The organism is Mordavella massiliensis (assembly GCF_016901695.1).
In the GTDB taxonomy this organism is placed as follows: Bacteria; Bacillota; Clostridia; order Lachnospirales; family Lachnospiraceae; genus Claveliimonas; species Claveliimonas massiliensis_A.
In genome coordinates this window covers 1-55776 of record NZ_JACJKS010000007.1, presented here as the reverse complement: position 1 = coordinate 55776, position 55776 = coordinate 1, and the positions used below count along the sequence as shown (strand labels likewise).

Sequence of the window (55776 nt, the reverse complement as noted above, 5' to 3'; positions counted from 1 at the left end):
TTACACAGCGAAGCCGGGCGTTGTGATCGGTAAGGGCGGTTCCGAGATCGAGAAGGTTAAAGGCGAGCTTGCGAAATACACAGACAAGAAGCTTGTCGTTGACATCAAGGAAGTAAAGAAACCGGACAGAGACGCGCAGCTCGTGGCTGAGAACATCGCGCAGCAGCTGGAGAACCGTATCTCCTTCAGACGCGCTATGAAGTCCTGCATGTCCAGGACAATGAAGGCCGGCGCACTCGGCGTGAAGACATCCGTATCCGGACGTCTCGGCGGCGCAGATATTGCCCGTACAGAGTTCTACAGCGAGGGAACCATTCCTCTTCAGACACTGAGAGCAGACATTGACTACGGATTCGCCGAGGCGGACACAACCTACGGTAAGGTAGGCGTAAAGGTTTGGGTCTACAATGGCGAGGTTCTTCCGGAAAAGGCAGCAAAGGAAGGGAGCGATAAATAATGTTAATGCCAAAAAGAGTAAAACGTCGTAAACAGTTCCGTGGCTCCATGAAAGGAAAAGCGCTTCGTGGAAACACGCTTTCATATGGTGAATATGGTATCGTTGCAACAGAGCCCTGCTGGATCAGATCAAACCAGATCGAGGCTGCCCGTATCGCCATGACACGTTACATCAAGCGTGGCGGTAAAGTATGGATCAAGATATTCCCAGACAAACCAGTAACTACGAAACCAGCTGAAACACGTATGGGTTCCGGTAAGGGTACCCTGGAGTACTGGGTAGCAGTTGTGAAACCGGGACGCGTTATGTTCGAGATCGCAGGCGTTCCTGAGGAAGTGGCAAGAGAGGCTCTTCGTCTGGCAACTCACAAGTTACCTTGTAAATGTAAAGTCGTTTCTCGCGCAGACTTAGAAGGCGGTGATAACAGTGAAAATTAATGCATTTGTAGAAGATTTAAGGACAAAATCAGCTGCAGAGCTGAACGAAGAATTAGTAGCTGCTAAAAAGGAACTCTTCAACTTACGGTTCCAGAACGCAACAAACCAGCTTGAGAACACAAGCCGGATCAAGGAAGTAAGAAAGAACATTGCAAGAATTCAGACTGTGATCACAGAGAAGAGCAATGCCTAGCTTTTTGAGCAAAACGCAGAGAAAGGAGTAACACCGTGGAAAGAAATCTTAGAAAGACACGTGTTGGCAAGGTAGTCAGCAACAAGATGGACAAGACGATCGTTGTTGCTGTTGAGGATAATGTAAAACATCCCCTTTACGGAAAGATCGTAAAGAGAACTTACAAGCTGAAAGCGCACGACGAAGCGAACGAGTGCAGCATCGGCGACAAGGTAAGGGTTATGGAGACAAGGCCGCTGTCCAAGGACAAGAGATGGAGACTTGTCGAGATCATGGAAAAAGTGAAATAGTATAAGGAGGGAAACCTGCATGATACAGCAAGAAAGCAGACTGAAAGTAGCAGACAATACAGGTGCGAAAGAGTTACTCTGCATCCGTGTGCTTGGCGGTTCCACAAGAAGATATGCAAGCATCGGCGACGTGATCGTTGCGTCCGTTAAAGATGCAACACCAGGCGGCGTTGTAAAAAAAGGCGATGTCGTGAAGGCTGTAGTTGTACGTACCGTAAAGGGTACACGCCGTAAAGACGGATCCTACATCCGCTTCGACGAAAATGCTGCTGTAATTATCAAAGAAGACAAGAACCCAAGAGGAACCCGTATCTTCGGGCCCGTAGCGAGGGAGCTTCGTGACAAACAGTTTATGAAGATCGTTTCCCTGGCTCCGGAAGTACTGTAAGGAGGTGCGAGAGTAAGATGTCAACTATGAAGATCAAAAAGGGCGATATGGTAAAAGTCATTGCCGGCAAGGACAAAGACAAGGAAGGCAAGGTTATCGCTGTTAATCAGAAAGACGGTACAGTTCTCGTTGAGGGTATCAACATGCTGACGAAGCACACAAAACCGAGTGTTTCCAATCAGAATGGCGGTATCGTTCATCAGGAAGGACCCATTGATATTTCTAACGTAATGTACATCCACAAGGGAAAAGCCACAAGAGTGGGCTTCAAGATGGATGGAGACAAGAAAGTCCGCGTTGCGAAGTCAACGGGCGAAGTGATCGATTAATTGTTGAGGAAGGAGGTCCAGTGCTTTGAGCAGACTGAAAGAACAGTACCAGAACGAGATCATCGACGCGATGAACAAGAAGTTCGGTTATAAAAATATCATGGAAGTGCCGAAGCTTGACAAGGTTGTTATCAACATGGGCGTAGGCGAGGCAAAAGACAACCACAAGGTTTTAGAGTCAGCGGTTGCTGACCTGGAGAAGATCACAGGCCAGAAGGCAGTGATCTGCAAAGCCAAGAAATCTGTGGCTAACTTCAAGATCAGAGAGGGTATGCCGATCGGATGCAAGGTTACATTAAGAGGAGAGAAGATGTATGAGTTCGTTGACCGTCTCATCAACCTCGCTCTTCCCCGCGTACGTGACTTCCGCGGCGTGAACCCGAACGCATTCGACGGAAGAGGCAACTATGCTCTCGGTATCAAAGAGCAGCTCATCTTCCCGGAGATCGAGTATGACAAAGTTGACAAGGTAAGAGGTATGGACGTTATCTTTGTCACAACGGCTAAGACTGACGAAGAGGCTCGCGAGCTGTTAAGACAGTTCAACATGCCGTTTACAAAATAAGGAGGTAAATTATGGCTAAGACAGCAATGAAAATCAAACAGCAGCGCAAGCAGAAATTCTCCACAAGAGAATACAACCGCTGCAGGATCTGCGGTCGTCCGCACGCATATTTGAGAAAATATGGTATCTGCCGTGTTTGCTTCCGCGAACTGGCATACAAAGGACAGATCCCGGGTGTGAAGAAGGCAAGTTGGTAAAGGAGGAAGCAATCCATGACTATGAGTGATCCTATTGCAGATATGCTTACAAGAATCCGTAATGCGAACACTGCAAAACATGATACAGTAGATATCCCCGCATCCAAGATGAAGATCGCCATCGCAGACATCTTATACAACGAGGGATATATCACAAGATACGACATCGTAGAGGACGGAGCGTTCAAGACGATCCGTGTGACATTAAAGTACGGTGCAGACAAGAACGAGAAGGTTATCTCCGGTCTTAAGAGAATTTCCAAGCCGGGCCTGCGCGTGTACGCGAACAGCGAGGAGCTTCCCAAGGTTCTCGGCGGCCTGGGAACAGCGATCATCTCCACAAACCAGGGCGTGATCACTGACAAGGAAGCAAGAAAACTGGGCGTAGGCGGAGAAGTACTGGCGTTTGTATGGTAGCCCGGAAGCAACTTAGTGAAGGCGAGCCGGGAGGCGAAGCCTGAACTTAGTGCGAGGGCGTTCTTGGAGCTTAGCGAGGGCGAGCCGCAAGGCGAAGGCCGAACTTAGCGAGAAGAACATCCTTAGAAATAAATGAGCATGCGGGGCAGAGGAAACACCGCGGCCACTAGGCTCGTGGAGGACCTCGCCAAGTGGGCCGGGTGTGCGTTCACACTAAGCTCGTGAGGAACCTCGCTAAGTGTTCACAGCAACTGAAAACAGAGCAGGCCAAAGCATCTGCTCCGAAAATTTAAGTTAAGGAGGACATGGTATGTCACGTATCGGAAGACTGCCAATCACGATCCCGGCAGGCGTTACTGTTGAGATCGCAGAGAATAACAAAGTGACCGTTAAGGGTCCGAAGGGAACGCTTGAGAAAGAGCTCCCGGTTGAAATGGAGATCAAGCAGGAGGGAGATCAGATCGTTGTCACAAGACCGAACGACCTGAAGAGAATGAAATCCCTTCACGGCCTCACAAGAACACTGATCAACAACATGGTTGTCGGTGTGACAGAGGGATATAAGAAAGTCCTTGAGGTAAACGGTGTCGGCTACAGGGCTGCAAAGTCCGGCAACAAGCTGACGCTCAGCCTGGGATACTCTCACCCGGTAGAGATGATCGATCCCGAGGGCGTTGAGACAGTTCTGGAGGGTCAGAACAAGATCACAGTCCAGGGAATTGACAAGGAAAAAGTTGGCCAGTATGCGGCTGAGATCAGAGACAAGAGAAGACCTGAGCCTTACAAGGGCAAGGGTATCAAGTACGCTGACGAAGTGATCAGACGTAAAGTTGGTAAGACTGGTAAGAAATAAATAAGGAGAGTGTGAAAATGGTTAGCAAGAAATCAAGAACAGAAGTACGTGTTAAAAAGCACAGAAAATTACGTAACCGTTTAAGCGGTACACCCGAATGCCCACGCCTCGCCGTATTCAGAAGCAATAATCACATGTATGCACAGATTATTGACGATGTAGCTGGGAACACTCTGGTCTCTGCTTCCACTCTTCAGAAAGATGTGAAGGCAGACCTTGAGAAGACCAACAATGTTGAGGCAGCGGCTGCTCTGGGCAAGGTAATTGCACAGAAGGCTCTGGAAAAGGGTATCAAGGAAGTCGTTTTTGACAGAGGCGGATTTGTATACCACGGAAAAGTTCAGGCGCTTGCAGATGCAGCACGCGAAGCCGGACTGGAATTCTAGGAAGGGAGAACACACATGAAACAGGAACGTATTGATGCTAGTCAGTTAGAATTAAATGAAAAAGTAGTGTCAATTAAGCGTGTAACCAAGGTTGTTAAAGGCGGCCGCAACATGAGATTTACAGCTCTTGTTGTTGTGGGCGATGGCAACGGCCATGTGGGCGCAGGCTTAGGAAAGGCAGCCGAGATCCCGGAAGCGATCCGCAAAGGAAAAGAAGACGCAGCGAAGAAGCTGATCACAGTAGCTCTGGACGAGAACGGAAGTATCACACACGACCAGATCGGTAAGTTCGGAAGCGCATCCGTGCTTCTGAAGACAGCACCGGACGGTACCGGAGTGATCGCCGGAGGTCCGGCCCGTGCCGTGATCGAGATGGCGGGGATCAAGAACATCCGTACAAAGTCTCTTGGTTCCAACAACAAGCAGAATGTAGTGCTTGCTACGATCGAGGGACTGAAGGAAGTAAAGACACCGGAAGAGGTATCCAAGCTCCGCGGAAGATCCGTCGAGGAAATCTTAGGCTAAGGAGGCAGATGAACAATGGCAGATTTAAAGATCACACTGGTAAAATCCACGATCGGTGCTGTGCCGAAGCATAAGAGGACAGTAGAAGCTTTAGGACTTAAGAAGACAGGCAAGACTGTTGTTTTACCGGACAACGCGGCGACAAGGGGAATGGTAAAACAGGTACAGCATCTCGTAAAAGTAGAGGAAGCTTAAGGAAGATCACACAGTAAGGAGGTGTCAGAATGGACTTATCAAATTTAAGACCTGCTGACGGGGCAAAACAGAGCAACAACTTCAGAAGAGGACGTGGACACGGCTCCGGAAACGGCAAGACAGCCGGCAAGGGACACAAAGGACAGAAGGCCCGCTCCGGCGGTACAAGACCGGGTTTTGAAGGCGGACAGATGCCTTTATATAGAAGGATCCCGAAGAGAGGCTTCACGAACAGAAACAGCAAGACGATCGTAGGCATCAACGTGAGCGCTCTCGAGGTGTTCGACAACGACGCAGTTGTATCCGTAGATACACTGATCGAGAAGGGCATTGTAAAGAACCCCAGGGATGGCGTGAAGATCCTTGGAAACGGCGAGCTGACAAAGAAGCTCACAGTTCAGGCGAATGCGTTCAGCGCAGGCGCAGCAGCAAAGATTGAGGCACTTGGTGGCAAAGTAGAGGTGATCTAATGTTTCAGACAGTTAGACGGGCATTTCAGATCGCGGATATCCGCAAAAAGATCCTGTACACGTTCATGATGCTGATCGTGATCCGGATCGGATCTGAGCTGCCCACACCTGGTGTGGATCCGGATTTCATCAAGGACTTCTTCGCACAGAACACTGGTGAGGCGTTCAACTTCTTTAACGCCATCACCGGCGGCTCTTTTGAGCAGATGTCCGTGCTGGCCCTGAGCATCACACCATACATCACATCATCCATCATTATGCAGCTTCTCACCATCGCGATACCGAAGCTGGAGGAGATGCATAAGGACGGGGAAGATGGAAGAAAGAAGATCGCTGCGATCACCCGCTACCTGACAGTCGGCCTGTCGCTGATCCAGTCGACGGCCATGGCAGTCGGTTTCGGACGCCAGGGACTTCTTAAAGAGTTTAACTTCGTCAATGCAGCCATCGTTGTACTGACACTCACAGCCGGAAGCGCATTCCTGATGTGGTGCGGCGAGCGGATCACGGAAAAAGGCGTTGGAAACGGTATTTCCATCGTGCTTGTGATCAACATCATCTCCCGCATCCCCAGCGATATGGCGACGCTCTATGAGCAGTTCGTGAAAGGCAAAAGCCTTGCATCCGGAGGCCTGGCAGCGGTGATCATCCTTGCGATCATCATCGTCCTCGTCGTGTTTGTCATCTTCCTGCAGGACGGACAGAGAAGGATCGCGGTGCAGTATTCACAGAAGATGCAGGGCCGGAGGATGTTCGGCGGACAGTCCACCTACATCCCGCTGCGCGTGAACACAGCCGGCGTGATCCCGATCATCTTCTCCTCATCCCTGATGCAGACACCGATCCTGATCGCGACCTTCCTTGGAAAGGGCGACGGGAACGGCATCGGGAGCGAGATCCTGCGAGGCCTGAACCAGTCCAACTGGTGCAACCCGCAGCAGATCAAGTACTCATGGGGACTGATCGTTTACATTGTGCTCACTGTATTCTTCGCTTACTTCTATACCTCCATCACCTTCAACCCGATGGAGATCGCGAATAACATGAAGAAGAGCGGCGGCTTTATCCCCGGTATCCGCCCGGGCAAGCCGACAGTAGAGTACCTCACAAAGATCCTGAACTATATCATCTTTATCGGTGCATGCGGACTGATCCTTGTACAGGTCGTACCGATCCTGTTCAACGGCTGGCTGGGAGCGAACGTGTCCTTCGGCGGCACGTCGCTGATCATCATTGTCAGCGTGACGCTTGAGACGATCAAGCAGATCGAATCCCAGATGCTGGTACGCAATTACAAGGGATTTTTAAATAGTTAATACCCCCGGCGGGGGATGCCGCAGGCGAGGGGCCGGGATGCAGATCCTGCATCTCCGGCACGCAAGCCGGGCATACGTATGGTTTCAACTCGCGGAAGATTTTTTCGCGGGTTAAAATGCTATAAGGAGGAATACGAGTATGAAGATTATCATGTTAGGTGCGCCTGGAGCAGGCAAGGGAACCCAGGCCAAGAAAATCGCTGCAAAGTATGACATTCCCCACATCTCCACCGGGGACATCTTCCGCGCCAACATCAAGAACGGGACAGAGCTTGGGAAGAAGGCCAAGACATACATGGATCAGGGCCTTCTCGTGCCGGACGAGCTGGTCGTTGACCTGGTTGTGGACCGCGTAAACCAGGAGGACTGCAAAAACGGTTACGTGCTGGACGGCTTCCCGCGGACGATCCCCCAGGCTGAGGCGCTCACAAAGGCGCTTGCCGCGATGGGACAGAAGATGGACTACGCCATTGACGTGAACGTGCCGGATGAGAATATCGTGCACCGCATGGGCGGAAGAAGAGCGTGCGTGGGATGCGGAGCTACATACCACATCGAGTACGCCCCCACAGAGAAGGAAGGCATCTGCGATGTGTGCGGCGGCGAGCTGATCCTGCGCGATGACGACAAGCCGGAGACTGTGCAGAAGAGACTGGATGTGTACCACGAGCAGACACAGCCCCTCATTGACTACTACACGAACGCAGGCATCCTGCGCACGGTAGACGGAACCGTGGATATCGACGACGTGTTCCGGGCGATCACAGAGATCCTGGGAGCGTAGGAATATGCCGATCACGATAAAATCATCCAGAGAGATCGAACTGATGACAGAGGCGGGCAGGATCCTTGAGACTGTCCACAACGAACTGGCAAAAGCGCTTCATCCGGGGATGACGACGCTGGAGATCGACAGGCTCGGGGAGGAGCTGATCCGCAGCTACGGCTGCGAGCCCTCCTTCCTGAACTACAACGGCTATCCGGCATCCATCTGCGTCTCGGTCAACGAGGAGGTCGTGCACGGGATCCCGAGTCCCCACCGGTTCATCCGGGAGGGGGATATCGTGAGCCTGGATGCCGGCGTGATCTACAAGGGCTATCACTCAGATGCGGCCAGGACTTACGGCATCGGCCACATCAGCAAGGAGGCGCAGCGGCTGATCGACGTGACCCGGGAATGCTTCTTTGAGGGAATAAAGTACGCAAAAGAAGGCAACCATCTATTTGACATATCTGCCGCGATCGGAAGGTATGCGACGGAGAGGGGGTACGGCGTCGTCCGCGACTTGTGCGGACACGGCATCGGCACACAGATGCATGAGGCGCCGGAGATCCCCAACTACAGCCAGGGCAGGAAAGGCCCCCTTCTGAAGGCGGGGATGACGCTGGCGATCGAGCCCATGATCAACGCGGGCACATGGGAAGTCAGCTGGCTGGACGACGACTGGACCGTCGTGACAAAAGACCATTCCCTCTCAGCCCACTATGAAAACACAGTGCTCGTCACAGAGGAAGGTGCCGTGATCCTCTCCCTGTCCGGGTACGGAAAGAGGGACGGGGATGGACAGATATAGAGCCGGGATGCTGGCGAGATCCCTGGCAGGGCACGACGCGGGCCAGGTGTTTGTCATAACAGAGGCGGACGGCGCATATGTATATCTGTCGGACGGCCGGATCCGCACGGCGGAACGCCCCAAGAAAAAGAAAAAGAAGCACGTGCAGCCCATCTGCACACAGAGAGCCGGTGCGCTGGACGACGCGTCGGTGAGGAAGATACTGAGAAATTACTTGAACCAGGAAAAGGGAAAACAGGAGGAGTAAGGAGACATGTCAAAAGCTGACGTTATCGAAATCGAAGGAACCGTAGTAGAGAAACTGCCAAACGCCATGTTCCAGGTGGAGCTGGAGAACGGCCATCAGGTGCTGGCGCACATCAGCGGAAAGCTGCGCATGAACTTCATCAAGATCCTTCCGGGAGACAAAGTGACGCTGGAGCTGTCACCCTACGATCTCTCCAAGGGAAGAATCATCTGGAGAGACAAATAATCACAGAAAATCTATTGACTTTGCTTGAAAAGCAGTGCTATACTATATAGGCGCGTTTCCAGGGGATTTTTATGCCTTGTTACAAGATTTCCGGGAAAAGCACCGCGGAACAAGGCAGGCAATGGATGAAAGGAGGATTTGACGTGAAGGTTAGATCATCAGTAAAACCAATTTGCGAAAAGTGCAAAGTAATCAAGAGAAAAGGAAGCATTCGCATTATCTGCGAGAACCCGAAGCATAAACAGCGCCAGGGCTAATTCTGAACACTTAGTGAATGCAAGCGGCTACGCGCAGCATGAACTTAGTGAGAAGATTCGTCCCAAGCGTTAGTGAACGCAAGTCGTCAGACGCGGCGTGAGCTTAGGCGCACGGACGTGTAAATTTGTTTTGGCACAAGGATAGTTTATGCAACCAATTTAGGCGGCTGATAGTATGACACGCCAGGGTGTGTGTGGAGTGATCGTACTATTTAATATACATGAAACACCGGCAGAATGTGGTTCCGTCCACAGGGGTTTCTAGTATATTGCTTACAATACCGGCGGTCATTAGCCGATGCGACAGCAGCGGCTGCCGGAAAGGGCGTGAATACCGACACGCCTGGGCTGGGATATCGGGACAGCGTACAAGGCGCGTGTAATAAAGAGATCCCGGTAGGGAACAGGAGCGTATCCAGTACCCGCAGCCTCAATTTAGGACAATATTAAAAAAAGAATCAAATGGAGGAAAATCACATGGCTCGTATTGCAGGTGTAGACTTACCGAGAGACAAACGTGTAGAGATCGGACTTACTTATATCTATGGTATCGGAAGACCGAGCGCAACACGCATTCTGAAAGAGGCAGGGGTAGACCCTGATATCCGCTGCAGAGATCTGACAGACGAGGACGTTAAGAAGATCAGCGCAGTGATCGACGAGACACAGATGGTAGAAGGTGACCTCAGAAGAGAGATCGCCCTCAACATCAAGAGATTACAGGAGATCGGATGCTACAGAGGTATCCGTCACAGAAAAGGACTTCCGGTTCGCGGACAGAAGACAAAGACAAACGCAAGAACAAGAAAAGGTCCTAAGAGAACAGTTGCGAACAAAAAGAAATAACTTAGTGAAGGCAAGCGCTAAGCGCGCAGCCTGAGCTTAGTTGAGCGAACTATTTTATATATAATATCGAAACAACGCAAAATCTAAGAAAGTAGGTTAGTTTAAATGGCAAAGAAAGTTACAAAGAAAGTGACAAAAAAACGTGTCAAGAAAAACGTTGAACACGGACAGGCACACATCCAGTCATCTTTTAACAACACGATCGTGACATTAACTGATGCACAGGGAAACGCTCTGTCATGGGCAAGTGCCGGTGGTCTGGGATTTAGAGGTTCAAGGAAATCTACTCCGTACGCAGCACAGATGGCAGCTGAGACAGCAGCAAAGGCAGCTCTGGTACACGGCTTAAAGACAGTAGATGTTATGGTAAAAGGACCTGGTTCAGGAAGAGAGGCAGCGATCCGTGCCCTTCAGGCATGTGGAATCGACGTTACAAGCATCAGAGACGTGACTCCGGTTCCGCACAACGGATGCCGTCCGCCGAAGCGCAGAAGAGTCTAATCTTCAACAGTACGTTTTATACTGGAAACAATATAAACAGATATCCGTAGAAATCAGGAGGAAAACGAAAACATGGCAGTAAACAGAGTTCCGGTTCTTAAAAGATGCCGTTCCCTTGGAATGGACCCCGTCTATTTAGGAATTGATAAAAAGTCCAACAGACAGTTAAAGAGATCCAACAGAAAGATGAGCGAGTACGGCCTTCAGCTGCGCGAGAAGCAGAAAGCAAAGTTCATCTACGGCGTACTTGAGAAGCCGTTCAGAAACTACTACAAGAAGGCAAAACAGCAGAAGGGTATGACAGGTACAAACCTGATGGTCCTTCTTGAGACAAGACTTGACAATGTGGTATTCCGCATGGGTCTTGCAAGAACGCGCCGCGAGGCAAGACAGATCGTAGACCACAAGCACGTGCTCGTAAACGGCAAGCAGGTGAACATCCCCTCTTACCTTGTAAAGGCCGGCGATGTGATCGAGATCAAAGAGAAATGCAAAGGTTCCCAGAGATACAAAGACATCCTTGAGGTGACAGGCGGACGTCTCGTTCCGGCATGGCTCGAGGTTGATCAGGAGGCCCTTAAGGGAACAGTGAAAGAGCTTCCGACACGCGATGAGATTGACGTTCCTGTAGACGAGATGCTGATCGTCGAGTTATATTCTAAATAATTGATATAGCATTATTTGGAAAATGTATTAACCCTCAGTAAATTATGAGCCCATAAGGAGGGACTATATAGTGTTTGATTTTAATAAACCAAATATTGAGATCACAGAAATGTCAGATGATAAGAGATATGGAAGATTTGTTGTGGAGCCTCTTGAGAGAGGCTACGGCACAACACTCGGAAATTCTCTGAGACGGATCATGCTCTCCTCTCTTCCCGGAGCTGCGATCAGCCAGGTGAAGATCGACGGGGTGCTGCATGAGTTCAGCTCAATCCCAGGCGTGAAGGAAGATGTGACAGAGATCATCATGAACCTGAAGTCTCTGGCGATCAAGAACTCATCCGAGACCGATGAGCCGAAGACGGCCTACATCGAGTTCGAGGGCGAGGGTGTTGTGACAGCCGCGGACATCCAGGCTGACTCTGACATCGAGATCATGAACCCGGAGACCGTCATCGCTACGTTAAACGGCGGCGCGGACAGCAAGCTTTACATGGAGCTGACGATCACGAAGGGCAGAGGATATGTGAGCTCCGACAAGAACAAGAGTGAGGATATGTCAGCGGGCGTGATCCCCATCGACTCCATCTACACTCCTGTAGAGCGCGTCAACCTGACGGTTGAGAATACCCGTGTCGGCCAGATCACAGACTTTGACAAGCTGACGCTTGATGTGTGGACCAACGGCACGCTGCTTCCCGACGAGGCAGTCAGCCTGGCTGCAAAAGTGCTCAGCGAGCATCTGAAGCTGTTTATCGATCTGTCTGAGGTGGCGCAGGCTGCGGAAGTCATGATCGAGAAGGAGGACGATGAGAAGGAGAAGGTTCTCGAGATGAGCATCGATGAGCTGGAGCTCTCCGTCCGTTCCTACAACTGCCTGAAACGCGCAGGCATCAACACAGTGGAAGAACTTACAAACCGCACACCCGAGGATATGATGAAGGTCCGCAACCTGGGCCGCAAGTCCCTCGAGGAAGTGCTGGCGAAATTAAAAGAGCTTGGCCTTGAGCTGAGCCAGGGGGAAGAGTAAGCACTTAGCGGGAGCAAGCCGCCCGCGGCGCCGCTCGAGTTCCGGTTCGTAGAACTACCTTATAATAACCCACAGCCCGGTCCGCCAGTAAGCCCAAAGATGCATGGCGGCGGCATTTGGCTAGTAAGCCCGAAGATGCATAACCAGATGTGAAATATGGAGGATAAGAAAAATGGCAAAGTATAGAAAACTCGGCAGAACATCCAGCCAGAGAAAAGCTTTATTAAGAAACCAGGTGACAGCTCTCTTAAACAACGGCAAGATCCGCACGACAGAGGCGAAGGCAAAAGAGATCCGCAAGATCGCTGAGGGCCTGATCGCGCTGGCAGTAAAGGAGAAGGACAACTTCGAGGAAGTGACCGTTAAGGCCAAGGTTGCCCGCAAGGACAAGGACGGCAAGAGAGTGAAGGAAGTTGTAGACGGCAAGAAGGTAACTGTTTACGACGAGGTTGAGAAGAAGATCAAGAAGGATATGCCTTCCAGACTTCACGCAAGACGTCAGATGCTGAAGGTTCTCTGCCCTGTGACAGAGGTGCCGAAGACAGCAGCCGGCAGAAAGAAAAACACAAAAGAGATCGATATGGTAGCCAAGCTGTTCGACGAGATCGCTCCGAAGTATGCAGACCGCAACGGCGGTTACACAAGGATCATCAAGATCGGCCAGCGTAAGGGCGATGCTGCCATGGAAGTTCTGATCGAGCTTGTATAGAGAAAACAAAATGCACTGTAAAAAAGAGTTCCGTATGGGACTCTTTTTTTGTGCTGGCAACGAGCCAAAGTCCGGGCCTGCCCGGGATCCTGGCGACCGCTTATCATCCCAGAATGTGCCTCTTGGCACTGCCGGTGATTGTATAAAAATGTGAATATTTAGACAAATATCAGGTATAACATCGTTAATTAAACTACTTATTGGAATAGTAGTTACAATTTATAACAAATATGATAGAATAGCGACACTAAGAGAAAATGCAATGGAAGGAGGGCAGCGTTATTCCCGTCGGAAGAAAATCGGGAATAAAAAATCGTTAAAAAAATATCAAAAATATATTGACAAATATTTAACGAACATGTATACTAAACGCAGATCAAAGAAAACCAAGAAAACTATTTAGGGAGGAACACCAAAATGGCGAAGAAGAAAGAAGCAGCAGTACCTGCATTCATTGACAGCGTGGAAGCTCTGGAAGCCAAGATGAAGGCTATGAGAGAGGCTCAGAAGGTATTTGCCACCTACACCCAGGAGCAGGTGGACAAGATTTTCTTTGAGGCGGCTATGGCGGCCAACAAGATGCGTATTCCGCTGGCAAAGCAGGCAGTTGAGGAGACCGGACGCGGCGTCGTGGAAGACAAGGTCATCAAGAACCACTATGCAGCCGAGTATACCTACAATGCTTACAAGAACACAAAGACGTGCGGCGTGTTTGAGGAGGACAAGGCGTACGGCATCAAGAAGATCGCCGAGCCCGTCGGACTTGTGGCGGCTGTCATCCCGACGACGAACCCCACATCCACCGCTATCTTCAAGACACTGATCTGTCTGAAGACGAGAAACGCCATCATCATCAGCCCCCATCCGGCAGCCAAGGCCTGCACCATCGAGGCGGCCAGGATCGTTCTGGACGCAGCAGTGAAGGCAGGTGCACCGGAAGGGATCATCGGATGGATCGACGCACCGTCTCTGGAGCTTACAACAACCGTTATGAAGGAGTCTGACCTGATCCTGGCGACAGGCGGCCCCGGCATGGTGAAATCCGCGTACTCATCCGGCAAGCCGGCCGTAGGCGTAGGCCCCGGAAACACACCGGTCATCATCGATGAGACAGCGGACATCAAGAATGCCGTGAACTCCGTCATCCACTCCAAGACATTTGACAATGGTATGATCTGTGCCTCCGAGCAGTCCGTGACCGTTCTGGAGAGCATTTATGAGGAAGTGAAGAAAGAGTTCGCATACCGCGGCTGCTACTTCCTGAAACCCGGCGATGAGCTGAACAAGGTGCGCAAGACGATCATCATCAACGGCGCCCTGAACAACAAGATCCCCGGAAAATCCGCTGTGGAGATCGCCGAGATGGCAGGTGTAAAAGTGCCTGAGAACACGAAGATCCTCATTGGTGAGGTAGAGTCTGTGGACATCTCCGAGGAGTTCGCACACGAGAAACTCTCGCCCGTGCTTGCCATGTACAAGGCAAAGACATTTGACGAGGCAGTGGAGAAGGCAGAGAGACTTGTCGCTGACGGCGGATACGGACACACGTCCTCCCTTTACATAGACACGGCGCAGACAGAGAAGATCGAGAAGTTTGAGGCGGCCATGAAGACATGCCGTATCCTGATCAACACACCTTCTTCCCAGGGCGGTATCGGAGACCTCTACAACTTCAAGCTGGCTCCGTCCCTCACTCTCGGATGTGGTTCCTGGGGCGGCAACTCCGTATCAGAGAACGTGGGAGTCAAACATCTGATCAACATCAAGACCGTTGCCGAGAGGAGAGAGAATATGCTGTGGTTCAGAACACCTGAGAAGGTTTACTTTAAGAAAGGCTGCATGCCGGTTGCCCTGGACGAGCTGGGAACTGTGATGCACAAGAAGAAAGCGTTCATCGTTACAGATACATTCCTGTACCAGAACGGGTATGTGAAGCCGATCGAGGAGAAACTGGACGAGATGGGCATTCAGCATACATGCTACTACGAGGTCGCTCCGGACCCGACACTGCAGTGCGCGGAGAAGGGCGTGGACCAGATGAGACAGTTCGGCCCTGACACGATCATCGCGCTGGGCGGCGGTTCCGCAATGGACGCGGCCAAGATCATGTGGGTGATGTACGAGCATCCGGAGGCAAACTTCGAGGATATGGCCATGGACTTCATGGATATCCGTAAGAGGGTGTTCACCTTCCCGAAGATGGGCGAGAAGGCTTACTTTGTGGCGATCCCCACTTCTTCCGGTACAGGTTCCGAGGTGACGCCGTTCGCCATCATCACGGATGCGACGACGGGCGTGAAATGGCCGATCGCGGACTACGAGCTCCTGCCTGACATGGCGATCGTAGACGTGGACAACATGATGACACAGCCCAAGGGACTGACATGCGCATCCGGTATCGACGTTATGACGCACGCCATCGAGTCCTATGTATCCATTATGGCGACAGACTTCACAAAGGGTCTCTCCATGAAGGCGGTCAAGATGGTATTTGATTACCTGCCGTCCGCATATGAGAACGGCGCAAAAGATCCCAAGGCCCGCGAGTTCATGGCAAACGCTTCCTGCATGGCAGGTATGGCATTCGCCAACGCATTCCTGGGACTGAACCACTCCATGGCTCACAAGCTGGGCGCCTTCCATCACCTGCCGCACGGTATCGCAAACGCAGTCCTGCTGACAGAGGTGATGAAGTACAACGCGGCGGAAGTGCCCACAAGGATGGGAACCTTCTCCCAGTATCAGTATCCGCATGCACTGGCAGACTACGCAGAGCTGGGACGCTTTGCAGGATGCAAGGGCAGCACGGATCAGGAAGTGTTCGACGATTTCATCGCGAAGCTGGAAGAGCTGAAGGAGAAGATCGGCATCAAGAACTCCATCCAGGAGTACGGCATTGACGAGAAGTACTTCCTCGACACACTGGATGAGATGGTGGAGCAGGCCTTCAACGATCAGTGTACAGGAGCTAACCCGAGATATCCGATCATGAAGGAGATGAAAGAGATCTACCTGAAGTGCTACTACGGAAAATAGGTTTTCTTATATGGTTTTCTCACAACGGGGGTCCGCAGCAGCGGGCCCCTTTAGTTATATAAACCCTGGCTTTTTTTCCCTGCCTGTGGTATCATATGTAAAAGCATTATGTTTCCGGCATGTCTGATTCTAACGCAGCGTTGGCTGCATCTGTTTTTCTATTACATTCAGGAAAATCTCAATGCTTTTAATTCCCATTATCAGCAGAGAGATTGGCGGATGCGGACGACGACAGCGAGGGAGAATTATCGAAGCGGGTGCGCTATCTGAAGCGGGAAGAAGGAGGCGTGGATATCATGTGTGAAGTATCAGAAAGAATTATGGAACGTGGCAGAAAGATCGGCGAGGCACAAGGCGGAAAGAAGAAAGCCCACTCCACCACCCTGAATCTCTCGCGGATGGGGCTGACGCCGGAGCAGATCGCCAGCGCAGTAGGCGAGAGCCTGGAACAGGTGAAGAGCTGGCTGGCAGGGGCGAAGCCGGCGAACTGACGAGAAAGCGGAGTTTTACCGTGGCCCACAACGCAGTTTCTATCAGAGTACGCAAAAAAATCAGGAGAATATCCCGGTGTTTGGGATGCTCTCCTGATTTTATATAGAACAGATTTAATTCGCCCAGTACACTTCTGTGTAGAACACTCCGTTGGCAAGCGCTGTGGCGTGGTCGCTCACAAAGACGTCGATGACATTGCCCTTGACCGCGCTTCCGGTATCCTCGGCCGTGTAGACGTGGCCGTTGATGATAACCTGTGAGCCGAGCGGGATGACGCTCGGGTCTACCGCAATGGTGCGTCCCACTGTGGGAACCGTGCCGCTGGCCGTGTTGGAACCGGCCCAGGAACCGCAGCAGTAGTAGCAGGGACAGTAGTGCGTGACGCGGAACCGTCCAATGCTCTGTTTGCCGTCGGTGGAAACAGTGCCGCCTGCACTGCCTGCGCTTCCGCCCACGGCGGCCTGCTGCTGCGCCGCTTGCTGGGCTGCTGCCCGCTGCTGTGCAAGGAGGGCCTCCGCTGCCTTGGCCTTCTCGATCTGGCTGCTGTACTGTGAGATCTGGTCAGACTTGGAGGCGATCTGTGATTCCAGCTCGGAGCGCTTTGCGTTCAGCTCCTCCTCCATATCTGCGAGAGCGGTCTGCTGCTCTTTGAGCTCATCGCCCTCCATGCGGATCTCCTCCTGGGTATCCTCCAGTGCCTGGAGCATGTCCCTGTCGTATTCGCTTACGTTTTGTACAAAATCCGTCTTGTTCAGAAAATCAGCCATGTCTTCCGCGGAGCAGAGCAGTTCGAGGAAGGTGGTATTGCCAGCCTCGTACATGTACTTGATGCGGAGCTTCATGGCTTCGTACTGTTCCTCGCCCCTCTTCTGTGCTTCATCCATCCGTTTCTGTGTTTCTTCCATGGCGGCGGCTGTCTCTTCCATCTGGGTCGCGAGACTGTCGATATCGCTGCCAAGACTATTCAGCTCTTCGTTGAGGCCTGCCACCTCGTTCTCGAGGGCGCCTTTCTGTCTTTCCAGTTCTTCCGTAGAAGGTTCTGCGTATACCAGAGTGCCTGTACACCCCATGGCCGCGACACATCCGGCGACAACGCCGGCCCGCAGCATGCGTTTTAATCTTGTACTCATCATATATACATTTCCTTTCTCTCGGCGAGATGAACAGCCGGGCAAATATATTTCCGTGCCCGGACGCTTATCTATTATACTACAAATTGCTTTATTAAGCAATTTTTGTTATGATAAATAATATAGAAATTTTAAAGAATATTATACCTGAGAGAGGAAAAATTTATGAAAAAATACGAGGAAGAACACTATCTGCTGGAAAATATAAAGGATAAGATCTATCCGTGGGTTAAGGAGGAGCTGCGCGATATCCATGCGCTGAACGGCAAGGATATCTCCGAGAAAGACACTCCTCTGATCTCCTTTGTGGGGGATCTGACCGTCATGCTGGTCATACAGCGGGGGGAGGACGCATATGAGATCATTAAGGATAACATGCTTCCCCCGGACTGCGATATTGAGCAGCTCTACTACACCGCCTGCGAGAACCTGGCAAAGAATGTGGAGTATGTCATCGGACACACCTGGTTCGGCGGCATGGTGATCGTGGCGGACGGCTACCACGAGGCCAGCTCCCTGTGCCTGAAACACATCTGGGACGTCTGCGCCCAGAGGCTGGAGGACGATCTGGCGATCATGGTGCCCTCCAAGGATATGGTCGTCTTCGTGCCTGCAGGGGACGAGGTGAAGCTCCAGCGCCTGATGGAGTTCGGGAACGAGGCCTATGAGAGGAGTCAGGACAGAGTCAGCAGGAACCTGCTGCTCTTTACAAGAGAGGGAAAGGAGCTGCTGGCGTATGACAAAGTGCAGCACTAGGATACGGATGGTCGGACTGGACCTGGACGGGACGCTCCTGACATCGGAGAAAGAACTGACAGAGCATACGAGGCAGGTGTTGACCGAGGCCATCCGAAGAGGCGTGGTCGTTCTGCCGGCCACCGGGCGTCCGCTCACGGGGATCCCGGAGAAGGTCCTGCACTTCCCGGGCATCCGCTACGCAGTGGCATCCAACGGCTCCCGGATCGTAGATATGAAGGAGGGGAAGGTGCTTTTGGAGCAGCTTGTCCCCTATGAGACAGGGCGGAAGGTGCTGGAGATCTGCAGCGGCTGCGACGCCATGCTGGAGGTGTACTACGACGGCGTGGGATACGCGGACAGGGAGAAGCTGGCGCGGATCCATGAGTATGTCCCGGCGGCGCCCATGGCCCGGTACATAGCAGGCACGAGACAGGGAGTGGACGACGTTCTGGCGCTGTTTGAGGAGAGAAAGGCGCCCACGGACAAAGTGCAGGCGATCTTCCCTACGGAGGAACTGTGCAGGGAAATGTGGGAAAAAGTAAAAAAAGAGGTGCCGGATATTGAAATCACGGGCGCTTTACGCAATAATATAGAAGTGAATGCAAAAGGCGTCAACAAGGGGAGAGGGCTCCTGATGCTGGGAGAGATCCTGGGGATCCGCAGGGAGGAGATCATGGCCTGCGGGGACGGCGCCAACGACATCGCGATGCTCCGGGAGGCAGGCCTTGGCGTGGCCATGGAGAACGCCCTTGACACAGTGAAAGAGGCGGCGGATGTGATCACCCTCTCCAACGACTGCGACGGAGTGGCGGCTGCCATTGAAAAATATGTATTGTAAAGTATAAGGAGATTGAAAATGATACTGGATATTCTGAAAGTTATTGTCCTCGGTATTGTAGAGGGGATCACAGAGTGGCTTCCGGTCAGCAGCACCGGCCATCTGATCCTGGTGGGGGACGTCCTGAAGCCGGACCTGAGCGATGCCTTTATGGAGATGTTCAACGTGGTGATCCAGCTGGGCGCCATCATGGCGGTGGTCGTGCTGTACTTCCACAAGCTGAACCCGTTCTCGCCGAAGAAGTCGCGGAAGCAGAAGATGCTGACCTGGCAGATGTGGATCAAGGTGGCTATCGCGTCCGTGCCTGCGGCGATCGTGGGACTGCTCTTCAACGATTACCTGGACGCCCTGTTCTATAAGCCGCTTCCGGTTGCAGTCATGCTCATCGTCTACGGTATCCTGTTCATCATCGTAGAGAACCGGAACCGGCATGTGCAGCCGAGAGTGACGAAGATCTCGGAGCTGACGGTCCAGATGCTGATCTGGATCGGTGTGTTCCAGATGCTGGCGCTCATACCCGGAACATCCCGCTCCGGCGCCACCATCGTGGGCGCGCTGATGATCGGCATCTCGAGAGGGGTGGCGGCAGAGTTCACCTTCTTCCTGGCCATCCCGGTCATGTTCGGAGCCAGCTTCCTGAAGATCCTGGGCTTCGGGCTCTCCTTTACGGGGAAGGAGGCGGTCATGCTGCTTCTTGGCTGCGTCGTATCCTTCGGTGTGTCCATCGCGGCGATCAAGTTCCTCATGGGATACATCAAGCAGCATGACTTTAAGATCTTCGGCTATTACCGGATCATTCTGGGCGCGGTCATCATTGTCGCTTCGATCGTGCAGCTGATCCTCAGGTAAGATACGTAACATGGGATGTGGCATTGCCGGGACGGTGATGCCACCTCTTTTTCTTTGCCATGACGGCAATTTCAGACAGGGAGGAAACAAATGATCAGGGCAGTTTTATTTGATATGGACGGAACGCTTATCGACACGGAGAAGTACCTGACACGGTTCTGGCGGCAGGCGGCCCGGGAGTACGGAGTGGAGATGACGAGGGAGGACTCCTATGTGCTGCGCAGCTTTGCCAGCCGGTATGCCAGCGTGTGGTTCCGGGAGCGGTTTGGCGCGGACGCGGACTACATGGGCATCCGGGAGAGGCGCAAGGAACTGATGAAACGGCACCTTGAGGAGAACGGCATAGAGAAGAAGCCCTGGGTGGACGCAACACTGCAGGCGCTTAGGGAGGCCGGGTACCTGCTGGCAGTGGTAACGGCCACCGACGAGGAGCGCACCCGGCAGTATCTGACGCAGACGGGGATGCTCCCCTACTTTGACAGGCTCGTCTGCGCCACTATGGTGGAGAGGGGGAAGCCCTACCCGGATGTGTATGTCTATGCCTGTGACCAGATCGGCTGCCGTCCGTCCGAGTGCCTGGCGGTGGAGGACGCGCCAAACGGCGTGCGTGCGGCTGCGGGGGCGGGGTGCCATGTGGTCATGGTGCCGGACCTGACAGCGGCGGATGAAGAGCTGCGGACCATGCTGGACGGGGAGCTGCCGGACCTGAAGGGACTGCCGGACTTTGTCCGGCGCATGAGGGACCGGGAAGGACAGGTGTGACGGGAGACAGCTATGAGATACGAGAGGATATATGAAGGCAGATTCCTGGACCGGCCGAACCGGTTCATTGCCCATGTGGAGATCGGCGGGAACCGGGAGACGGTCCATGTGAAGAACACCGGCCGGTGCGCGGAGCTTCTTGTGCCGGGGGCGCAGGTGTATGTGCAGAAGGCGGACAATCCAAAGAGAAAGACACAGTGGGATCTGATCGCGGTGAGGAAGGGGGAGCGGCTCATCAATATGGACTCCCAGATCCCCAACGCCCTTGTGCGGGAATGGCTGGAGGAGACGGAAGACGGCAGACGGTTCCTGCCTGGGCTCACATGCCTGCGGCCGGAGTACACCTGGGGCAGTTCCCGGATCGATCTGTGCGCGCAGGCCGGGGAGAGAAAGATGCTCATTGAAGTTAAAGGGGTGACGCTGGAGGAGAACGGGGTGGTCCGGTTCCCGGACGCGCCCAGCGAGCGGGCCGTAAAGCATATGGAGGAGCTTGCGCAGGCTGTGCGGGAAGGCTGGGAGGCCGCCGTGTTTTTTGTCGTGCAGATGGAGGACGTCTCCTTCTTTACGCCCAACCGGGACACGCACCCGGCCTTTGCGGAGGCGCTTCGCCGGGCGGCCGGGGCAGGCGTCCGGATCGCGGCCTGGGACTGCCACGTGGAGCCGGACCGGTTGTATATCCGGAGGGAAGTGCCGGTGGTGCTGGACGATCCGGTCCTTTGGGAGATCCGGGAGCCCCTTGTGAACTGGTACAGACAGAACCGGCGGGATCTGCCCTGGCGGCACAACCCGGACGCCTACCGGGTGTGGGTGTCGGAGATCATGCTGCAGCAGACCCGGGTGGAGGCGGTGAAGCCCTACTATGAGCGGTTCCTTGCTGCCCTCCCGGATGTGAGGGCGCTGGCGGAGGCGCCGGAGGACCGGCTCCTGAAACTGTGGGAGGGGCTTGGCTACTACAACCGGGTCCGCAACATGCAGAAGGCGGCCCGGCAGATCGTGGAGGAATACGGGGGCGTGTTCCCGGACCGGTATGAGGACATCCGCGCCCTGACAGGCATCGGGAGCTACACGGCGGGGGCGGTGAGCGCCTTTGCCTTCGGCCTGCCCCGTCCCGCTGTGGACGGCAACGTGCTGCGGGTCGTCTCCCGGCTGCTGGCCAGCAGGGAAGACATCATGAAGGCCTCTGTCCGGAAAAAGACAGAGGAGGCGCTGGAGGAAGTGATCCCGGCGGACGCGGCCGCTGATTTTGACCAGGGGCTGATCGAGCTGGGCGCCCTCGTCTGCCTGCCGGGCGGGGAGCCCCGGTGCGGACAGTGCCCCCTCGCCTTCTGTTGCCGGGCGAGGGCGCAGGGGATCCAGAGCGAGCTTCCCGTGCGGGCGAAGGCAAAGGCGCGGCGGGTGGAAGAGCGGACGGTCTTTATCTTCCGGGACGGGGAGAGCGCCGCCCTGCGGAAACGGCCGGCCAAAGGGCTCCTGGCGGGGCTCTACGAGCTGCCCAGCGTGGAGGGGCATCTCACCATGGAGGAGGCGGTGGCCTACAGCAAGAGCATCGGCCTTGTGCCGGTGCGCGTGCGGGAGCTGGGGCCGGCCCGGCATGTGTTCAGCCACGTGGAGTGGGACATGATCGGCTATCTCGTGCAGGTGGATGAGCTGGAGAAATCCTGCCGGGAGGAGATGCTGTTCATACATCCGAAGCGGGCCCAGGAGCGGTACGCCATTCCCTCGGCCTTTGAGAAGTATGCCGGCTACCTGGAGATCCGGGTCGGCAGTGAGAGATACAGGAACGAATAAGAAAAAAGACTTCCGCATAGGGGAAAGCGGAAGTCTTTTGCCTTTTGGAATCTGTTTTACAGGCGCTCGTTGCTCTCGCGCATGAATTTGTACTCGGCTACAGAGCGGTCAAAGCCCTGGATGTGCACATACAGCCATTCGATGACCTTCTCCTGCACCTTTGCGACGAAAGCCGGGGAGGGGCCTTCCTCCTCCTGGAGCATCTCCTGCAGGTCCGCGATGGTCTGCCTAAAGATGTCGTGCTGCTCTTTGTGCTTCTGGAACCCGGGGTAGTCGATCTCTCTCTGGAGCTGCTCCTCGGCGGAGAAGTGGAAGTTGGTGTAATCCTCCAGATAGTCCAGCGTGCGCACGGCAACAGCCTTGTCGTTGCTCTGCTCGCAGCTCTCCATTACGGCGTTGATCTTTCCGATCAGCTCTTTGTGCTGGGAGTCGATCATCTCATTTCCCGTTGCCAGGTTATCGGTAAATTCCGCGTACATAGGTTCATTCCTCCTTAAAGTAAACATTTTATATCAAAGGTCCAGCCCTTTGTTATCCGGTCCGTACAGGCTGATGGGAGAGGCTGGGCGCCTTCTTCCCGGCCGGTGCGTAGACGAGGAAGTACAGGATGCCTGCCAGCGCCATGGCGGCAAACACATCCGTCACAGAGTGCTGCTTTAGGAACACGGTGGACAGGACGATCAGGCCTGCCAGCGTGAAGGCGGCCGGCTGCACCCATCTCTTCTTCCGGAGCGCGTAGCTGTGCCCGATGGCAAAGGACGCGCCGAGGGAATTAAACACGTGGATGCTGGGCAGCACGTTCGTGGGCGTGTCCGTCCGGTAGAGCCATCCGACTGCCTCTGTGAAGATATTATCCCGGGGGAAGACTGCGGGACGCAGATCCAGCCCGTTCGGGAAAAACGTACATATGATCAGAAAGACCGTCATGCCTGAGAAGAGGAATGTGCACAGTCTGTAAAATCCCTTCCGGTCCGTGAAAAAGAAGTAGGCCACAGTGGCCGCGATGAACAGGAACCAGAGGAAATAGGGGACGATGAAGTATTCCACAAACGGGATATAATCGTCCAGCGGCGAGTGGATCAGGTAGTAGTCGGTGCGCACATGCCGCTCCAGATACGTGAACCAGGGCATGTAGATCAGGCCGTACAGCAGCACCCAGGCGTGCCGGTATTTTATGATAAGTTTCTTCGCCTTTTCAAACATATTGATACATCCTTCCGATGCGGTGCATTCTATCCATACTTAGTTATATTCCAATTCACTCGGATTATAACACGAAAAAAAATATTCAACAAGGCGGTTTACGGTTTCTTAATAAAATCCCTGCTCTTTTTTAAGATCCCGGCGCGATGACACGCAGACGCCCCGGCGCCAGGCTGATCTCCATGCGCCGCTGCAGGAAGACGGGTTCGCCGTCCGTGTGGACGGGCAGGGCTGTGTCGCTTGTGAGGACAGCTCTCTCAAAGGTGCGGATGGTGATGCCCTTTGCCCTTGTGTGGGCGCCCTTCAGGGCCAGCGGCAGAAGGAGCAGCGCCCGCAGGCGGGAGACGCCGGATACGGCGATGAGATCCAGCCTGCCGTCGCAGGGGTCCGCGGCGGGGCAGAACATGAAGCCGCCGCCCTCGAAGGGATGGTTCATGGCTGCCGCGAAGAGGACGTCCGGAAACGTCAGCGTCTCCCCGCCGTCCAGAGTGACGGTACATGTGGCGCGGCGCAGGAGGCGGAGCCGGTCCAGGGCGATCAGCGCGTAGGTGAGCTTTCCCAGATGGAGCCGGTTGAGCACGGGCTTGAGCCGGGAGATCACAGCCTGGTGGCAGATCGCCGCGTCAAAGCCCAGGCCGGCGCTGACCGCAAAGCGTTTTGTGCGGGTGCGGCCTGCGTGGTCGCTGTAGGCGATCTGCCCCGCGTTCATGGGGGCGTGTCCGGGCGGGGAGAGCACCAGCCTGAGGGCGGCCTTTGGATCTTTCGGGATGCCGAGGGAGCGGGCAAAATCGTTGCCGGACCCCACCGGTATGTAGCCGAGGATGACCCGGTCGAGATCCCGGATCCCGTCCACCACTTCGTTTACCGTGCCGTCGCCGCCCAGGACGATGATGGTGTGTTCCTTCCCGTCCGCCGTGAGTTCGCGGGCCAGGCGGGTGGCGTGGCGCTGGTATCCGGTCTGCCAGGCCCGGTAGGGGATGTGATTGTCTTTAAGGACCGGCTCCAGCCGGCTCCATATCTGTCCGCCAAGCCCGGAGCGGGATGCGGGATTGATGATGAATGTGTACATGGGATTCTCCTTTGCGGGGATCGTGCAGCAAAAGCTGCCTGTACTGAAAGTATACCCCCAAAACCGGAGGCGGGCAAGAAGCAGGTTTCTTGACATCTGCCGCTGCCGGTGCTATAGTAACGTATACATAAAAGCTTGAAAGGAAGGCTGGTTACAGGATGGAGAAAAAGAAATTAAGGCCCTGGATGGCTGTTCTCTTTGTACTTGCGTTTGGATTGGATATCTTTGTGCTGAGCGGTTTCCTCGGGGCATGGTTCGGCGTGTGGGGGACGCTGCTCCACGAGATCGTGCTGGCGCTTCTGGCGGTTCTTCTGGCGGCGCTTCTGCGCGCGGACCTGCGCAGTGTCTTTCCCTTCCGCCGCCCCCGGGCGGTGAAGACCGCCGGCACGCTGGTGCTCTGGCTGGGGACGTTCCTGGCGGCCATGGCGGTGACCATGCTCGTCTCCTACTTTTTCCCCCAGGAGGTGATGGGGGCAAGCCAGGATCTGCAGGACATCATGGTGAATATCCCGGTGCTCTTCTCCCTGTTCCTGGTGGCCCTGACGCCCGCCGTCTGTGAGGAGATGGCGTTCCGCGGCGGCTTCCTTAGCTGCCTGCGGGGACTGAAGAGCAAGTGGGCGGGCATCCTCATCGTGGCGGCCGTCTTCGGCATGTTCCACGGCAGCGTGTGGCGGTTCATCCCCACGGCGATCCTGGGGATCTCCCTCGGGTATCTTCTGGTGGAGACGGACAATCTGTTCTACAGCATGCTGTTCCACTTTGTGAATAACGCGGTGCCTGTGCTCCTCCTTGGCCTGCTGAGCCTGCTCCCGGTGGAGGAGCTGTACGGAAGCGGGGGGATGGAGGCGGTTCAGACAAGCATATCCAGCCATCTGCCGCTGGCCTCTGTGGCGGTCTACATCATCTTCTCCTGCGGCTCCCCCTTCCTCATCTACATCGGGAGATACCTGATCCACCGGGGGGAGCCCGGATACGAGGGGGGCCTGTTCCCGGCGGACAGAAAAAAGACGCTGTTTGTCCTTTTGGGCGTCAGCGCCTATATCTTCCTGATCGGCCTCATCCTGTACCTTGGTTCCGTAGGCCCGATGATGCGGTATATGGCTCCCTGACAGGGAGCCTTTTACAGGAGCGGCTGAAGGCTCCGGTTCAGGATCCCGCTCATGTGCGCGATGGCGGTTCCGTAGTTTGTCATGGGGATCCCGGCGTCGGCAGCGCAGGCGAGACGGTACTTCATCTCCCGCTCGTTCAGCATGCAGCCGCCGCAGTGAATGATCACCCGGTACCCGGACAGATCCTCCGGGAAATCCGCGCCGCTTGTGAAGGAGAAGGCAAGGTCATCCGGCCCCGCGAGGCGCGTGTGCCGGCGGATGAGGGCAGGGAGTTTTACCGTGCCGATGTCCCCGCACTGCCTGTGGTGGGTGCAGCCTTCGCACAGGAGGATCCGGTCCCCTCTTCGCAGCGTATCCAGAGCCCTGGCGCCTTCTGCCAGGGCTTTTAAGTTCCCTTTGTACCTGGCGAAGAGGATGGAGAAAGAAGTGAGCGGGATCTCCTCCGGGACAAGAGACGCGACGAAGGGGAAGACCTGGCTGTCTGTGATGACAAGATCCGGGCGAAGCCCCGGGCGGCCGTCCCGGCCGGAGAGGAACTCTCCCAGCTCCGTGTCCCGCGCGGTGACGGCAAAGGCGCCTGCCTCCAGGATGTCGCGGATGGTCTGCTGCTGGGGCAGGATAAGCCGCCCTTTCGGAGCCGCCTTGTCGATGGGGACGACAAGGCAGACGAGATCCCCGGGGCGCAGCAGATCGCCCACGATCCGCCGTTCGCTGTCCTCCCGGGGAGCCAGGGCAGCCAGATTCTCCTTCAGTTCCCGGATCCCGAGACCTGTCCTGGCGCTGACAAAGACTGTTTTTGCGCAGTCTTTTCCCGCCTCTTTCCATGCGGGGGCCGCCAGGTCTTCTTCCGTCATAAGGTCCGCCTTGTTGACAGCCAGGATGCAGGGGATCTGCTTCTCGCGGATGAGGCGCAGGATCTTCGCGTCCTCCTCTGTGAAACCGGGTTCCCCGGCCTGCGGTCCGGCGCCGTCCACAACAAGGACGGCGATGTCTGTCCGGTTCAGCGTCTGGCGCGCCTTCCGGACGCGGAGCGCGCCAAGCTGCCCGGTGTCGTCCAGGCCCGGGGTGTCGGTGAGGACCACAGGCCCCAGGGGCAGCAGCTCCATGGCTTTGGACACGGGGTCCGTGGTGGTTCCCTTCCGGTCGGAGACGATGGCCAGATCCTGGGAGGTGAGGGCGTTGATGACGCTGGATTTGCCGGCGTTGCGCCGCCCGAAGATGCCGATGTGGGTCCGCTCGGCGGACGGGGTGCTGTTTAAGCTCATAAAGTCCTCCTTTTTTTGGCGGCGCCGGATCAGAACCGGAAATCCCGCCGGTTGTTCTCCCGGATGAGGCACAGGTTTTCCTCTACCACGGCCCGGGCTTTGGGGTTCGGCACGTTCCTGATCTCCCGGTCGATGAGCCGGTCGCCGATGGCTTTTGTCTCCGGGGAGGCATAGTCCATCAGGTATTCCTCCAGGGTCATCAGGGCGTTGGGGTGGCAGCAGTTCTGGATCTGCCCGCTCTTGCACAGGGACATGAAGCGGTCGCCGGTGCGCCCCTCCCGGTAGCAGGCAGTGCAGAAGCTGGGGATGTAGTCCATCTCCATGAGCCAGCGCACGACCTCGTCCAGGGTGCGGTTGTCGATGACGTCAAACTGTTCGGAGCGGGCGTCCTCCGGCTCCGGTTCGCAGTAGCCGCCCACGCTTGTGCGTGACCCGCCGCTGATCTGGGAGATGCCAAGGTGGAGCACCCGCTCGCGGCAGGCCTTGCTCTCCCGGGTGGAGATGATCATGCCCGTATAGGGAACGGCGATGCGGATGCAGGCAACCAGCTTGGCGAAGGTGTCGTCGTCAATGCCGTTCTTGAAGGAGCTGGCGTCAATGTCGTCGGCGTCCCGGAGACGGGGCACGCTGATGGTGTGGGGGCCGACGCCGAAGGCTGCCTCCAGGTGCTCCGCGTGCATCAGAAGACCGGTGAACTCATAGCGGTACTTGTCCAGGCCGAAGAGCACGCCGATGCCAACGTCGTCGATCCCGCCCTCCATGGCCCGGTCCATGGCGGTGGTGTGGTAGTCGTAGTCATGCTTGGGGCCGGTCGGATGGAGCGCAAGGTAGCTCTCCTTGTGGTAGGTCTCCTGGAAGAGGATGTAGGTGCCGATGCCGGCCTCCTTGAGCAGGCGGTAGTTGTCCACCGTGGTGGCGGCGATGTTGATGTTGACCCTGCGGATGGCGCCGTTCTTATGTTTGATGCTGTAGATGGTGTTGATGCTGTCCAGGTAGTATTCCATGGTGTTGTGCACGGGATCCTCCCCGGCTTCCAGGGCCAGGCGCTTGTGGCCCATGTCCTGGAGGGCGATGACCTCCCGCCGGATCTCCTCCTGGGAGAGCTGCTTCCTCGGGATGTGCCTGTTCTTCATGTGGTACGGGCAGTAGGTACAGCCGTTGATGCAGTAGTTGGACAGATACAGAGGCGCGAACATGACGATCCGGTTGCCGTAGAAGTCCTTCTTGATCTGTTCGGCCAGGGCATAGATCTCCTGGTTCTTCTCCTCGATGTCGCAGTCCAGAAGAACGGCGGCGTCCCGGTGGGAGAGGCCCCTGCGCTTCCTGGCCTTCGCGAGGATCTCGTCGATGAGGGCCTCATTGTGCCGGTTCTCCTCCGCGAAGGCGAGAGTCTCCAGGATCTCCTGGTGGTTAATAAAGTCGTCGGGGTGTCTGGAATTCACATCATACATCTTTCTTTCCTCCCTTGTTTTGTTGTGTATCACTGATTCAGGGAATCGCCCCGGCCCACCGCGATGCGGCGGCCGATCCCCTCCATCCGTCTCCTTAAGTCTGCAAGCCCCTCCGCCGACTCGGCCCCGGAGGAGAGCTTGCCCTCGTAGAGGGCGTAGTCCCCGCGTCTGTCGGGCGGGGACAGGTTGGGCATGATCACATTTGCCCCGGCCAGGATCCCCTGCTCGCGCCCGTCGCTGCAGATGGACCCGAGGGCCGTGGTGGCGGGCAGCAGCACCTTCGGCAGCATGAGCCGCAGAAGCCCCAGCATGTAGAGCGTCAGCTCCAGGGTGCCCGCCGGCTTTCCGGCAAAGGGCGTATCCCGGTGGGGGATGAAGGGCCCGATGCCGATCATGTGCGGGTCTAACTCCTTCAGGTACAGCATGTCCCGGGCCAGATGTTCCGCCGTCTGGTACGGGGAGCCGACCATGAAGCCGGCGCCCACCTGGAAGCCGATGTCTTTCAGGTCGCGCAGGCAGGCCTGCCGGTGCGCGGCGTGCAGGCAGGCCGGGTGAAGCCTTGCGTAGTGGCTCTCGTCGTATGTCTCGTGCCGCAGCAGGTACCGGTCCGCGCCCGCGTCAAAAAGGGCCTGGTAGGAGGCCCGCTCCCGCTCCCCCACGGAGAGGGTGATGGCGCAGTCCGGAAATTCCCTCCTGATGCGGCGGATGAGGTCCGTCAGGCGCGCATCGGTGAAATACGCGTCCTCCCCGCCCTGCAGGACGAAGGTGCGAAACCCCAGTTCATAGCCCTGCCGGCAGCAGGCCAGGATGACGTCCTCTGTAAGCCGGTAGCGGCGGATCTTCCCGTTGCTCTTGCGGATGCCGCAGTAGTAGCAGTCGTTCCGGCAGTAGTTGGTGAACTCGATGAGCCCGCGGATGTAGACGCCCCGCCCGTAGTGGGCCAGACAGGTCTCCCGGGCCAGGCGGAAGAGTTCGTCCGCCGCATCCGGGGACCGGCCCTCTATGACCCGGATCCACTCTTCAAAGGTGAGAGCGTGGGTCTGGTGCAGCTTGCCGATCAGCTCCCGTGTGTCCATGGTTCCTCCCTTCCCCGCCGGTCCTGCCGCAGTGCGATCCTCGCGGAGCGTTTTTGTTTCATTGGAAAGCCATTTCCTGTGAAATGAAAAAGGCCTGCGCACGCGGCGCAGACCTTATATAAGAATACAATACTCCCACTGTCTGTTTGTCCATGCGCCTTTTTGCTCAGGTGCGGCCCTTTGCAATCAGTACGTAATTCCTGTCTATTATAGCATGAAACAGGGGAAATAGGAATACTTTACACAAACTTTACAGTTTCCTGTTTGCAAATTTAAAAACCGGGAGTATACTGAAAAAGTATGTGCAGATCTATCGGATAAAGGAGAGTAGAGAACTATGAAGAATTACACGCCGCTCGAGAGAGCGTGGATCCTCTATGATGTGGGAAATTCAGCCTTTGTGCTGCTCATCTCCACCATCATACCGATCTACTTCAACTATCTGGCGGAGGAGGCGGGACTTTCCTCTGTCACCTACCTCGCCTACTGGGGGTACGCGGCCTCTGCGGCTACCCTGGCCGTGGCTGTCATCGGCCCGGTGTTCGGCGCGGTGGCGGACACGAAGAACTATAAGAAGAAAGTCTTCCTTGTCTCCGTGCTGGTGGGCGTCGCCGGCTGCGTGGCCATGGGTGTGGCCGCCACCTGGCTTACCTTCCTTGTTATCTTCGTGATCGCCCGGATCGGCTATTCCTCCAGCCTCGTATTCTACGATTCCATGCTCCATGACGTGACGGAGCCGGAGCGGCTGGACGACGTCTCCTCCCAGGGGTATGCCTGGGGGTACATCGGCAGTTGCATCCCGTTCATCGTAAGCCTCGGCATCGTGCTGGGGGCAGGAAGCCTCGGCCTCACCATGCAGGCGGCCATGGGCGTCTCCTTCCTCCTTGTGGCCCTCTGGTGGCTTCTCGCCTCCACCCCGCTGCTGCGCCGGTACAGGCAGATCCACTATGTGGAGAAGGAGCCGGGCATGGCGGCGGAGAGCTTTGTGCGCCTGTGGCGCACCTTAAAAGAGCTGGCCCGGGACCGGAAGGTGCTGCTCTTCCTTCTCGCCTACTTCTTCTATATCGACGGCGTGTACACCATCATCGACATGGCAACCGCCTACGGGACGGCGCTGGGACTTGACACGACAGGCCTTCTCCTGGCCCTCCTTGTGACTCAGGTGGTGGCGTTTCCCTCGGCCATCGCCTTCGGGAAGCTGACGAAGAAGAACCGCTCCGAGAACCTGATCACCGTCTGCATCCTGGCCTACACAGCCATCGCTGTCTACGCCATGTTCCTGGCGACCCAGGCCCAGTTCTGGGTGCTGGCTGTGTGCGTGGGCCTCTTCCAGGGCGGGATCCAGGCCCTCTCCCGGTCCCATTTCGCCAAACTGATCCCGCCGGAGAAGTCGGGCGAGTACTTCGGCATCCTGGATATATGCGGCAAGGGCGCGTCCTTCATCGGCACGACGCTTGTGGGCGTGGTGTCCCAGATCACAGGCAGCACGAACATGGGCGTGTCCGTGCTGGCTGTTGTGTTCGCTGTGGGATTTGTCCTGTTCCGGGTGTCGGTCAGCCGGAACCGCAGGGCTGCGGACTAAAAGCGACCGGACCTATCCCCGCAGCCGCGCGATGAACCGCTCCAGCCGCCCCAGGGCCTCTTTCAGGTCCTCCAGGGAGTAGGCGTAGGAGATCCGCAGGAATCCTTCCCCGCAGTCCCCGAAGGCGGTGCCCGGAACGACGGCCACCTTCTCCTCCTGGAGGAAGCGCGTGGCGAACTCCTCGGAAGTCATGCCGAATTCCCGGATGGAGGGGAAAGCGTAGAAAGCGCCGTACGGCTCAAAGCAGGAGAGCCCCATCTTCCGGAAGGCGCTCATGAGGAACCGGCGCCGCTGGTTGTAGGACTCCCGCATCCGCTCCACGTCGGGCCCGCAGTTTTTCAGCGCCTCCACAGCCGCGTACTGGCTGGTGGTGGGGGCGCACATGATGGCGTACTGGTGGATCTTGGTCATCTGCTCCACGATCCGGGCCGGGCCGCACACGTAGCCGAGCCGCCAGCCGGTCATGGCAAAGCCCTTGGAGAACCCGTTGATGACAAGAGTCCGCTCCCGCATGCCGGGCAGGGAGGCGATGGAGCAGTGGGCGCCGCCGTAGGTGAGCTCTGCGTAGATCTCATCGGAGACGACGTAGAGGTCGTGCCCGATCACCGCCTCGGCGATGGGGGCGAGATCCTCCTTCGTCATGACTGCCCCGGTGGGGTTGTTGGGGAAGGGGAGCACCAGGATCTTTGTCCGGGGCGTGATGGCTGCCTCCAGCTCCTCCCGGGTCAGGCGGAAGTCGTTCTTCTCCTGCAGGGGGATGGTCACGGGCACGCCGTCCGCCAGCACGGCGCAGGGCAGGTAGGATACGTAGCTCGGCTGGGGGATGAGGACTTCATCGCCCGCGTCCAGCATGGCCCGGAAGGCCAGGTCGATGGCCTCGCTGCCGCCCACGGTGACCAGCACTTCCCCGGCCGGGTCATAGTGGGTCTGTATGGTGCGGTCCAGGTAGCGGCTGATCTCCTCCTTCAGCTCCCGCAGCCCTGCGTTGGACGTGTAGAAAGTGCGTCCTCTCTCCAGGGAGTAGATGCCCTCCTCCCGGACGCGCCAGGGCGTGTCAAAGTCCGGCTCGCCTACGCCCAGGGAGATGGCGTCCTCCATCTCGCTTACAACGTCAAAGAATTTCCGGATCCCGGAGGGAGCCAGGGAAACGGCTTTTCTGGATAATGGGTCTCTTGTCATGGTGTGATCAGCATCCTTTCTCCTTTAGTCTTTTTTTCGAGTATGGTCCCGTGGTCCTTATATTTCTTCAGAATGAAATAGGTGGCTGTGCTGATGACCTCCTCGATGGGGGAGAGCTTTCCGGAGACAAAGCGGGAGATTTCCTGCAGCGTCTTGCCCTCGATGGTGACGAGCAGGTCGTAGCCGCCGGAGATGAGGTACACGGCGGACACCTCCGGGTAGTTGCAGATGCGCTCCGCCACCCGGTCGAATCCCTGATCCCGCTGGGGAGTCACCCGCACTTCGATGAGGGCGTTGACTTCCTCCGCCCCTGCCCGGTCCCAGTCAATGAGTGTATGATAGCCGCAGATGATGTGTTCCTTCTCCATGTCAGCCACCTCGTTTGCCACGGTGGCTTCGTCTGTCCCGAGAAGCACGGCCAGTTCTTTCAGGTCGATCCTGCTGTTTGTCTCAAGCGTGAGCAGGATCTGTTCTCTGATCTTTTCCATATGACATACTGTCCTCCTTTTTGCGCGTATAAAAGGTATTATACGGCAAAATGCTGCGTTTGTCATTCTCATTTTCAGAAAAATATGCTACTATAGTCTGTGAAATGTGAAAAATGAAGAAAAAACAGGGGTCAGAGGAGGTAGATTTTTTGCAGATATGCGGCATACAGAAGCTGACGCTTCTTGATTATCCGGGCAAAGTGGCCTGTACGGTATTTGCGGGCGGGTGCAATTTCCGCTGCCCGTTCTGCCACAATGCGGAGCTTGTCTTGGGAGGGAAGGCGCGGCCTGAGATCCCGGAAGAGGAGGTGCTGTCCTTCCTCGAGAAACGAAGAGGCGTGCTGGACGGCGTCTGCGTAAGCGGCGGGGAGCCGCTGCTGCAGCCGGACCTGGCAGCGTTTATAGGCGAAATAAAGAAGATGGGCTACCTTGTGAAGCTGGACACCAACGGCAGCATGCCGGAGCGGCTTTGTGAGCTGGCGGGGCAGGGACTTCTGGACTATGTGGCCATGGATCTGAAGAATTCCCCCGAAGGCTACGGCGCCACGGTGGGGATCCGGGATTTTGACGTGGGGGACGTGGACCGGAGCATCCGCTTCCTTCTCGGGGGAGCCGTGCCCTATGAATTCCGGACGACGGTGGTGCGGGAATTCCACCGGAAGGCGGATTTTGAAGCCATGGGGCAGTGGATCGCGGGGGCGCAGCGGTACTACCTGCAGCAGTTCGTGGATTCCGGCCACCTCATCGGGTCCGGACTGCACGCCTACGACCGGAGCATCCTGGAACAGGCGCTGGAGATCGTGAAGAAATACGTGGAAACTGCGCAGATCCGCGGCGTGTAGTCACATAGAAAGAGTACATAATAACAACATGTTGTGTGGGTGGAAAAATATATCACACAAGATGTTGTTGTTTTTTATTGACGGCCCCAAGGGGGCAGTGCTATGATAGAGGAACCGGGACAAACGAGAACGGATGGATCACACAAGAGGATTGGGAGGTTATATACAGATGTACCAGGTAGTAAAAAGAGACGGCCAGATCGCAGAGTTCGACATTGCCAAGATCGCGGCCGCAGTGACGAAAGCATTCGACGCGGTGGAGAAGCAGTATCACCCCAGCATCATCGATATGCTGGCTTTGAAAGTGACGGCGGATTTTGAGCCGAAGATCAAAAAAGACCGCATCCAGGTGGAGGAGATCCAGGACAGCGTGGAGAGCGTCCTTGTGCAGGCCGGTTACGGGGATGTGGCGAAAGCCTACATTTTATACAGAAAGAACCGGGAGAAGATCCGCAACCTGAATTCCACCATGCTGAACTACAAGGAGATCGTGGACAACTACGTCAATATCAACGACTGGCGCGTGAAGGAGAACTCCACCGTCACCTACTCCGTGGGCGGGCTGATCCTCAGCAACTCCGGCGCCATCACGGCCAACTACTGGCTCTCCGAGATCTACGATGAGGAGATCGGGCAGGCACACAGGAACGCGGATATCCACATCCACGACCTGTCCATGCTGACCGGCTACTGCGCGGGCTGGTCCTTAAAGCAGCTCATCCAGGAGGGGCTGGGAGGGATCCCGGGGAAGATATCCTCCTCACCCGCCAAGCATCTGAGCGTGCTGTGCAACCAGATGGTGAACTTCCTGGGGATCATGCAGAACGAGTGGGCGGGGGCCCAGGCGTTCTCCTCCTTCGACACGTACCTGGCGCCCTTTGTGCGGACAGACAACCTGGATTACGAGGGGGTGAAGAAGTGCATCGAATCCTTCATCTACGGCGTGAACACGCCCTCACGCTGGGGCACCCAGGCGCCTTTCTCCAACATCACCCTGGACTGGACCGTGCCGGACGATCTGAAGGACCTGCCGGCCATCGTGGGCGGGAAGGAGATGGACTTCACCTACGGGGACTGCAAAAAAGAGATGGACATGGTCAACAAGGCCTTCATTGAGATCATGATCGAGGGCGACGCCCACGGGCGCGGGTTCCAGTACCCCATCCCGACCTACTCCATCACCAGTGATTTTGACTGGTCCGACACAGAGAACAACCGTCTTCTCTTTGAGATGACGTCCAAATACGGAACGCCGTATTTCTCCAACTACATCAACAGCGACATGCAGCCGAGCGACGTGCGCAGCATGTGCTGCCGCCTGCGTCTGGATCTGCGGGAGCTGAGAAGGAAATCCGGCGGCTTCTTCGGAAGCGGCGAGAGCACCGGCTCCGTGGGCGTGGTGACCATCAACATGCCGAGGCTTGCGTACCGCTCGGAGAATGAGGAAGCCTTCATGAAGGGGCTGGACAGGCTGATGGATATCTCGGCCCGCTCCCTCCATGTGAAGCGCACGGTGATCACAAAGCTTCTGGAGGGAGGGCTTTACCCCTACACGAAGCGGTATCTGGGAAGCTTTGACAACCATTTCTCCACCATCGGCCTTGTGGGCATGAACGAGGCAGGCCTGAACGCCCGGTGGATCGGTAAGGACATGACCCACCCGGAGACCCAGGAATTTTCCAAACGGGTGCTGAACCATATGCGGGAGAGGCTCTCCAGCTACCAGGAGGAGTACGGAGACCTGTACAACCTGGAGGCTACGCCGGCAGAGTCCACGGCTTACCGGTTCGCCAAACATGATGTGGAGCAGTTCCCGGATATCATCACGGCGGCGGAGGGCGACGGTACGCCCTACTACACAAACAGCAGCCATCTGCCGGTGGGTTACACGGAGGATATCTTTGACGCCCTGGATATCCAGGACGACCTGCAGACGCTCTACACCTCCGGCACGGTCTTCCACGCTTTCCTGGGAGAGAAGCTGCCGTCCTGGAAATCTGCAGCCTCCCTGGTGCGCAAGATCGCCGAGAACTACAAGCTGCCCTACTACACCCTGTCGCCCACCTACTCCATCTGCAAGAACCACGGCTACATTGCGGGCGAGCACTACACCTGCCCGGAGTGCGGACAGAAGACAGAGGTGTACAGCCGCATCACCGGCTACTACCGCCCGGTGCAGAACTGGAACGACGGCAAGGCGCAGGAGTTTAAGGACAGGAAGGTGTACGACCTGAGCCATTCCCACTTCCACGGGCATGCGGAGGCAGACGCAGGACAGACCGGGGAAAAGACGCAGGCCGCGCCGGCTGCTGCAGCCGGGGACGCAGGCGCAGTCCGGCTGCTCTTTACCACGAAGACGTGCCCCAACTGCGCGGTCGCAAAGCGGGCCCTGGAGGAGGCGCGCGTGGAGTATCAGGTGGTGGACGCCGAGGAGAATAAGGAGATGGCGAGGAAGTATCAGATCCTGTCCGCCCCCACCCTCGTGGTCCTGAAAGAGGGCGGCGTGGAGAAGCTGACGAACGCGTCGAATATAAGGAAGTACGTGCGCGGATAAAGCGCAAAGTACGGCAGATATCTGCTGCAAAAAGAGGGACAGGTTCCTTTCGGATATGCTCTTACAGAGCATGCCCGGAAGGGATCTGTCCTTTTTGTGTATGGTATTTTATGTGCACAGAAATAAAATGGGAAAATTTACTATAATGAAATTTAATTAATTTTAAAGAAGAAATATTCATTATAATATTGACTTTATTTAGATGAAGTGCTATAATTTGTACAAAATTTTAACAATCTTTAGGAATAGTAAGAATATAGTTGAAATTTTTTTAAAATAATCTGTATTCGGATGTTTCAAATCAGGTTTGAAATATCGCATTCCAAAGACGGCAGCGTACTCACCATACAGGTGAAAGGAAAGGAGGAAATTTATGAAAAGGAAACTAGTAGCAGCATTGCTTGTGTGTGCCATGTGCACATCCCTGGCAGCCTGCGGAGGCGGAGGAGACAGCGGCGGGGATTCCGGTTACCGGGATGAGATCAATATAGCGGTGGACGTGGATGCGGAGACGTACAATCCGATCCTGACGAACAATACTACGGGAAACCGGGTGGGGCAGTTGATCTTCAACGGGCTTGTGCGCCTGGACGAAGAGCAGGTGGCCGTGCCGGCGCTGGCGGAGGACTGGGACATCTCCGAGGACGGACTGACCTATACATTCTATCTTCGCGAAGGAGTGACGTTCCATGACGGATCAGAGTTTACCTCTGCAGATGTAAAATATACATTTGATGAGATCCTGAACGAGGAAAACAATGCGCCGTACCGGAACCGGTATGTGGCGATCACAGACATCTCCTGTCCGGACGACCTGACTGTTGTATTTACACTGGATTCCGCAAACTCCGCCCTGATGGCGTACATGGATCTGGGGATCATCCCGGAAGGCGCTATGGACGATGCGGCTTCCTTTGGGACTGCCCCGGTCGGGACCGGTCCCTATGCGGTGGACAGCTATACGCTGAACAGCGAGACCGTGCTCAAGGCCAACGAGGACTACTGGGAGGGGGATCCGGCGACGGAGACGATCAACGTGTATGTGATCAACGACAACTCTACCAGGCTTGCCTCCCTGGAGTCCGGCGATGTGGATTTTGTGTGCTCGCCGCTGACTGCATCAGATCTGGAATTGGTGGAGAATAATGATGAGCTGGTCATGAATGACGTGCCGGGCCTTGGATTTACCTATATGGGATTCAACGTGACGGATCCAGTCATCGGCGATCTGGCTGTACGCCAGGCGATCGCCTATATGACGGACAAGCAGAACATTTCCGACGTCATCTACAGTGGAATGGATACGCCGGGCAAGACGCCGGTCCTGTCTTCCTCCTGGGCGTACGACGAGTCCCTGACAGACTATGAGTACGACACGGCAAAGGCGGAGGCGGTGCTGGATGAGGCCGGATGGGTAGACTCTGACGGCGACGGCATCCGCGATAAGGACGGTACGCCGCTTGCGTTTACCGTCTCCACACACTCCGATGACACGAGCCGATTCCAGGTGGCCGAGTATATACAGAACCAGCTGAACGGGATTGGTATGGACGTAGACGTGGAAGTGACAGAGTGGGCATCTTTCTCCGAAGCGCTGACTCAGAGGAGCCTGCAGGTATGGATCGCAGGCTGGCTGAATCAGCTGGATCCGGACCGTATGTATGACATGTTCTACAGCGACGGCGCGAGCAACTACGGCAACTTCAGCGATCCGGAGATCGATGCGGCGCTGAATGCCGGACGGGCAACCGCAGACGAGGCGGAGAGGGCCGCTCAGTACCAGTTCATCGCACAGTCCGTGACGGACAATGTGTGGTACAACGTGCTGGTAGAGCAGGCGTACATTTCCATCCATGACAAGGATCTGGAAGGATATACAGTATATCCGTCCGGAAGCATCTATACGCTGTGGCAGGCAAAGATAGCGGACTAGACGGCAGAAAAGAGACGGCATCAGACGGAATGGGGAGGGGCTGCCCCTCCCCGGCCGCAGGTGCTTTGAGTAAGGAGGAACTATGCGAACAAGGTATATCTTAAAACGTCTTTTGTATGTGATCCCCACTGCGTTTGGCGTACTGGTGATCATCTTTATCCTGCTGCGCTCTATGCCGGGAGATTTCGCGTCAGCCCTCCTGGGACCGGAGGCGACGCTTGAGGATATGGAGCGGGTCAGAGAGCAGTACGGGCTGAATGAAAATATTTTTGTTCAGTTCCTGACCTACATGGGACAGCTGCTTACCCTGAACTTCGGGGAGTCTGTGATCTACCATACGCCGGTGATGGAGATGATCAGTACCGCTTTTCCGGCGACGCTGGAGCTGGCGGTTATGGGCATGTTCTGGGCGCTGATTATTTCCGTACCGCTTGGCATCCTCTCCGCAGTGAAGCAGAACAGTTGGCTTGACAACGCCAGCATGGTCTTTGCGCAGCTTGGCATATCCATGCCTGTCTTCTGGATGGGACTTCTGATGATCCTGTTGTTCTCCGTCCATTTGAACTGGCTGCCATCCTTCGGAAGGGGCGATCCTCTGATCCCGGCTCTCATCGAGGGATTCAGCACAGGGGATTTCGACGAGTTTATCCGAAGCTTCCAGAAGATCCTGATGCCTTCCTTTGCGCTGGGGATCATGGGATCTGCCATGATCTCGCGCATGATCCGTTCGACGATGCTGGAAGTACTGGATATGGATTATATCCGGACGGCCAGGGCAAAGGGGACGAAGGAATTCAAAGTAGTCATGAAACACGCGTTCCGAAACGCGCTCCCGCCGGTCATCACGATCGTTGCCCTGCAGTTCGGAGCCCTTCTGGGCGGGTCGATCGTGACGGAGACCGTATTCTCCTGGCCGGGGATCGGACAGGTATTGGTGACAGCCATCCTGAACCGTGACTACGCGGTCGTGCAGGCGGCAGTATTTTTGATCGCCGTCCTGTTTATCGTCATCAATCTGATCGTGGATCTTCTGTATGTAGTCATTAATCCAAAGATAAACGAGGGATAGCCATGAAGATACGAAAAAACAAAACATTTCAAAAAGCCATTCATAATAAGTCGGTCGTGATCGGGACCATCATGGTGCTGGCCGTGATCCTGATCGCGCTTCTGGCGCCCTTCCTGTCACCTTATGATCTGGATCTGATGAACATGGAGAACGCGCTCCAGCCGCCAAGCGGGGAGCACCTGTTCGGCACGGACCAGTATGGGCGCGATCTGATGACCCGCATCTTTTACGGGGCCAGGATCTCCCTGATCGTCGGTTTTGTATCCGTCTTCTTTTCCATGGTGATCGGGGTTCTGGTAGGTCTGATCGCCGGTTACTACGGCGGATGGATCGACAATCTGATCGGAAGGATCATCGATGTGTTTCTCTCCTTCCCTGTCCTGCTTCTGGCGATCGCGCTGGTGGCTGTGCTGGGAGGCGGAACAGTCAGCGTGATCATTTCCCTGTGCCTTGTGTCGTGGACGCAGTACGCCAGGGTGGTCCGCTCCAGCGTGCTGGTGATCCGGGAAGAGGAGTATGTGCTGGCGGCCAGGACCTTCGGCGCGAGCAATTTCAGGATCCTGTTCAAGTATGTGATCCCCAATGCGCTGGCCCCCATCATCGTTGTGGCAACGCTTGGGATCGGAACCGCGATCGTGTCAGAGGCAACGCTGTCCTTCATGGGCCTGGGCGTGCAGCCGCCGACGCCGAGCTGGGGCTACGCCCTGTCGTTCGGCCTCCGGTATATGAGAACGGCGGCGCATATGGCGACCATACCGGGACTTGCGATCATGTTTACAGTATTGGGCTTTAATCTTCTGGGAAATGGAATCCGGGATATTACCGATCCCAGAATGGTCAATTAATTTAAAACAAATTAAAGAAAGAGAGGATGGAGAATCGATGAGTGCAAAGTACACGTATGAAGAGCTGGATGTCTGCTACATGGCGAACGGGGATAAGTACACCATCCCGATCCACAAGTTTGAGGGACCTGGAAGCGACAAGGTCGTAGGCGTTGGCGCCGGCATCCACGGGGATGAGATCATTGGCGTGGAGATCGCCAGAAGGGTAGTGGAGTTCCTGAAGACCCAGGAAGTACACGGGACGATCAAGATCTGCAGCGTGGCCCACAGCCTGGCTTTCGAGCAGGTGGACCGGAACAGCCCGATCGACGGCCTGAACCTGAACCGCGTGTTCCCCGGTTCTCCGAACGGGTTCCTGACAGAGCGGATCGCCAACACATATCTGGAAGATTTTGTAGGTACGCTGGACGCGTATCTGGACGTACATTCCGGCGGAAGAGAGCCGATCGTAGAGTACTGCTATATCTTAAACGACGAGGCTATGTCCAGATCCTTCGGATCCAAGCTTCTCTACCGTCCGACAGAGGATTATCCGGGCAACGTCAATAATTTTGCGAGAGAGAAAGGCGTGCGCACCATGGTGGCCGAGATCGGCGGGCTGGCAGTCAGGGAGCGCGATGTGCAGCGGGGCGTGGACGGCGTGCTGAGCGTGCTGCGGCACGAGGGCGTGATCGACGGCGAAGAGATCCGTCGGGATGATCAGGTCGTGTGCGGCTATATCGCCCATGTAGATCCCCATGAGGGCGGCCTGATGGTGCCGGGGCTTGATATCTCAAAGCTGGGCGAGATCGTGGAAGGGCATGTGACGCTGGCTAAGATCTACAATCCGAAGACACTGGAGCTGCTGGAAGAGATCAAAGCCCCCTATGAGAGAAATTTCATGATCCTGCTGCGGCCGACAGTGAACCGCGCGTTCCCGGGGGACTTCAGTTTTATGATCGCAGACGCGGACGCCTTTGAATAGAAAAGAGGAAAGCATATGCAGTACGGGAAAAAAGATTTTGAGCTGGCAGAACGGTTCTGCGCCGTTGCCCTCGGCGCGGATCTGTATTACCGTAAGGAGCAGGAGAAGGAAGCCGGCGAAGCCTCTTTCTCAGCAGAAGGTCTGGTCCCTGTGAATTTTTCCGGCGTAAAGCCCGCGAAGATCACGTCCTGGCAGCAGGCGATCAGGGAGCTGGAAGAGATCTATCATGGGTATGAGAAACTTTCCTGCCCCGCAAGAAGAAATTACATGCTGCAGCAGGTCGGGTCTTTCCGCAAAGTGTGCCTGTGGCTTTCCGGGTTCCCGATGACCTTCCGGGAAATCGCGGCTGAGACTATGTTTCTGGATGAGAATCCGGTGGGAGACAGGGCGGTTGACGACAGGATAGAAAAACTCCATGAGCTGCTCAAAGAGGCGGGCTTTCAGGGAGAAGTAAAAGAACAGGTGCGCGCGTGGCAGAAGAGCAGACAGATCGCGGGGCCCGAAAGGACAAAAGAAGTTCTTGAGGAACTGCTCCGGGAGGCGAAGGAAAAGACGCTCGCACTGGGATTTGACGCCATACGGGATTTTGACGTGCATGCCGAGCTGGTGTTTGACGTGCCGTATAATGCCTACTGCGATTATGAGAGCCGGATGATCTATATCAACGGCGAGGTGACTTACACCTATGACGAATTGAAGCACCTTGTGTGCCATGAGGCGTATCCGGGGCACATGACCCATATGGCAGTGCGCCAGCAGTTGACGGAGGCGGGGACCATCCCTGCGGATGCGGGACTGGTGCTCACCAACACTGCCAGCAGTCCGGTCTTTGAAGGGCTTGCGGACAACGGGAACGATACTCTCGGATGGATGGGGGATATCAACGACCGGATCTGCAAGGCGCTCAATCAGATCCAGAGCATCTGCAACCAGAACGCTTCACACATATACTACTGTGAGGAGAACGGGCCGGAGAAAGCCAGGAAATACATGGAAGCATACTCCTTCGCAAGCGAGGCGAAGATAAAGTCCAGGCTGCGCTATATGGGCTATCCGTTCCGGAAGGCGTATATGTACGCGTACTGGAGGGGATGGGAGGCCGTGGAGGCGGTGTGGACCGGACTTCCGGAAAACAGGCGGCAGGATTTCCTGCAGTATTTATATGAGAACATGCACAGCATCGATACGGTGCTGCAATATGGAGAAAATGAATAGAAAGAAGGGGAAAGTTATGGAATATCCAAAATCAAAGGAATTGTTTGAAAGAGCGTCAAAGATCATGTCAGGCGGCGTGCACTCCAACGGAAGGAACCGGAAGCCGCATCCGATCTATATGGCCAAGGCGCAGGACGCCTACGTGTATGACGTGGACGGCAACAGATATATCGATCTGATCATGGGAAACGGGACGATGATCCTTGGACACAACAATCCGGAATTCAACGAGAGGATGGCGGAGTATGTGGCGAAGAACCAGGGCGTTGTCACCGGCTTTGACACGCCCCTGAGCATCGACGTGGCGGAGCACTTCCTGAAGATCACGGGCAATGAGAGAGTGCGCTTTACCAACACGGGAACAGAGGCGGTGACCCACATCATCCATATTGCCAGATATGCGACAGGGAGAAATACGATCGCCGTCATGGAAGGCGCCTATGACGGATGGGCGGACATGGTGTATGTGAACTGCTTTGCCCCGCTGGATCAGGTGGGGGACGAAGCGTGTCCGAAGTCCGTGCCGGGAGGCGGCGGTCTCGATCCGGTCACTGTCTCTTCCACGCTGGTGCTTCCCTTCAATAACATTGAGGCGACGGAAAAGCTGATCCGGGCGCATAAGGACGACCTGGCAGCCATTATCCTGGAGCCGATCATGATCGATATCGGCTTTGTCGAGGCAAAGCCGGAGTACATCCGCTTCCTCAGGGATATCTGCGACGAGCTTGGCATCGTCCTTGTATTCGACGAACTGCTGACAGGCTTTAGGATCGGCCTTGGCGGATGCCAGGACTACTACGGTGTGAAGGCGGATCTGTGCATGTACGGCAAGGCGTATGCGAACGGGTACATCACAGCCGCGGTTGCAGGCAAGGCGAAATATCTGGATTACACGATCCCGGGAAGAGGCGTTGGATTTATCGGAACATTCAACGGTCATCAGATTTCCCTCTGCGCGGCGGCGGCTACGCTGGATATGCTGGATTCCGGCGAGGTAACGAAGACGATCATGTCCAACGCGGACGCGCTCAGGGAAGAGTTCAACGCGATGGCGCAGCGGAAGGGCGTTCCAGTGCTCCTGCGGGGGAAAGGCGGCCATTTCCAGGTCTACTTCGTGGAGAAGGAGCCCACAAACTACCGGCAGGCGGCAGTCACAGACGCGGGACGCTATGGCAGATATGTCGCAAGTCTCCAGGAACAGGGCGTATGGTGCTCGCAGGCGCCCCTGTCGCACCATGTGCTGAGCGTAAAGCACGGAAGAGACGTACTGGACGAGATGCTCTCAGCAATGGACAAAGCGGTCGATAAAGCATTTTCTTAAAAAATAGGATGGAACAATATGGAAAATTTACTGAACGTAGAACACCTGACAACGGCATTTCGCACGTATGACGGGGAAGTGACAGCCGTAAACGACGTTTCCTTCCATGTAAAAAAGGGAGAGATCCTTGGGCTGGTGGGAGAGTCCGGCTGCGGGAAAAGCGTGACGTCGCTCTCTATTATGGGGCTGCTGCCGCGCAAGAACAGCAGGATCAAATCCGGCTCCATCGTGTTCGACGGGAAAGAAATGACGACACTGCCGAGAAAAGGATACGACGAGATCCGGGGCAATACGCTGTCCATGATCTTCCAGGAGCCGATGACTTCGCTGAACCCGGTCTATACGATCGAGAACCAACTGCGGGAAGTGATACGCAACCATGACAGATCCGTGAGCAAAGAAGAGTGCAGAAAAAGGATCCTGGAGGTGCTGAATAAAGTCGGGATCCCGGGTGCTGAAAATGTAATGAAGCAGTATCCCCACCAGTTGTCCGGCGGTATGCGGCAGAGAGTCATGATCTCCATGGCCCTGATCAACCACTCCAAGCTGCTGATCGCGGACGAGCCTACAACGGCCCTTGACGTCACGATCCAGGCGCAGATCCTCCAGTTGCTGAAAAAACTGGCAAGCGAGGAGGAGATGTCGATCATACTGATCACGCATGACCTGAGCGTCGTCGCGGAAGTCTGCGACAGGATCCAGGTGATGTACTGCGGAAGATTTGTGGAGACGGCTTCCAGGGACGCGTTTTTCCGGCATCCTCTCCACCCGTACTCGGAGGGCCTGCTGAAATGCATTCCCTTTATAGGCATGTCGGATCAGGAACTGTATCACATACCCGGAAACGTCATGCATCCGGCGGATGACAAAGGCGGCTGTTCCTTTGCCCCCCGCTGCCCGTACGCGTCGGAGAGATGCGCCGCGCAGGTACCGCCGATGCGCGAGGCGGAAGAAGGACATTTTGTAAGATGCTGGAAATTTGCGGATGAAACCGCTTCCGAGGGAAAGGAGGAGACGAATGTATCTGCTTGAAACGAAAGACCTGAAAGTTCACTTTCCCATGAAAAATGATAAAAAAGTCGTGATCAAAGCGGTAGACGGCGTTTCTTTTCAAATTCCCGAGGGAAAGACCTTCGGACTTGTGGGAGAGTCGGGTTGCGGGAAATCAACGACGGCGCGCGCCATTATACGGCTATACGAGCCTGCTTCCGGAGAGATCCTGTTTCAGGGGAAAAACATTGCGAACCTGAAAGGAAAGGAACTGAAAGAGCACCGGCGGAATGTGCAGATGGTCTTTCAGGATCCGTATGCCTCTTTGAATCCCCGTATGACGGTCAACCAGACGATCATGGATCCCATGAAGATCTATGGTACCGGGACAAAGGACGAGATGCAGAAGAGGGTCTATGAGCTGATGGAGCTGGTGGGGCTGGACAAGCGGTTCGCGAAACGCTATCCCCACGAGTTCTCGGGAGGCCAGCGCCAGAGGATCGGGATCGCCAGGGCGCTGGCGCTCAATCCCAGGCTGGTGATCTTAGATGAGCCGGTGTCTGCGCTGGATGTGTCTGTTCAGTCCCAGATCCTGAACCTGCTCAAAGATCTGCAGAGGGAGCTGAACCTCACGTATCTGTTTATCTCACACAATCTCAGTGTTGTGGATTACATGTGTGAGAATATCGCAGTCATGTACCTTGGGCATGTCGTAGAGCAGGCTTCCAGGGAGGAACTGTTCAGGGAGCCGAAGCACCCCTATACCCAGGCGCTGCTGTCTGCCATCCCGTCCATCGGTCACCAGTTGACCGGGGAGGAGAAGTTCCTGACAGGCGACATCCCTTCGCCGGCGAATCCGCCGTCTGGCTGCGCCTTTCACACCCGGTGTCCGTATGCGACGGACCGGTGCAGGCAGGAGGCGCCGGTAAGGACCCAGGTCAGCGGAACCCATACGGTATTTTGCCATCTGCAGGACAAGTAGGCGGATGGTACAGGCAGGCGCCGGATTTGCGGGCCTGCCTGTTTTAAGGATGAAAGAAGGAGGGAGAGGGAGGATGAAGATCAGAACCGGATTCCGCCGGGAGTTAGACAGTTATTACCAGCGGATCCATATCAATGATTTCAGCAGCTTTATCAAATCAGACTTCCGGGACGGGCAGCTCTTTGACCTGTCCCAGGAGCGGGCGGACCGGAATATCCGGGAGAGCAGGGAGATGATGGGAAAGATAGACGGCTGGCTGTCCCAGGAGGATATTACGTGGGAGGAGACGGCGGTTCTGAAGATCTGCCGGGATTTCTGCGCATACATCATCAGGAACGGAGAGTATTACTGGTATAAATTCAATCTGACCCACAATACCACGCCCCTCCCCTATGTTGTGAAGAGGCTTGAGACCTATCCGATCCGCAGCAGGGAAGATCTGGATGCGTATGAGACGCTTCTTGCGCAGTTCCCGGAAAAACTCAGAGGAATGCTGGAAAAGCTGAGGGAGCAGGAGAAAAGAGGCATTCTGCTTCCGCCGGAACAGGTGGGGATCGTGATCCGCCTTCTGGAAAGCCTGATCAGTCCGCCAGGCACCCTGCTCAAACCTTGGAACCGTGAGAATGTGACGGTGGAAATCGCGGAGGCGGTAAGAGGGAGGATCGGGAGATCCCTTGCGGAATTTAACAGTACGCTGGATCAGATGATCCGGGATATCCGCGACTCTTATCCGTCCGGAAGCAGGGAGATCCTGCCGGGGCTGTGCCATATCCCGGGAGGGGAAGAGTACTACCGGCAGCAGATCATCACGTACACGTCCTACGCTCTTGAGCCGGAGGAGCTGCATGCGCTTGGCTATGAAAATCTCCGGATCACGCAGGAGAAAATGCGCGGGATCATCCGCAAGCTGGGACTTTCCTTCGACCTGAAGGAGTTTCAGGCTTACCTGCAGAAAAACCGGATCTGCTTTGACAATACGCCGGAGGAGCTGCAGGCGCGGTTTGACCGGGCGCAGGGCAGGATCGAGCCGGAGCTTGACCGGTTCTTCCTGCGGAAGCCGGCGGCGGGGTGCCGGTGTCAGGCGCTGCCGAAAAGCAAAGAGGGAACCACATCCTGGGGCTACTATTCCGTGCCCATCGGAGAGGAAAAACAGGGGGTATTCTATTACAGCGCGGCGGAGCTGGAACAGCGGTCCCAGATCCGCACGGCGGCCATCGTTGCGCACGAGCTGCTTCCGGGCCATCATTTCCAGACCAACCTGATCGCAGAGGATGCGAGTCTTCCCATGATCTGCCGGGAGCATTTTAATACAGCCTATGCGGACGGGTGGGCGGAGTACGCCGCTGACCTGGCCGGGGAAATGGGCGCCTACGATCTCTACGACCTGTACGGGCGCTATGTCTGGGATCTTGTGCTTTGCTGCCGGCTCGTGGTGGACACGGGACTGAATGCGATGGGATGGACTATGGACCGCGCGAGGGCGTTTATGCGCGAAAATACGAATCTGACTGACTCGGAGATCTTTATGGAGACGCTCCGGTACGCGGTGGATATGCCGGCCCAGGCGCTGGCGTACAAGTATGGGAGCCTGAAGATGCGGGAACTCAGGGAAAAGGCTCAGGGAGCCCTGAAAGAAAGATTTGATATACGCAGATATCATGAGGAAGTGCTCCGGTATGGATCGGCGCCTTTGCATATCCTGGACGAGATCGTGGATAATTACATTTTTTCTACCAATCAAAGCGGAAAATAATGTATAATATTTAATTGTAGGGGTTGAGGGATCAACCCGAAAAGGAGGAAGGGACAAGGATACATAGGTTGTCTTTGGAAGGATTATGGAGAATACGATTGGAAGTAAGATTAAAAGCCTGCGCAAAACGCAGAGTCTGACACTGGCGGAACTGAGCGGGAGAGCGGGTGTATCCGCAAGTTTTCTCTCGCAGATTGAAAACGGGAAACAGACCCCGACAGTCGTGACTTTGAAAAAAATAGCGGGCGCTCTCGGGACTTCGCTGACAGAACTGTTCAATATCTCGCAGGAGACGCCGGAATACATCCGGAAATGCGACGACCAGTCCCTGGGCGGCCTTCAGAAGATCTACAAAAAGATCAACGTCCTCAGCGGGAAATTTGACGGCAGGAACCTGGACTGCTTTAATCTCGTGATGGAGCCGGACTATGAACAGATCGAGGAGCATTCCCATGCCGGCGAGGAATTTTATCTCGTACTGCAAGGAGTGCTGACAGTGGAGATCGACGGGCAGATCCTTTCCGTACACCAGGATGAATCGATCCATTTTCCTTCGACTACCAGGCACAGGCTGATGAACCACGGAAAAGAAGAGCTGCGGATGCTGGGGGTCTTTACCCCGACGCTTCTGTAGATCTGCAGACTGCCATGATAAAAGGACCGCTGCCACAAATGCAGCGGTCCCTTCTGCGCGCATGAGTTACCGGTCCTTACACATCTGATAGTAGGGAAGCTCCTCATACCCGAGCCGCTCGTACAGCGAGATGGCGCGGGTATTTTCTCTGGTGACTTCCAGGCGGATCCTGCGGACCTCCGGATAGTGCTCCTCGATCCAGGCGAACACTTTCGTGCCGCAGCCCTTGCCCCTGGCCGCCTCCTTCAGGTAGAGCTCGTCGAACCAGATCTGCTGTCCGCCGGCCTCGTTGTTCCAGGAGAGCGTGAAGTGGGCGTAGCCCAGAAGCTGCGCTCCATCTGGCCCCTCCTCCTCCAGCAGGAGGACCCGGACGCAGGGATTGCCGGATACGGCCTCCCTGAGGGTATTGCGGAAGTTCTCTTCCGGTACTGTGTGAAGGCAGGCGGGACTGTTGTAGAAGTCCTGCATCATGGCGATGACAGCCGCCTCGTCTCGTTGTTCCACATTTCTGACGACTAACATAAAAACCTCCTTTTCAGAAAAGACCGTCCAGGTACGTGGTGAGAAGACGCCGCATATTTGCCTCAAAATCCGTCTTCCCAAGCTTCAGGCACCAGTCGAACACCACGCCGATGACGATGGTGCGGATGTCGCTTGTGACCTCCTCCAGGGGATATTTCAGATGCAGGACGCCTGCGTCCAGGGCTTTCTGCAGATAGTGCTGCACGGTGACGATGGGGTAGGGCCTCTCGGTGCGGATGTCCGGGTTCAGGGACTGGTTCTTCGGCGTATAGTAGTTGGCCACAAAGTCCAGGCCAAGCTCCCGGCAGTATCTCACATAGTTCAGATATACATGGATGATGGCTGTCTTGGCCTCCTCCGGGCTGGCGGGGAGATCCAGGCAGTCTGCGTCCACGCTGGGCTGCTCCTCGATGTAGTAGGAGAGCAGATCGTCCTTTGTCTTGAAATGGTGGTAGAAGCTGCCGTTGGAGACGCCGGCCTCCTCGCAGATGTTCTTGATGGACAGCCCCTCGTAGCCTTTCCTGCGAAGGATGGTCTTGGCCGCCTGGAAGATCCGGTCCTTCGTCTCTTTAGACTTTTGCTGCTGTCTCGATAATTCCTGAGTTTCTTTCATGGCAGTGATTTCCCTTCTGTTGATATTCCCATCATAGCACATTTCCCGGCGGGTTTCAAGAAAACAGAGTGAACTCGGTATTGCGCTTCGCGTTGCGCACATCCGGTCTTTCCGTTATAATAGACCTGTTATAAACGCAGGATTATGGAAATGAGGTTGCAGGACATATGGATATCAGTCAGAAGATCACGGAGGAACTCGGCGTAAAGAGATGGCAGGTGGACGCGGCGGTGAAGCTGATCGACGAGGGAAACACGATTCCCTTTATCGCCCGCTACAGGAAGGAGGCCACCGGGACGCTGGACGACGCCCAGCTCAGGACGCTCCATGAGAGGCTCCAGTATCTCCGGGGCCTGGAGGAGAAAAAGGAGCAGGTGCTCTCCGCCATAGAGGAGCAGGGGAATCTGACGGAGGAGCTGAAAGGCCGGATCCTGGCTGCTCAGACGCTGGTGGAGGTGGAGGATCTCTACCGTCCCTACCGTCCGAAGCGCCGGACGAGGGCCGGCATTGCAAAGGAGAAAGGACTGGAGCCGCTGGCCGTCTGGATCCGGCTTGAGAAGGCGTCGGAGCCCCTTGAGAGGGAGGCGCAGAAGTATGTGGATCCCGGGAAGGGCGTGGAGACATGTGCGGACGCCATCGCCGGCGCTCTGGATATCATCGCGGAGGCGGTCTCTGACGACGCGGCATACAGGAGCCGCATCCGGAAGATGACGAGGCAGAAGGGGCAGCTCATCTCAAAAGCCAGGGATCCGGAGGCGGAGTCCGTGTATGAGATGTACTATGACTTTGCGGAGCCGGTGGAGAAGGTCGCGGGACACCGGATCCTGGCTGTGAACCGCGGCGAGAAGGAGAAGTTCCTTACAGTGAAGGTTGAGGCGCCGCAGGAGGAGATCCTCCGGTATCTGGAAAGGCATGTCATCCGGCGGGACAATCCGCACACATCCCCGGCCCTGCGGGCGGCCGTGGAAGACAGTTACAAGCGCCTGATCGCGCCGGCCATCGAGCGGGAGATCCGCAGCGAGCTCACCGAGGCGGCGGAGGACGGCGCCATCCGGGTCTTCGGGAAGAACCTGCAGCAGCTCCTCATGCAGCCGCCCATCCCGGGGCGCACCGTGCTCGGGTGGGATCCTGCCTTCCGCACGGGCTGCAAGCTGGCGGTGGTGGACCCCACGGGCAAAGTGATCGGCACCACGGTCATCTACCCGACAGCCCCCACCACGCCGCAAAAGATCAAAGCGTCCAAAGAGCTGCTCAAGACGATCATCCCGAAGTACAACATCTCCCTCATTTCCCTGGGAAACGGCACGGCGTCCAGGGAGTCGGAGCAGTTCCTGGTGGAGCTCTTAAAAGAGATCCCGCAGAAAGTGGAGTACGTCATCGTCAGCGAGGCAGGGGCCTCTGTCTACTCCGCCAGCAAGCTGGCCTCCGAGGAATTCCCGAAGTTCGATGTGGGACAGCGGAGCGCGGCGTCCATCGCCCGCAGGCTGCAGGATCCGCTGGCGGAGCTTGTGAAGATCGATCCGAAGGCCATCGGCGTCGGCCAGTATCAGCATGACATGAACCAGAAGAAGCTGGATGAAGCGCTGGCCGGCGTGGTGGAGGACTGCGTGAACCGGGTGGGCGTGGACCTCAACACGGCCTCCGCTCCGCTCCTTTCCTATATCGCAGGCATCAGCGCCGCCATCGCGAAGAACATCGTGGCCTACCGGGAGGAGAACGGCAGGTTCACAGACAGGCGGCAGCTTCTGAAAGTGCGGGGGCTGGGGCCTAAGGCCTTTGAGCAGAGCGCCGGTTTCCTGCGCATCCCGGGCGGGAAAGAGCCGCTGGACGCCACCAGCGTCCATCCGGAGACCTATGAGGCGGCCCGCCTTCTCCTGAAGAAGCAGGGCTTTGCCCCGGAGGATGTGGCGGCCGGCCGGCTGAGCGGCCTGGCCCTCACCGTCCGGGACTACGGGAAACTTGCGCAGGAGCTGGGCGTCGGCGAGATCACCCTGCGGGACATTGTAAAGGAGCTGGAGAAGCCGGGGCGGGATCCGAGAGACGAGATGCCGCGCCCCATCCTGCGCACGGACGTGCTGGAGATGAAGGACCTGAAAGAAGGCATGATCCTGAAAGGGACGGTGCGCAACGTCATCGACTTCGGCGTGTTTGTGGATATCGGCGTGCACCAGGACGGCCTTGTGCACATCTCCCAGATCACGGACAAAAAGTTTATCCGTCATCCGCTGGAGGCGGTCAGCGTGGGAGACATCGTGGACGTGAAGGTGATGAGCGTGGACTTAAAGAGGAAACGGATCCAGCTCACCATGAAAGGAATATCGTAGAGGATAAGAGAAGATGAGCGATCCTCATTGTGGTGGCCACCGTTGTAACAAAGAAAGTACCTTTTAACTTCGTGCTCCTCATCGTCCCGGCAGTCTGCGCGCTCATCCTGGGACACAGCGTGGAGGAGACGAGCACGTTCATCGTGGGGCAGCTTTCCTCCATGATGGAGTCCGCAGGCTTCATGCTCCTGTTCGCATTCCTGTACTTCCAGATGCTGACGAGGCCGGGGTGTTTGACACCATCGTCACAGCGGTGACGACAAAGCTGGGAAGCAAGATGAACGTGATCATGATCATGGTGCTGACCACCCTGATCGGCGGCTTCAGCATCCTCACCGGCAACTTTACGCCGGCCTACCTGATCACCTTCCCCATCCTGGTTCCCCTCTACAAGAAATTTGACTTTGACCGGGAGGCGGCCTTCATCATCGCCCAGACAGCCATGTCCGCGCTCTGCTTCATCCCCTGGGGCATCGGCATGGCCTACACAGCCTCCTCCGCCGGCCTGGATGCGAACGAGCTGGCGGCGGCCCTCATCGCCCTGGGCGTCTTCGGCATCGCCCCCTACTTTGTGTTTATCGTGACGACGGTTGTGACGGCCATGATCAATTACCCGAAGGACTTCGGCAGGATCTTTGCCAAGGTAGGTCCCATGTACCTGAACATCCTGGTCATGCTGATCGCCATCAACGTGTACCAGGCCGTGTTCAACAACACCGGCATGGTGGGAGCCATCTCAGACGCGCTCATGCAGTTCTGCCCTGCGTTCCTGCTCCGGTACATCCACATCATCCTGCTGCTTTTGTGCGTGGTGATCATCTACGTGATCCCGTTCCAGATCTTCAACGCGCTGTACCCGATCTTCATCTCTATCGGGGCGGGCTTCGGCATCCCGGCCGTGGCGGTGATCGCACCTTTCGTCTGCAACCTGTCACTGGCCACCAGCTCCACGCCCACCAACTCATCCACCTACACAGGGTGCGCCCTGACGGAGACGGATGTGCAGCACTACTGTAAGAAGGCGGTGCCGGTGCAGACCGTGACCAACGCCATCGTCGTGCTGACAGCCGTGCTCTTCGGCGTGCTGCAGTTGTAGGAGCGGTTCGTGTAAAGGAAAGGAGCAGGCTGATTTCTCTATAAGAAAGGGAAATCGGCCTGCCTTTTTTGTTTTTGACAATAATTCGACTATTTTAAAGACGATTGCGCGGCGCGTGCAGTTTTTTATTGCCAACCGGGGCGCGTTACTTTATAATAGAACTATTCTGTTGATAAAAAGCATAAGGAGGAACCATTGGTGAAAAGAGAATTAGTCATTGTGCTGGATTTCGGCGGACAGTACAACCAGCTCGTGGCGCGCCGCGTCCGCGAGAGCAACGTGTACTGCGAGATCTATTCCTACAGGACCGATATCGAGACCATCAAGAGCAAGAACCCGAAAGGGATCATTCTGACCGGCGGCCCCAACAGTTGCTATCTGGAAGACTCGCCGACGTATTCCAGGGAGCTGTTTGAGCTCGGTATCCCGGTACTCGGACTTTGCTACGGCGCACAGCTTATGATGCATGTGCTGGGCGGAAAGGTAGAGCGGGCGGCCGTGCGGGAGTACGGCAAGACCGACGTGATGGTGGACCAGAGTTCCAAATTATTTGAAAATGTTTCCGAGAAAACCGTGTGCTGGATGAGTCATTTTGACTACATTTCCCAGGTGGCTCCAGGCTTTGCCATCACGGCTCACACAGCGGACTGCCCGGTGGCGGCTGCCGAGAATGCGGACAGGAACCTGTACGCCATCCAGTTCCACCCGGAAGTGCTCCACACCCAGGAGGGCACAAAGATGCTCTACAATTTCGTGCGGGGCGTCTGCGGCTGCGCAGGCGAGTGGCGGATGGATTCCTTCGTGGAGAGCTCCATCCAGGAGATCCGCGAGAAGGTGGGAGACGGCAAAGTCCTGCTGGCCCTCTCCGGCGGCGTGGACTCCTCCGTGGCGGCGGCCCTCCTGTCCAAAGCCATCGGGACCCAGCTTACATGCGTCTTCGTGGATCACGGCCTTCTCCGCAAGGATGAGGGGGATGAAGTGGAGGCAATCTTCGGCCCCCGGGGAAATTTTGACCTGAATTTTGTGCGCGTGAACGCGCAGCAGAGATACTACGATAAGCTGGCCGGCGTGACCGAGCCGGAGAACAAGCGCAAGATCATCGGAGAAGAGTTTATCCGTGTCTTTGAGGAAGAGGCGAAGAAGATCGGCGCTGTGGACTTCCTGGCCCAGGGCACCATCTACCCGGACGTGGTGGAGAGCGGCCTTGGCGGTGAGTCCGCTGTCATCAAGTCCCACCACAACGTGGGCGGCTTGCCGGATTTTGTGGATTTCAAGGAGATCATCGAACCCCTGCGCGACCTCTTCAAGGATGAGGTTCGCAAGGCCGGCCTGGAATTGGGACTCCCGGCTGAACTCGTGTTCCGCCAGCCCTTCCCGGGCCCGGGACTTGGTGTTCGCATCATCGGAGAAGTGACCGCCGAAAAGGTGCGGATCGTCCAGGACGCCGACGCCATCTACCGCGAGGAGATCGCGAAGGCCGGCATGGACCAGGATATCAACCAGTACTTTGCAGCCCTCACGAACATGCGCTCTGTGGGCGTCATGGGCGACGAGCGGACCTACGACTACGCCGTGGCGCTGCGCGCCGTGAAGACGGTGGACTTCATGACCGCCGAGGCGGCGGAGATCCCCTTCGAGGTGCTGCAGAAGGTGATGAGCCGGATCATCAATGAGGTCAAGGGCGTGAACCGGGTATTCTATGACCTGACGAGCAAACCGCCCGGGACGATAGAGTTTGAATAGTAAACAGGGAGCCGGGAGACCGCATAAACACTGGGTTTCCCGGCTTATCATATGCTCCGTGGTACTATTTTGGAACTAAAATTGCAATGAGTAAAAATGAATAAAGAGATAGAAATGTGCAGAAAGCCGTTTGTTCTTTTAACTAAGAGCAGGCGGCTTTTTGGCGTTCTATAAATATATGGCTGCCTGCCAAAAGAGAAAGAGAGGAATTATTTATGAAAAAAATGAGAAAATCCGCTAGTAATGTGAACAATGCTGTTAATCTGATCTCCGGAGCCTATACCTTGCCCCTGATCGACAAACTGTTTTCCAACAGCCAGAGGATTGAGAATATGGATGATGTTTATTTCGCCATAACTGCATTGGTGGATACAGACAGAATCAGCGAGGCGTTCCATATGATAAGAGGATTGTTTGGAATTTCCGGTATGGAATATCCGCAGGAGATTGCACAGTTGGAAAAATCGGAAGAACTGCAGGAATCTTTTGTGTCGGAATTTATTTTTGATTTTTATGATGTGATAGAGGATAAGAGGATAGAAACAGAAGAACAGGAAATTCCCGTTTAAAATGCGGGAATATTACATAGCCGGAAGGTTTTCAATTTGCGAAAATCATCCGGTTTTTTCATGCCTATTTTTATACATAGTCATTTCCCTACACGGGAAGATGGCTATTAAATTTTCAGGAAAGGAGGGAACCGTTATGGCGAATTGCAAAGTAATTGCGATTGCCAACCAGAAAGGCGGAACGGGGAAAACCACCACGACTGTCAACTTAGGGATCGGACTTGCCAGAGAAGGGAAAAAGGTCCTTCTGGTAGACGCTGATCCACAGGGCGATCTGACCACTTCATTAGGGTGGCCGGAGCAGGATAATCTTTCTGTGACGCTTGCCACACAGTTAGAGGGCATTGTGGCTGACCGGGAAATGGATAGCCACGCCGGGATTTTACACCATGAGGAAGGCGTTGATCTGATCCCGTCTAACATTGAACTTGCAGGACTGGAAGTTATGCTTGTCAATGCCATGAGCCGGGAACTGACGCTGAAAAACTATCTGAATGAAGTGAGCTGAATTTCCTGGCGGTCACGAAAAACCTTCCGCTTGCTCGGATAAATCTCCAGACCTGGGAGGGAGGGAGTATCCCAAAGTTTGTGTAAACCTTCAAACTGATGTAAGATAGACTTACCAGTTTGGAGGTTTATTTTATGGCAAGGAAAAAAGATACCCCACAAAAAGCAGCCC

General features: G+C 55.7%; 62 protein-coding genes and 2 pseudogenes (1 of these 64 only partly in view). 53 read left to right on the top strand and 11 right to left on the bottom strand.

The features are described from left to right. The 27 genes from rpsC to H6A20_RS06530 all read left to right on the top strand — a co-directional run. On the top strand, positions 1-457 hold the 3' portion of the coding sequence (gene rpsC, locus H6A20_RS06660) for a 30S ribosomal protein S3 (RefSeq protein WP_204906352.1). The gene continues 200 nt to the left of window position 1, outside the view; 457 of the gene's 657 nt are visible here — the last part of the coding sequence; its start codon lies beyond the left edge, outside the window; its stop codon occupies positions 455-457. After that, positions 457-894, top strand: a complete 438-nt coding sequence (rplP, locus tag H6A20_RS06655) for a 50S ribosomal protein L16 (RefSeq protein WP_087174182.1) — start codon at positions 457-459, stop codon at positions 892-894. Before rpsC ends, rplP begins: the two co-directional genes overlap by 1 nt. Then, positions 875-1087, top strand: a complete 213-nt coding sequence (gene rpmC, locus H6A20_RS06650) for a 50S ribosomal protein L29 (protein ID WP_476739007.1) — start codon at positions 875-877, stop codon at positions 1085-1087. The genes rplP and rpmC overlap by 20 nt, the downstream gene beginning before the upstream one ends. A gap of 35 nt (positions 1088-1122) precedes the next feature. Then, complete coding sequence (gene rpsQ / locus H6A20_RS06645; RefSeq protein WP_033124781.1) at positions 1123-1377, top strand: 30S ribosomal protein S17; 255 nt, start codon at positions 1123-1125, stop codon at positions 1375-1377. Between the two features lie 19 nt (positions 1378-1396). Then, a complete protein-coding gene (rplN, locus tag H6A20_RS06640; protein ID WP_033124782.1) occupies positions 1397-1765 on the top strand; it encodes a 50S ribosomal protein L14 in 369 nt (122 codons plus the stop codon). A gap of 17 nt (positions 1766-1782) precedes the next feature. After that, positions 1783-2094, top strand: a complete 312-nt coding sequence (gene rplX / locus H6A20_RS06635; protein WP_033124783.1) for a 50S ribosomal protein L24 — start codon at positions 1783-1785, stop codon at positions 2092-2094. Between the two features lie 25 nt (positions 2095-2119). Further along, the gene (rplE, locus tag H6A20_RS06630) at positions 2120-2659 is read left to right on the top strand and encodes a 50S ribosomal protein L5 (protein ID WP_204906350.1); all 540 of its coding nucleotides are present in this window, start codon (positions 2120-2122) and stop codon (positions 2657-2659) included. Between the two features lie 11 nt (positions 2660-2670). Continuing rightward, a complete protein-coding gene (locus H6A20_RS06625; protein WP_016220062.1) occupies positions 2671-2856 on the top strand; it encodes a type Z 30S ribosomal protein S14 in 186 nt (61 codons plus the stop codon). Positions 2857-2871: 15 nt separating this feature from the next. After that, positions 2872-3273 (top strand): 30S ribosomal protein S8, encoded by a 402-nt coding sequence (rpsH, locus tag H6A20_RS06620; protein ID WP_204906349.1) that lies wholly within the window; start codon positions 2872-2874, stop codon positions 3271-3273. A 310-nt stretch (positions 3274-3583) separates the two neighbouring features. Continuing rightward, positions 3584-4126 (top strand): 50S ribosomal protein L6, encoded by a 543-nt coding sequence (gene rplF / locus H6A20_RS06615; protein WP_204906348.1) that lies wholly within the window; start codon positions 3584-3586, stop codon positions 4124-4126. 17 nt (positions 4127-4143) lie between these two features. After that, the gene (gene rplR / locus H6A20_RS06610) at positions 4144-4512 is read left to right on the top strand and encodes a 50S ribosomal protein L18 (RefSeq protein WP_204906347.1); all 369 of its coding nucleotides are present in this window, start codon (positions 4144-4146) and stop codon (positions 4510-4512) included. 15 nt (positions 4513-4527) lie between these two features. Continuing rightward, entirely contained in the window at positions 4528-5037 is a 510-nt protein-coding gene (gene rpsE / locus H6A20_RS06605) for a 30S ribosomal protein S5 (protein WP_204906346.1), read from the top strand. Positions 5038-5052: 15 nt separating this feature from the next. Continuing rightward, positions 5053-5232: a 50S ribosomal protein L30 gene (gene rpmD, locus H6A20_RS06600; RefSeq protein WP_204906345.1), complete on the top strand. Its 180-nt coding sequence runs from the start codon at positions 5053-5055 to the stop codon at positions 5230-5232. Between the two features lie 29 nt (positions 5233-5261). Next, positions 5262-5702 (top strand): 50S ribosomal protein L15, encoded by a 441-nt coding sequence (rplO, locus tag H6A20_RS06595; protein WP_204906344.1) that lies wholly within the window; start codon positions 5262-5264, stop codon positions 5700-5702. Further along, positions 5702-7018, top strand: a complete 1317-nt coding sequence (gene secY, locus H6A20_RS06590) for a preprotein translocase subunit SecY (protein ID WP_204906343.1) — start codon at positions 5702-5704, stop codon at positions 7016-7018. Before rplO ends, secY begins: the two co-directional genes overlap by 1 nt. 139 nt (positions 7019-7157) lie before the next feature. After that, positions 7158-7802, top strand: a complete 645-nt coding sequence (locus H6A20_RS06585) for an adenylate kinase (protein WP_204906342.1) — start codon at positions 7158-7160, stop codon at positions 7800-7802. Between the two features lie 4 nt (positions 7803-7806). Next, entirely contained in the window at positions 7807-8592 is a 786-nt protein-coding gene (map, locus tag H6A20_RS06580) for a type I methionyl aminopeptidase (RefSeq protein ID WP_204906341.1), read from the top strand. Beyond that, on the top strand, positions 8579-8839 hold the full coding sequence (locus tag H6A20_RS06575) for a KOW domain-containing RNA-binding protein (RefSeq protein WP_204906340.1): 261 nt from the start codon (positions 8579-8581) through the stop codon (positions 8837-8839). Before map ends, H6A20_RS06575 begins: the two co-directional genes overlap by 14 nt. A gap of 6 nt (positions 8840-8845) precedes the next feature. Continuing rightward, positions 8846-9064, top strand: coding sequence for a translation initiation factor IF-1 (infA, locus tag H6A20_RS06570; RefSeq protein WP_004607275.1), 219 nt, complete (start codon positions 8846-8848; stop codon positions 9062-9064). Between the two features lie 143 nt (positions 9065-9207). Further along, complete coding sequence (gene rpmJ / locus H6A20_RS06565) at positions 9208-9321, top strand: 50S ribosomal protein L36 (RefSeq protein ID WP_003022746.1); 114 nt, start codon at positions 9208-9210, stop codon at positions 9319-9321. A 477-nt stretch (positions 9322-9798) separates the two neighbouring features. Continuing rightward, the gene (gene rpsM / locus H6A20_RS06560) at positions 9799-10167 is read left to right on the top strand and encodes a 30S ribosomal protein S13 (protein WP_076780581.1); all 369 of its coding nucleotides are present in this window, start codon (positions 9799-9801) and stop codon (positions 10165-10167) included. 105 nt (positions 10168-10272) lie between these two features. Beyond that, the gene (gene rpsK / locus H6A20_RS06555) at positions 10273-10668 is read left to right on the top strand and encodes a 30S ribosomal protein S11 (protein ID WP_033124796.1); all 396 of its coding nucleotides are present in this window, start codon (positions 10273-10275) and stop codon (positions 10666-10668) included. Between the two features lie 72 nt (positions 10669-10740). Next, positions 10741-11334, top strand: a complete 594-nt coding sequence (rpsD, locus tag H6A20_RS06550; protein WP_204906339.1) for a 30S ribosomal protein S4 — start codon at positions 10741-10743, stop codon at positions 11332-11334. A gap of 70 nt (positions 11335-11404) precedes the next feature. Next, a complete protein-coding gene (locus H6A20_RS06545) occupies positions 11405-12364 on the top strand; it encodes a DNA-directed RNA polymerase subunit alpha (RefSeq protein WP_204906338.1) in 960 nt (319 codons plus the stop codon). A gap of 172 nt (positions 12365-12536) precedes the next feature. Beyond that, positions 12537-13073 (top strand): 50S ribosomal protein L17, encoded by a 537-nt coding sequence (gene rplQ, locus H6A20_RS06540; protein ID WP_204906337.1) that lies wholly within the window; start codon positions 12537-12539, stop codon positions 13071-13073. Between the two features lie 417 nt (positions 13074-13490). Then, complete coding sequence (adhE, locus tag H6A20_RS06535) at positions 13491-16109, top strand: bifunctional acetaldehyde-CoA/alcohol dehydrogenase (RefSeq protein ID WP_204906336.1); 2619 nt, start codon at positions 13491-13493, stop codon at positions 16107-16109. Between the two features lie 320 nt (positions 16110-16429). Next, positions 16430-16600, top strand: coding sequence for a hypothetical protein (locus H6A20_RS06530; RefSeq protein ID WP_204906335.1), 171 nt, complete (start codon positions 16430-16432; stop codon positions 16598-16600). A gap of 114 nt (positions 16601-16714) precedes the next feature. On the opposite strand, the gene H6A20_RS06525 is transcribed toward H6A20_RS06530, so the two are convergent. After that, complete coding sequence (locus H6A20_RS06525) at positions 16715-17731, bottom strand: 3D domain-containing protein (RefSeq protein ID WP_204906334.1); 1017 nt, start codon at positions 17729-17731, stop codon at positions 16715-16717. A 165-nt stretch (positions 17732-17896) separates the two neighbouring features. Between H6A20_RS06525 and H6A20_RS06520 the strand changes: the two genes are divergently transcribed. From H6A20_RS06520 to mutY, 6 genes and pseudogenes are all read left to right on the top strand, one after another. Continuing rightward, complete coding sequence (locus H6A20_RS06520) at positions 17897-18487, top strand: DUF1444 domain-containing protein (protein WP_204906333.1); 591 nt, start codon at positions 17897-17899, stop codon at positions 18485-18487. After that, positions 18468-19307, top strand: a complete 840-nt coding sequence (locus H6A20_RS06515) for a Cof-type HAD-IIB family hydrolase (protein WP_204906332.1) — start codon at positions 18468-18470, stop codon at positions 19305-19307. Before H6A20_RS06520 ends, H6A20_RS06515 begins: the two co-directional genes overlap by 20 nt. Positions 19308-19325: 18 nt before the next feature. Beyond that, positions 19326-20156, top strand: a complete 831-nt coding sequence (locus H6A20_RS06510; protein ID WP_207750384.1) for an undecaprenyl-diphosphate phosphatase — start codon at positions 19326-19328, stop codon at positions 20154-20156. 90 nt (positions 20157-20246) lie between these two features. After that, the gene (locus H6A20_RS06505; RefSeq protein WP_204906331.1) at positions 20247-20918 is read left to right on the top strand and encodes an HAD family hydrolase; all 672 of its coding nucleotides are present in this window, start codon (positions 20247-20249) and stop codon (positions 20916-20918) included. A 12-nt stretch (positions 20919-20930) separates the two neighbouring features. Continuing rightward, positions 20931-21620, top strand: a pseudogene (gene sfsA / locus H6A20_RS14080) (DNA/RNA nuclease SfsA); the annotation flags it as partial. Continuing rightward, on the top strand, positions 21606-22706 hold the full coding sequence (gene mutY / locus H6A20_RS14075) for an A/G-specific adenine glycosylase (protein ID WP_476739008.1): 1101 nt from the start codon (positions 21606-21608) through the stop codon (positions 22704-22706). The pseudogene sfsA and the gene mutY, both read left to right, overlap by 15 nt. Before the next feature lie 56 nt (positions 22707-22762). Here the strand turns inward: mutY and H6A20_RS06495 are convergent, their stop codons facing one another. The 3 genes from H6A20_RS06495 to H6A20_RS06485 form a co-directional block, all read right to left on the bottom strand. Further along, complete coding sequence (locus H6A20_RS06495) at positions 22763-23185, bottom strand: bacteriohemerythrin (protein WP_204906329.1); 423 nt, start codon at positions 23183-23185, stop codon at positions 22763-22765. A gap of 52 nt (positions 23186-23237) precedes the next feature. After that, complete coding sequence (locus H6A20_RS06490; protein WP_204906328.1) at positions 23238-23909, bottom strand: phosphatase PAP2 family protein; 672 nt, start codon at positions 23907-23909, stop codon at positions 23238-23240. 130 nt (positions 23910-24039) lie between these two features. Further along, positions 24040-24978 carry a diacylglycerol/lipid kinase family protein gene (locus tag H6A20_RS06485; RefSeq protein ID WP_204906327.1) on the bottom strand — a complete coding sequence of 313 codons (939 nt, stop codon included), beginning with the start codon at positions 24976-24978 and terminating at the stop codon, positions 24040-24042. A 158-nt stretch (positions 24979-25136) separates the two neighbouring features. On the opposite strand from H6A20_RS06485, the gene H6A20_RS06480 reads away from it, so the two are divergent. After that, positions 25137-26087: a type II CAAX endopeptidase family protein gene (locus H6A20_RS06480; protein ID WP_204906326.1), complete on the top strand. Its 951-nt coding sequence runs from the start codon at positions 25137-25139 to the stop codon at positions 26085-26087. An 11-nt stretch (positions 26088-26098) separates the two neighbouring features. On the opposite strand, the gene hydF is transcribed toward H6A20_RS06480, so the two are convergent. Genes hydF through hydE form a run of 3 tightly spaced genes read right to left on the bottom strand, consistent with a single transcriptional unit; the run spans position 26099 to position 29879 of the window. Next, positions 26099-27352, bottom strand: a complete 1254-nt coding sequence (gene hydF, locus H6A20_RS06475; RefSeq protein WP_204906325.1) for a [FeFe] hydrogenase H-cluster maturation GTPase HydF — start codon at positions 27350-27352, stop codon at positions 26099-26101. A gap of 29 nt (positions 27353-27381) precedes the next feature. Next, a complete protein-coding gene (gene hydG, locus H6A20_RS06470; protein ID WP_204906324.1) occupies positions 27382-28803 on the bottom strand; it encodes a [FeFe] hydrogenase H-cluster radical SAM maturase HydG in 1422 nt (473 codons plus the stop codon). A gap of 29 nt (positions 28804-28832) precedes the next feature. Next, positions 28833-29879, bottom strand: coding sequence for a [FeFe] hydrogenase H-cluster radical SAM maturase HydE (hydE, locus tag H6A20_RS06465; RefSeq protein ID WP_204906323.1), 1047 nt, complete (start codon positions 29877-29879; stop codon positions 28833-28835). Positions 29880-30216: 337 nt separating this feature from the next. Here hydE and H6A20_RS06460 point away from each other — a divergent pair, with 337 nt between their 5' ends. Next, positions 30217-31461 carry an MFS transporter gene (locus H6A20_RS06460; protein WP_204906322.1) on the top strand — a complete coding sequence of 415 codons (1245 nt, stop codon included), beginning with the start codon at positions 30217-30219 and terminating at the stop codon, positions 31459-31461. 12 nt (positions 31462-31473) lie between these two features. Here the strand turns inward: H6A20_RS06460 and H6A20_RS06455 are convergent, their stop codons facing one another. Beyond that, on the bottom strand, positions 31474-32640 hold the full coding sequence (locus tag H6A20_RS06455; protein ID WP_204906321.1) for an aminotransferase class I/II-fold pyridoxal phosphate-dependent enzyme: 1167 nt from the start codon (positions 32638-32640) through the stop codon (positions 31474-31476). Beyond that, on the bottom strand, positions 32637-33128 hold the full coding sequence (locus H6A20_RS06450; protein ID WP_204906320.1) for an Lrp/AsnC family transcriptional regulator: 492 nt from the start codon (positions 33126-33128) through the stop codon (positions 32637-32639). The genes H6A20_RS06455 and H6A20_RS06450 overlap by 4 nt, the downstream gene beginning before the upstream one ends. 149 nt (positions 33129-33277) lie before the next feature. Here H6A20_RS06450 and H6A20_RS06445 point away from each other — a divergent pair, with 149 nt between their 5' ends. The 12 genes from H6A20_RS06445 to H6A20_RS06390 all read left to right on the top strand — a co-directional run bounded on the left by H6A20_RS06445 (position 33278) and on the right by H6A20_RS06390 (position 48230). Further along, positions 33278-33970 carry an anaerobic ribonucleoside-triphosphate reductase activating protein gene (locus tag H6A20_RS06445; RefSeq protein ID WP_204906319.1) on the top strand — a complete coding sequence of 231 codons (693 nt, stop codon included), beginning with the start codon at positions 33278-33280 and terminating at the stop codon, positions 33968-33970. Between the two features lie 169 nt (positions 33971-34139). Further along, positions 34140-36524, top strand: coding sequence for a ribonucleoside triphosphate reductase (locus H6A20_RS06440; RefSeq protein ID WP_204906318.1), 2385 nt, complete (start codon positions 34140-34142; stop codon positions 36522-36524). A 373-nt stretch (positions 36525-36897) separates the two neighbouring features. Further along, entirely contained in the window at positions 36898-38457 is a 1560-nt protein-coding gene (locus tag H6A20_RS06435) for an ABC transporter substrate-binding protein (RefSeq protein ID WP_204906317.1), read from the top strand. Between the two features lie 82 nt (positions 38458-38539). Beyond that, positions 38540-39526, top strand: a complete 987-nt coding sequence (locus H6A20_RS06430; RefSeq protein ID WP_204906316.1) for an ABC transporter permease — start codon at positions 38540-38542, stop codon at positions 39524-39526. A 2-nt stretch (positions 39527-39528) separates the two neighbouring features. After that, positions 39529-40371 carry an ABC transporter permease gene (locus H6A20_RS06425; protein WP_204906315.1) on the top strand — a complete coding sequence of 281 codons (843 nt, stop codon included), beginning with the start codon at positions 39529-39531 and terminating at the stop codon, positions 40369-40371. A gap of 37 nt (positions 40372-40408) precedes the next feature. Then, positions 40409-41335, top strand: a complete 927-nt coding sequence (locus H6A20_RS06420; RefSeq protein ID WP_204906314.1) for a succinylglutamate desuccinylase/aspartoacylase family protein — start codon at positions 40409-40411, stop codon at positions 41333-41335. Between the two features lie 15 nt (positions 41336-41350). Beyond that, the gene (locus H6A20_RS06415) at positions 41351-42550 is read left to right on the top strand and encodes a hypothetical protein (protein ID WP_204906313.1); all 1200 of its coding nucleotides are present in this window, start codon (positions 41351-41353) and stop codon (positions 42548-42550) included. Between the two features lie 16 nt (positions 42551-42566). Beyond that, positions 42567-43871, top strand: coding sequence for an aspartate aminotransferase family protein (locus tag H6A20_RS06410; protein WP_204906312.1), 1305 nt, complete (start codon positions 42567-42569; stop codon positions 43869-43871). Positions 43872-43889: 18 nt separating this feature from the next. After that, complete coding sequence (locus H6A20_RS06405) at positions 43890-44903, top strand: ABC transporter ATP-binding protein (RefSeq protein ID WP_204906311.1); 1014 nt, start codon at positions 43890-43892, stop codon at positions 44901-44903. After that, entirely contained in the window at positions 44890-45843 is a 954-nt protein-coding gene (locus tag H6A20_RS06400) for an ABC transporter ATP-binding protein (protein WP_275952121.1), read from the top strand. Before H6A20_RS06405 ends, H6A20_RS06400 begins: the two co-directional genes overlap by 14 nt. A gap of 73 nt (positions 45844-45916) precedes the next feature. Next, a complete protein-coding gene (locus H6A20_RS06395; protein WP_204906309.1) occupies positions 45917-47596 on the top strand; it encodes a DUF885 domain-containing protein in 1680 nt (559 codons plus the stop codon). Between the two features lie 85 nt (positions 47597-47681). Next, positions 47682-48230: a helix-turn-helix domain-containing protein gene (locus H6A20_RS06390; protein WP_204906308.1), complete on the top strand. Its 549-nt coding sequence runs from the start codon at positions 47682-47684 to the stop codon at positions 48228-48230. Between the two features lie 66 nt (positions 48231-48296). Here H6A20_RS06390 and H6A20_RS06385 read toward each other — a convergent pair whose 3' ends face one another. Together H6A20_RS06385 and H6A20_RS06380 are read right to left on the bottom strand one after the other, a co-directional pair. Continuing rightward, positions 48297-48752 (bottom strand): GNAT family N-acetyltransferase, encoded by a 456-nt coding sequence (locus H6A20_RS06385; protein ID WP_204906307.1) that lies wholly within the window; start codon positions 48750-48752, stop codon positions 48297-48299. 13 nt (positions 48753-48765) lie between these two features. Continuing rightward, positions 48766-49365 carry a TetR/AcrR family transcriptional regulator gene (locus H6A20_RS06380; protein ID WP_204906306.1) on the bottom strand — a complete coding sequence of 200 codons (600 nt, stop codon included), beginning with the start codon at positions 49363-49365 and terminating at the stop codon, positions 48766-48768. 167 nt (positions 49366-49532) lie between these two features. On the opposite strand from H6A20_RS06380, the gene H6A20_RS06375 reads away from it, so the two are divergent. The 6 genes and pseudogenes from H6A20_RS06375 to H6A20_RS06355 all read left to right on the top strand — a co-directional run. Continuing rightward, positions 49533-51689: a Tex family protein gene (locus H6A20_RS06375; protein ID WP_204906305.1), complete on the top strand. Its 2157-nt coding sequence runs from the start codon at positions 49533-49535 to the stop codon at positions 51687-51689. A gap of 32 nt (positions 51690-51721) precedes the next feature. After that, positions 51722-51946 (top strand): hypothetical protein, encoded by a 225-nt coding sequence (locus H6A20_RS13550; RefSeq protein WP_243426151.1) that lies wholly within the window; start codon positions 51722-51724, stop codon positions 51944-51946. Continuing rightward, positions 51919-52785 (top strand): hypothetical protein, encoded by an 867-nt coding sequence (locus H6A20_RS06370; RefSeq protein ID WP_243426150.1) that lies wholly within the window; start codon positions 51919-51921, stop codon positions 52783-52785. The genes H6A20_RS13550 and H6A20_RS06370 overlap by 28 nt, the downstream gene beginning before the upstream one ends. A gap of 198 nt (positions 52786-52983) precedes the next feature. Then, positions 52984-54528: a glutamine-hydrolyzing GMP synthase gene (gene guaA, locus H6A20_RS06365; protein WP_204906304.1), complete on the top strand. Its 1545-nt coding sequence runs from the start codon at positions 52984-52986 to the stop codon at positions 54526-54528. A 215-nt stretch (positions 54529-54743) separates the two neighbouring features. Continuing rightward, positions 54744-55097, top strand: a complete 354-nt coding sequence (locus H6A20_RS06360) for a hypothetical protein (RefSeq protein ID WP_076779364.1) — start codon at positions 54744-54746, stop codon at positions 55095-55097. A gap of 136 nt (positions 55098-55233) precedes the next feature. Continuing rightward, positions 55234-55599: pseudogene (locus tag H6A20_RS06355) on the top strand (ParA family protein); the annotation flags it as partial. Positions 55600-55776: the final 177 nt, after the last annotated feature.

What these genes read in the sequence shown, in the direction of transcription:
- H6A20_RS06495 (WP_204906329.1), bottom strand. Translation starts at nt 23,185, where the DNA reads ATGTACGCGGAATTTACCGATAACCTGGCAACGGGAAATGAGATGATC.
- H6A20_RS06430 (WP_204906316.1), top strand. Translation starts at nt 38,540, where the DNA reads ATGCGAACAAGGTATATCTTAAAACGTCTTTTGTATGTGATCCCCACT.
- adhE (WP_204906336.1), top strand. Translation starts at nt 13,491, where the DNA reads ATGGCGAAGAAGAAAGAAGCAGCAGTACCTGCATTCATTGACAGCGTG.
- H6A20_RS06505 (WP_204906331.1), top strand. Translation starts at nt 20,247, where the DNA reads ATGATCAGGGCAGTTTTATTTGATATGGACGGAACGCTTATCGACACG.
- hydG (WP_204906324.1), bottom strand. Translation starts at nt 28,803, where the DNA reads ATGTATGATGTGAATTCCAGACACCCCGACGACTTTATTAACCACCAG.
- rplR (WP_204906347.1), top strand. Translation starts at nt 4,144, where the DNA reads ATGGTTAGCAAGAAATCAAGAACAGAAGTACGTGTTAAAAAGCACAGA.
- H6A20_RS06440 (WP_204906318.1), top strand. Translation starts at nt 34,140, where the DNA reads ATGTACCAGGTAGTAAAAAGAGACGGCCAGATCGCAGAGTTCGACATT.
- rpsE (WP_204906346.1), top strand. Translation starts at nt 4,528, where the DNA reads ATGAAACAGGAACGTATTGATGCTAGTCAGTTAGAATTAAATGAAAAA.
- rplX (WP_033124783.1), top strand. Translation starts at nt 1,783, where the DNA reads ATGTCAACTATGAAGATCAAAAAGGGCGATATGGTAAAAGTCATTGCC.
- H6A20_RS06415 (WP_204906313.1), top strand. Translation starts at nt 41,351, where the DNA reads ATGCAGTACGGGAAAAAAGATTTTGAGCTGGCAGAACGGTTCTGCGCC.
- H6A20_RS06400 (WP_275952121.1), top strand. Translation starts at nt 44,890, where the DNA reads ATGTATCTGCTTGAAACGAAAGACCTGAAAGTTCACTTTCCCATGAAA.
- H6A20_RS06410 (WP_204906312.1), top strand. Translation starts at nt 42,567, where the DNA reads ATGGAATATCCAAAATCAAAGGAATTGTTTGAAAGAGCGTCAAAGATC.
- hydF (WP_204906325.1), bottom strand. Translation starts at nt 27,352, where the DNA reads ATGAGCTTAAACAGCACCCCGTCCGCCGAGCGGACCCACATCGGCATC.
- H6A20_RS06390 (WP_204906308.1), top strand. Translation starts at nt 47,682, where the DNA reads ATGGAGAATACGATTGGAAGTAAGATTAAAAGCCTGCGCAAAACGCAG.
- H6A20_RS06460 (WP_204906322.1), top strand. Translation starts at nt 30,217, where the DNA reads ATGAAGAATTACACGCCGCTCGAGAGAGCGTGGATCCTCTATGATGTG.
- rpsD (WP_204906339.1), top strand. Translation starts at nt 10,741, where the DNA reads ATGGCAGTAAACAGAGTTCCGGTTCTTAAAAGATGCCGTTCCCTTGGA.
- H6A20_RS06520 (WP_204906333.1), top strand. Translation starts at nt 17,897, where the DNA reads ATGAAAAAATACGAGGAAGAACACTATCTGCTGGAAAATATAAAGGAT.
- H6A20_RS06480 (WP_204906326.1), top strand. Translation starts at nt 25,137, where the DNA reads ATGGAGAAAAAGAAATTAAGGCCCTGGATGGCTGTTCTCTTTGTACTT.
- H6A20_RS06455 (WP_204906321.1), bottom strand. Translation starts at nt 32,640, where the DNA reads ATGACAAGAGACCCATTATCCAGAAAAGCCGTTTCCCTGGCTCCCTCC.
- H6A20_RS06405 (WP_204906311.1), top strand. Translation starts at nt 43,890, where the DNA reads ATGGAAAATTTACTGAACGTAGAACACCTGACAACGGCATTTCGCACG.
- rpmD (WP_204906345.1), top strand. Translation starts at nt 5,053, where the DNA reads ATGGCAGATTTAAAGATCACACTGGTAAAATCCACGATCGGTGCTGTG.
- H6A20_RS06385 (WP_204906307.1), bottom strand. Translation starts at nt 48,752, where the DNA reads ATGTTAGTCGTCAGAAATGTGGAACAACGAGACGAGGCGGCTGTCATC.
- rpsM (WP_076780581.1), top strand. Translation starts at nt 9,799, where the DNA reads ATGGCTCGTATTGCAGGTGTAGACTTACCGAGAGACAAACGTGTAGAG.
- rpsK (WP_033124796.1), top strand. Translation starts at nt 10,273, where the DNA reads ATGGCAAAGAAAGTTACAAAGAAAGTGACAAAAAAACGTGTCAAGAAA.
- rpsH (WP_204906349.1), top strand. Translation starts at nt 2,872, where the DNA reads ATGACTATGAGTGATCCTATTGCAGATATGCTTACAAGAATCCGTAAT.
- H6A20_RS06380 (WP_204906306.1), bottom strand. Translation starts at nt 49,365, where the DNA reads ATGAAAGAAACTCAGGAATTATCGAGACAGCAGCAAAAGTCTAAAGAG.
- H6A20_RS06530 (WP_204906335.1), top strand. Translation starts at nt 16,430, where the DNA reads ATGGAACGTGGCAGAAAGATCGGCGAGGCACAAGGCGGAAAGAAGAAA.
- rplN (WP_033124782.1), top strand. Translation starts at nt 1,397, where the DNA reads ATGATACAGCAAGAAAGCAGACTGAAAGTAGCAGACAATACAGGTGCG.
- secY (WP_204906343.1), top strand. Translation starts at nt 5,702, where the DNA reads ATGTTTCAGACAGTTAGACGGGCATTTCAGATCGCGGATATCCGCAAA.
- H6A20_RS06585 (WP_204906342.1), top strand. Translation starts at nt 7,158, where the DNA reads ATGAAGATTATCATGTTAGGTGCGCCTGGAGCAGGCAAGGGAACCCAG.
- hydE (WP_204906323.1), bottom strand. Translation starts at nt 29,879, where the DNA reads ATGGACACACGGGAGCTGATCGGCAAGCTGCACCAGACCCACGCTCTC.
- H6A20_RS06395 (WP_204906309.1), top strand. Translation starts at nt 45,917, where the DNA reads ATGAAGATCAGAACCGGATTCCGCCGGGAGTTAGACAGTTATTACCAG.
- H6A20_RS06450 (WP_204906320.1), bottom strand. Translation starts at nt 33,128, where the DNA reads ATGGAAAAGATCAGAGAACAGATCCTGCTCACGCTTGAGACAAACAGC.
- H6A20_RS06360 (WP_076779364.1), top strand. Translation starts at nt 54,744, where the DNA reads ATGAAAAAAATGAGAAAATCCGCTAGTAATGTGAACAATGCTGTTAAT.
- H6A20_RS06435 (WP_204906317.1), top strand. Translation starts at nt 36,898, where the DNA reads ATGAAAAGGAAACTAGTAGCAGCATTGCTTGTGTGTGCCATGTGCACA.
- H6A20_RS06375 (WP_204906305.1), top strand. Translation starts at nt 49,533, where the DNA reads ATGGATATCAGTCAGAAGATCACGGAGGAACTCGGCGTAAAGAGATGG.
- H6A20_RS06575 (WP_204906340.1), top strand. Translation starts at nt 8,579, where the DNA reads ATGGACAGATATAGAGCCGGGATGCTGGCGAGATCCCTGGCAGGGCAC.
- map (WP_204906341.1), top strand. Translation starts at nt 7,807, where the DNA reads ATGCCGATCACGATAAAATCATCCAGAGAGATCGAACTGATGACAGAG.
- rplP (WP_087174182.1), top strand. Translation starts at nt 457, where the DNA reads ATGTTAATGCCAAAAAGAGTAAAACGTCGTAAACAGTTCCGTGGCTCC.
- H6A20_RS06490 (WP_204906328.1), bottom strand. Translation starts at nt 23,909, where the DNA reads ATGTTTGAAAAGGCGAAGAAACTTATCATAAAATACCGGCACGCCTGG.
- rplO (WP_204906344.1), top strand. Translation starts at nt 5,262, where the DNA reads ATGGACTTATCAAATTTAAGACCTGCTGACGGGGCAAAACAGAGCAAC.
- H6A20_RS06515 (WP_204906332.1), top strand. Translation starts at nt 18,468, where the DNA reads ATGACAAAGTGCAGCACTAGGATACGGATGGTCGGACTGGACCTGGAC.
- H6A20_RS06420 (WP_204906314.1), top strand. Translation starts at nt 40,409, where the DNA reads ATGAGTGCAAAGTACACGTATGAAGAGCTGGATGTCTGCTACATGGCG.
- H6A20_RS06525 (WP_204906334.1), bottom strand. Translation starts at nt 17,731, where the DNA reads ATGAGTACAAGATTAAAACGCATGCTGCGGGCCGGCGTTGTCGCCGGA.
- H6A20_RS06485 (WP_204906327.1), bottom strand. Translation starts at nt 24,978, where the DNA reads ATGTACACATTCATCATCAATCCCGCATCCCGCTCCGGGCTTGGCGGA.
- infA (WP_004607275.1), top strand. Translation starts at nt 8,846, where the DNA reads ATGTCAAAAGCTGACGTTATCGAAATCGAAGGAACCGTAGTAGAGAAA.
- rplQ (WP_204906337.1), top strand. Translation starts at nt 12,537, where the DNA reads ATGGCAAAGTATAGAAAACTCGGCAGAACATCCAGCCAGAGAAAAGCT.
- H6A20_RS06425 (WP_204906315.1), top strand. Translation starts at nt 39,529, where the DNA reads ATGAAGATACGAAAAAACAAAACATTTCAAAAAGCCATTCATAATAAG.
- H6A20_RS06625 (WP_016220062.1), top strand. Translation starts at nt 2,671, where the DNA reads ATGGCTAAGACAGCAATGAAAATCAAACAGCAGCGCAAGCAGAAATTC.
- rplF (WP_204906348.1), top strand. Translation starts at nt 3,584, where the DNA reads ATGTCACGTATCGGAAGACTGCCAATCACGATCCCGGCAGGCGTTACT.
- H6A20_RS06510 (WP_207750384.1), top strand. Translation starts at nt 19,326, where the DNA reads ATGATACTGGATATTCTGAAAGTTATTGTCCTCGGTATTGTAGAGGGG.